Here is a 57001-nt window from a genome sequence, read left to right as displayed (position 1 = left end):
GCTGTTGCAGGCGTTGGACACGTTGCCGGAGGATTACCTGCGCACCCACGGCGCCGTCCTGGAGCGCAACATCCTGCAGCCGGTGACCCATAGCGTGGGCGAGCTGTGCGTGGCCGGTATCCAGATCGCGTATTACGGTACGCAATGCAGTGTGCGCAATGCGCAAGGCGATGAGGTCTACGGCGGATCGTCGCTGCATGTCCATCGCGGATCGTTGGAAGCGCTGTTGGCCACCGCATTGCCGCCGTTGCAGCGGCGCGTGGTGGAACAGGCATGCCGCTACGATCGCTGCATCGTTGCCGCCACTGCCGGCTTGCACATTTCGCGGCGCAATTACGATGTGGTCAGCGGCGAAGATGCATCTGCGGTGGCTGTCTGCGGTGTGCTGGAGCAATCCTGGCGGATTGGCGGTGCGACGCCGGCCGAGCTTGCGGCGATCGCCTGTTTTCAGCAATACCCCGACCTGCACTGGGTGCGCGCATCCACGCACGAAATCTATGCGGGTCAACCACCGGCCGATGCGCAGGTGTATTACCGTGCAACCAAGCCCGGCGCCGGTCCGCGCTACAAATACCGAAGGGTCTCAACCGACTGATGGAAGCAAAACTTTCCAGCATCGACATCCCGGTCGATCACGACGCGCTCAGCGGCACCTTGCTCACGCCGACCGGCATTCCGGCGGTGCTGTTCGTCCATGGCTGGGGCGGCAGCCAGCATCACAGCCTGGTGCGCGCGCGCGAAGCGGTGGGTCTGGGATGCATTTGCATGACCTTCGATCTGCGCGGTCACGAGGGCCATGCCTCGATGCGGCAGACCGTGACCCGCGCGCAGAACCTGCAAGACATCATCGCCGCCTACGATCAGCTGGCAGCGCTTGCGTACGTGGATCAACAGTCGATTGCCGTGGTCGGCCTGAGTTATGGCGGCTATCTGTCGGCATTGCTGACCCGCGAGCGCCCGGTGGAGTGGCTGGCATTGCGCTCGCCAGCGCTCTACAAGGACGCGCACTGGGACCAGCCCAAGGTCAGCCTCAATGCCGATCCGGATCTGACCGCGTACCGCCAACGTGCGCTGACGCCCGACGACAACATCGCGCTGGCGGCTTGCGCTGCCTATACCGGCGACGTACTGCTCGTCGAAGCCGAGAACGACGTCATCGTGCCGCATCCGGTGCTGCGTAACTATGCCAATGCCTTCGTCAAGGCGCGCTCGCTGACCTCGCGCGTGATTGCCGGCGCGGACCATGCGTTGAGCGTCAAGGAGCATCAACAGGAATACACCCGCGCGTTGATCGATTGGTTGACCGAAATGGTGGTGGGCCGCCGGATTGCCCTGGCCAAGGAGGTGGTGGCCGCGCGCAAGCAGATGCTGAGGCAGCAGGGCGACGCTACGCGGTCGGGACAGGATTCACTCGCGTTTCGCGGCGATATCCGGGCGGTGGAGAACTCGTCCGGTTGATCTGCTTTGGGTTGCCTCCCCGCACAGGTAAGCGCGGTGTGTCGCTTACCCACTGGCCATGCGGAAATCCCGCAACCCAACGGGATACCGCGCGACGATACCCAGGCGTTGCACGTCGGCCGGTACGCGGCCAGACCACAACAACCCCCCTACGCAAACGGGCCCTCGCGGGCCCGTCTGTTTTCTTCATGGTTACTGGCGCTTGGCGCGGCCGGTGTGCTCGGATTACACGCGCGGATCGGTCGGGTTGCGACGTGCCGCATCGCCATGATGATCCGAATCGAAGGCCTCACGCACGGCGTGCTTGGCCTTTTCCCAGGTCAGACGCGAGTCGGCCTTGAAGCGGTCCCAGCCATCGCCCAGGTCGCGTTCCAGGTGGTCGTCCCACTGGCGGCCGGCATGCTGCTGACGGGCCTGCATGCCATAGCGATAAGCGGGGCGATAGTCGTCATACGAGTATTCGCTGTCGCGGTAGCTGGCGCTGTCGAAACGGCCGGCATAGTGCGTGTCGCCATCGCGATACACGCTGTGGGTGCGATCGGCACGTTCCCATGCATCGCGTGCGGCCAGGCGCGCTTCATCCCATTCCAGGCGCGATTCGCCGCGATTGCGCGGCCACTCGCCGGCCAACGTGGCCTCGGTTTCTTCCCAGGTGCTGGTCGGGCGCGTTTCGCGTGCCTGCAGCCCGAAGCCGTAGACGGTGGCGTAGTCGCGGTCGTAGTCGGTGCCTTCTTTGTAGTACGGGCGGTTCTGGTGCTCCTGGCGCCAGTATTCGGTTTCCACCGTCGGGTCGAGGCGTTCGGCCACGCCCTTGCCTGCCGCAGCACCTGCCAGGACGCCGGCGGCCGCACCGATCAAGGTGCCGAGCGGGCCGAATACCGTTCCTGCCAATGCGCCAGCTGCCGCACCCCCGGCGATGCCGCCCACGCCCACGCCAACCGGATGCGAGCCGGGAGCACCGGAGATCGGGTCGCGGTTCAAGTCCTGTGCTTCTGCCTTGCGTTCCTGCTTGTCGAGATTGCTCATGCCGCCTCCGGTTACCTGATGGATGCCGCCTGCGAGGGCAGGCCGCGAATGTGGCGCAACCATGGCGGCGCGGGAGTGAAACGCTTGTGCTTTGATGTGAGTGGCGTCGCGACATGCCTGAACTGTGCATGCGCGCTTGCGGATGAGGCCGCCGACATTCTGCAGTGATGCCATCGCACAGTGTCGCGAAACAAAGGCCGCTATTGCGGCCCTTGGTCACCCCTTGATACACACCACCTGGCGCAGCGTGTGCAGCACCTCGACAAGATCCTGCTGCGCAGCCATCACCGCATCGATCGACTTGTATGCCGCAGGCGATTCGTCGATCACGGCCGCGTCCTTGCGGCATTCCACATGTGCGGTTGCCTCGCGGTGCTGGGCCAGGGTGATCTGCGCACGCGCTGCGGTTCGGCTCATCACCCGTCCCGCGCCGTGGCTGCAGCTGTGGAAGCTCTCTGCGTTGCCCAGCCCGCGCACGATATAGCTGCGCGTGCCCATGCTGCCGGGAATGATGCCCAGCTCGCCTGTCCGGGCGCTTACCGCGCCCTTGCGGGTGATCAGCAATTCCTCGCCATGGTGCGTCTCCTTTTGCACATAGTTGTGGTGGCAGTTGACCGCCAGCTTCTCCAGCTGGAACTTCGGCAGGCGGTGGCGCATCTCCGCCAACACCCGAGCCATCATCGCTTCACGATTTTCGCGGGCGTAATCCTGCGCCCACGACACCGCTTCCACGTACTCATCGAACAACCGCTCGCCCTGCATGAAAAAGGCCAGGTCCTTGTCGGGCAGATGAAAGCCCAGCACGCGGTGCGCCAGTTGCTCGCGCGCCCGCTCGATGAAGTAGGTGCCGATCAGGTTGCCGGTGCCACGCGAGCCGCTGTGCAACATCACCCACACCGCGTCGGTCTCGTCCAGACAGATTTCGATGAAGTGGTTGCCGCCACCCAGCGTGCCGATCTGGCATGCCAGCTTGTCGGTACGGATGCGCCGGTGCTGCTGCTTGATCGCCTCCAGCCGCTGCACCAGCCCCGATTGCGCGATCCGCGTGTCGATGCTGTCGGGCAGATTGCGATGCTCGCCACCCCGGCCGTTGCCCACCGGCACGCTACGCTCGATGCTGGAGCGCAGTTGCGCCAGATTGTCGGGCAGGTCGCTGGCGCGCAGCGTGGTACGCACTGCCGCCATGCCGCAGCCGATGTCCACGCCGACTGCCGCCGGGATGATGGCGCCGCGGGTCGGGATCACCGAGCCCACGGTTGCGCCCTTGCCCAGGTGCACGTCGGGCATCACCGCCACCCACGGCCCGACGAACGGGACCGCGGCGATATTGCGCAACTGCCCATGCGCCTGTTCTTCCAGCGGCACGCCACGCACCCAGCCCTTGATCGGAGTGGTGCTGCCTTCGGCGTGCAGCCATTCGAACTGTTGTGAAGTACTCATGGTGTTGATTCCTTTGCGCGGGTGCGCGGCCAATCCCTTGGCCGCACACCCGCATGGCTATCTGAGCGTCACCAACTGCTTCAGCACGCCATCCAGGCCGCCGAACACGGTGAGCTTGTCGATCTTTTCGGTGACCTTTTCCAGCGCCTCCAGCTCCTTCAATTGCATCAGTACCGGGCTGTCTTCGATCAGCTTGGCGGTGTTGAGCAACGAGCGGGTGGCATTGGCTTCCTCACGCCGACGGATCACATTGGCTTGCGCCTGCTTCTCCGCCTGCACCACTGCATTGAGGATTGCGCGCATTTCGCCGGGCAGGATCACGTCCTTGACGCCAACGCCGAGCACGTCGATGCCGAACCCACCGACGCTGCCACGCACATAGCCGAAGATATCCGCGTCCAGCGATGCCTTGTCGCCCAGCAATTCGTCCAGCGTCTTGGACGCAACGGCGCGGCGCAACCCATACTGCAATTGGCGGTACAGGTAGTCGCCCGCCTTCGCCACGCGCGTGCGCATCGCCACGGCATCGGTGACGCGCATGCTCGCTGCCAGATTGACCCGCAGCGATACCTTGTCGCGCGTCAGCAGTTCCTGGCCGGAGACCTCGACCGACTGCACGCGCAGGTCGATCACCTCGATGACCACGTTCTTCTGGAAATTCCAGAACGCGTAGGCGCCGGGGCCGAAGGGTGCCATCAGCCTGCCGTCTACGAACACCAGCCCCTGCGACTCGGCGGGCACGTCCATGCACACGGCAACGCGCGACAACGTGCCGAGCTGACGCAGGCGTCGCTGCACGTCACCCGGCACCTGCAGGCCCTCGGCCAAGGGCAGGCTCAGTACCTCGATGGTGGCTGCGCCGCGCCAGTACAGCGCGCGGGTGCCCGGTGGCAGTACCTGATCGAGCTTGCCGTTGCGGCTCAGCAGGCCCACCTGCGCGCTGCCGATGTCCGCCAGCACGAAGTGCTGCGGCAATGCGGCGCCCAGCGTGTCGATCAGCCTGTCGGCATCGCGGCCGACTTCCTCGCCGCTGTGGATGGCGTGGACGCTGACCTCGGTACGGCCCAGCGGGTCGAACAGGCGGTAGACGCCGGGCGCGAGCACGCGCGCGAACTGGCGATTCCGATACACCAGGCCGCGCTCGCCGTCGCCGATCACGACCCTCTTGCTCCAGAACATGACACTTCTCCTTGGGTTGGCTCTGGTGGTCCGATCCGCAGGGACTGCCGTCGCGCCGCCCGGATCGGACTGGTGGCGAACGTGTGCCGATGCAACGCGGCGTGGGAGGGTGGAAACGCCGGTGACGGCGGCCGTGCGGGGCACGCTGCGCTGTTGGCGCCTGCCGATGCGTTGCCGCAGCTCCGCGATGGTTTGCGAAGTGACGGACGAGTGCAGGGCGACGCGTCCAGGGCAACCGCCCGGCGAGGCCGCCGCTGCCGCGTGCATTCAAGCGATGCATTGCGTGATTGCACGCGGCATGGGCGTTTCCGTAAAGGGACTTGCGTCCCCGGAATGACCGGGAAGGTCATTGCTTGGAGCGGGAATCGAACCCGCGACAGACAGATTTGAAATCTGTTGCTCTAACCTCTGAGCTATCCAGTGGTGGGTAATGCGGAATTGAACCGCGCCTGCGGATAGTGCCGCCGCTCGACCACGAGCCGTTACCCAAAACGAGAAACACGAGAAAGATATCGATATACGCCACGGCACAGCCGCACGCACCGGTTGGAATAAACTCCACTCCGCTGACGATCTTCCGCATTGTTTCCGATTACCGTTTTATTCAAACGGCAATTCAGTCGGTGCATGACCACGCACCACCCGTGCCCGAAACCTGGGCACAGCGCTGTCGCGCCTCGTGGCAATCCGACATCCCTGTCGTCGGGCAGTCCATGCCCGGGTTTCAACTGCGGTCATTCACAGGTTCGCTGCGAACGCATAACGAAAAACGCCCCCGGATGCAGCATCCGAGGGCGTTCGCGTGCCTCGGAGATCGGGTGACCGATCTCCTTGAGTCAGGACATCAGCCGATGATGGTGCGCACGTCCTGTTTGGACGTGCACGCAAACGATGCCGCGCCAAGGGCGCCGGGCAGTCGATTGCGTTGGATGGAATGGCTGGTGTGCATGAGAGTGCGTCAGGTCCGGGTGCAGGCAGTGCTGCGTAAGGCGCGAACATTACCTGCAGGTTTTTGGTTATGCAAGCACTTTATGAAAATAATTGATTATGTTTTTTCAGGTGCTGGCAGTTTGGCGATTGAAAGTGCGGGCCGGGGATGGATAAGGCTTGGAGTGGTTGGATAATCGTCTGCATGTTTGGTGCTGGGGTTGTCGATGCGTGGCTGTGCACACGAGGGGCAGTCCCGGTAGACCGATGCGGTGGGGCGTGCAGTTGCACGCCAGGCCGATGTTGCGCGAGTAGTGCGCCGGGGAATGGGCGATCAGTGTGCTTCGGTGGATGGGTTGCCGTGATGACCTCGCGCCAATCGCGCGCCTGCCGCGCACAGCCGCCCGGCCGGCCATTCACTGCGCAGGGTGCAAGACGTAAGCCGCCAGCAGGCTGCCGTCCGAAGAATGAGAGCGGCGAACAAGCCGATGGAGCGCAACGCCAGGCGGATGCGCCTGGTTTGCGATGCGGCGTGCAGCATGGATCGCTGTGGTGATGAGCACCCGGTCAGCAGCCGCCTGACAACTGCGCACGAGGTGCCGTGAGCCGCGCTCAGCCGCCGTGGGTGCCCAGCGTACGCGCGCCGGTCAGAATCATGCGCAGCATCTGCGAGATCTGTTCGATCAGTTCCGGATCCTTTTCCGGCGGTGAGTCCATCGCCACCGCTCCCATCGCAAAGACCAGGCGGGTGATCGCCTTGGACACCAGCGCCGGTGCGTGCAACTTGGCGTTGTCGGCGGCGGCCAGGCGGATCAGGTCCACGCGCAGTTCGTCTTCGAAATAGGTCAGCTCGCGCTCCACCGCCTGCTTGAAGGCATCCGAGCCCACCGCGCCTTCGCGCAGCAGCACGTGCAGCAGCTTGTCGTCGGCGCGCAGCTGCTCCATGAACGCCTCCACGGACACGCGGATCACGCTGCGGTCGGTGGAGGTGGCGCGCTGGCGGGCCTGCCCGATGATGGTGCGCAGCGAGCGGCCGGCCAGATCGATCAGCGCTACCGCGAGCTCATCCATGTCGCGGAACTGGCGGTAGAAGCTGTTTGGCGCAATGCCGGCCTCGCGTGCCACTTCCCGGAGGCTCAGAGTGGACAGGCTGCGGTGCGGGCCGATCAGCGACAGCGCCGCGGCAATCAGGTCCTCGCGTGAAATCGCCGGCTTGCGTGACGGCGGCGCGTCGTGGGAAGGCAGGGCGATGGAGGTCATGGGGCGGCGGCCGGGCGAGGGGATGAATCATAGCCCTTCTGGGAATATACAACTGTATACACGCATGTGCATGCATGCGTATAGTGCGACCTATGAGCCTGGCATCCACTCCAAAGAGCAAAGCCCCGCTGTCCGCACGGCTGGCGCGCCGGCTGGTGTCGCCACAGCTGTTCGATTTCTGGGCAACCCGGATCAATCCGCTGTGGACGCTGGATCGGCCGATGGCCCGTCTGGTCGAGCGCAGCACTGCCAGCCGCGACGCGGTGACCTTGGTGCTTCAGGCCAACGGCCACTGGCAGGGCCTGCAGGCCGGCCAGCACGTGAGCCTGGGCGTGGAGATCGACGGCCGCCGCCTGTTGCGCAGCTACAGCCCGACCGTACTGGCCGATGGCCGCCTGGCGATCACCGTCAAGGCGATCGAGGGCGGGCTGGTCAGCCGCTATCTGGCAGGCGCTGCGCCGATCGGTACGGTGGTGTCGCTGGATCCGGCCTTCGGCGACATGCTGCTGCCGACTGCCCCGACGCCGTTGTTGCTGCTGGCTGCCGGCTCCGGCATCACGCCGATGCGCGCGCTGCTGCAGGCCGCCGCGCAGGCTGGCATGCCGATGGACGTGGACCTGCTGTACTGGGTGCGCCAGCGCGATGAAGCCTGTTTCGTCGAAGAATTCGAAGCGCTGGCGGCTGCGCATCCGCGTCTGCGCGTGCGGTTGCTGACCACCCGCGAAGGCGCCACCCCGGCAGCGCGCATCGATACGTATCCGTTGGAGCAGATCGCCGATCTCTCCAACCGTCACGTCATGGCCTGCGGCCCCGGCGGTTTTGTGCAGGCAGCGCGCGCGCGCCTGCAGGGCCGCGTGGCCGCGTTCCAGGCCGAAGCCTTCAGCGTGCCGGTGCTGGACGACGGCGAAGCCGGTGAGGTGCAGGTGCAGCTGTCACGCAGCGGCCGTACGCTCACCCTGCCGCGCGGCCAATCGCTGCTGGAAGGGCTGGAAGCGCAAGGCCTGCGCCCGAAACACGGCTGCCGCATGGGCATCTGCAACAGTTGCGCCTGCGCACGCCAGTCCGGCACCACGCGCCACCTGTTGACCGGTGAGCGCAGCAATGAACCCACCGCACAGGTCCGCCTGTGCATCAGTGCCCCGAGCACTGACCTGATCCTGGATCTGTAAGGAATCCTCATGAGCCGAGTCCATAACCGCGCCCTGTCCGCTGCCGAACTGCAGTCCTTCGGCGACGAACTCGATGCCATCCGCGCCCGCGTGCAGTCCCAGGTCGGCGCCGCCGATGCGCGTTACATCCGCCGCATCGTGGCGGCGGTGCGCTGGACCGGCGTGGCTGGGCGCGCGCTGTTGTTTTTGGGCGCGTTCGTGCACAGCGTGCTGATCCCGGCCTGGATCGCCGGTGTGGTGCTGCTGACCCTGTCCAAGATCCTGGAGAACATGGAGCTGGGCCACAACGTCATGCACGGCCAGTACGACTGGATGGGCGACCCGCAGCTCAACGGTAACACCTACGAGTGGGACATCGTTGCCACCGGCGACAACTGGCGCAAGACGCACAACTTCAAGCACCACACCTATACCAACGTGCGCGGCATGGACGACGACATCGGCTACGGCCTGCTGCGCATCTTCCCCGAGCAGCGCTGGCGCCCGTTCTACCTGCTGCAGCCGTTCATCGCGGTGGTGTTTGCGCTGTTGTTCGAATGGGGCGTGGCGATCCAGGACCTGCGCCTGGGCCGGTGGTTCGCGGGCAAGATGAAGGCGGCCGAATTGCGCGCCTCGTTCCTGCCGGTGGGCCGCAAGATCGGCCGCCAGATGCTCAAGGACTACATCGTGTTCCCGCTGCTGGCAGGCCCGTTCTTCCTGACCGTGCTGCTGGGCAACCTGGCCGCCAACGTGCTGCGCAGCATCTGGACCTTCGTGATCATCTTCTGCGGTCACTTCACCGCCGATGCGGAAGTGTTTCCGAAGGAATCGATCCGCAACGAGTCGCGCGGCCACTGGTATCTGCGTCAGTTGCGCGGCTCGTCGAATCTGACCGGCGGCAAGTTGATGAACGTGCTGTCGGGCAATCTGAGCCACCAGATCGAGCATCACTTCTACCCGGACCTGCCGGCCAATCGTTATGCGCAGATCGCGGTCGAAGTGAAGCAGATCTGTGCGCGCTACGGCCAGCACTACAACACCGGCTCGCTGCCGCGTCAGTTCGGCCAGGTGATGTGGCGGATCGTGCGGCATGCCTTCCCCAGCCGGCCCAAGCCGGTGCGCCAACGCAGCGCTGCGTTGCAGGGCGCTTGAGTGATACTAAAAAGGTCGCCCTTGGCGGCCTTTTTTCTGGATGTGAGGTAATCGAAGCAGCGGCACGCAATGCAGCAAGGTGAGCGTGGCGATGCGGCCACGGGTCTGCCTGCAGCCTGCCAGCGCGTTTGGCGCGGGCAAACGCTAGGCACCTGACCGGCGTGCGGGTGAGATTGGCCGAGCGACGACGCAGTGGTCGCGGTTGCCGTTTCGATAACGGGCCAGGGCCGACATCAGCGATGCGGCCACGTGCCCGCATGCAACACGCATGCGTCACTGGCGTAGGTAGCCAGGGCACCGAACGGTGTCCCAACGCGGTGGGCCGGGCAACAGCGCAGTGGTTGCGAGCGTCACTTCGACGCCACGCCATGGTGGGAGTGCTTGCCCGGGTTGCAGCGTGTTAGCCCGACGGCGGCGGTAAGCCTGAGCGTTTCAATCGGGCCAGGCGAGGCCAGGGATCGCGATGACGCAGCCTTGGCCCTGCATGGTGTCTTCAAGGCATCGACGCGGCTTGTCGGCCGGATGCCTTGAAGGCGGCGGTCGCCTACTTGAACCCGTGCGCCGAGACGGTACGCGCCTGCGCGTGATACGCGATGAAGCCGGTCGCCGGCAGCGCGCGCGAGAACAGCCAGCCCTGCGCAAGGTCCACGCCGTGGGCGCGCAGGTAGTCCAGTTGCTCCTGGCGCTCCACGCCTTCGGCGATGGTGCGCAGCTGCAAGGTCTTGGCCATTTCGATGATGTGCGCGGTCACCGAGCTGGTGGCCGAGTGGGTGCCGATGGTGTCCACGAACGACTTGTCGATCTTCAACGCATCCAGCGGCAGGCCTTGCAGGTACTGCAGGCTCGAATAGCCGGTGCCGAAGTCGTCGATCGACACGGTGTGGCCGGCCCCGCGCAGATGGGTGATGGTGGTGCGCGCCGCGTCGATGTCCATCAGGCTGCGCTCGGTCGCCTCCACCCACAGCTGCCCGCTGTCCACCCCGGTGCCCTGCAGGGCCTGGGCCAGCACCGACTGCACACGGCCGCTCTTGATGTCGTCGGCCGAGACGTTGATGGCCACGTGCAGCGCCGGATCTGCAGCCAGGGTAGGGCCCAGGTCGCGGATGACTTCGGCCACCACCAGATCGGTGATCGGCAGGATCAGGCCGCTTTCTTCTGCCAGCGGAATGAAGGCATCCGGCGGCACCAGCACGCCGTCTTGCTGTTGCCAGCGCACCAATGCCTCGGCGCCGACACAGCGGCCGTCGTCGAGCGCAATGATGGGCTGGTAGTGCACGATGAATTCGCCGCGCTGCACCGCAATCTCCAGCCGCGCCAGCGGCGACAGGCGGCGCCGAGACACCCACAGCACCACGCCGACCAGCAGCACTGCCAGCACGACCCCGCCGGGTACCACTTGCAGCCGTGCGGCCGCCAGCGGCCCGCGCAGGTACGCCATCGGCTCGGTGACCACCGCGACCCAGTCGCCACGCCGGTCGCGGCCGGACAGCACCTGCGGCTGCGCGGCGGCGGTGCCGGTGTCGGTGTCCTCGAGCGGCGTCACCAGCAACTGCTCGGCTGCCGTGCCGGTGCTGCTGAGCACCTGCCCGTCGGGGGTGCCGATCGCCAGCTGCAGGCCCGGCGGAATATTGATATCGGCCAGCGTATCGGGATTGATCAGGACGTTGTAGTCGCCAAGCTGCAGCGCCATCAGGGGGTGCTGCGGATTGGCCAGCGGCAGCAGCCGGGTGGTCACCGCGATGCCGCGCTTGACCACGAAGTCCGGGCGGGTCTGCGGGATGCTGTTGGGCAGCAACCCCCACGACGTGCAGTGCAGGCGGCGTTGCTCGAAATGCCCCAGCTCGACGATGTAGTGGCTGGTCAGCACCAGCGCGCGCATCTGCGCCAGATGCGTGGGCGAGCAGGGCGGTAGCCGTGAGGCGGCCATGCTCAGCAGGGCGCCATGCGCCTCGTCGAAGGCGGTTTCGGTCCGCCGGATCGACAGCGCCGCCAGTTGGCTGAGCCTGCTTTCCTCGCGCGACAGCGCCAGCCTCCAGGCCAGGTAATAGGACAGGCCGATCGGGAGCGTTGCGCAGAGCAGCACCAGCAGCACGGTCAGACTGATGATGCGTTGACGCTTCACGTCACCACCCGCATCGGCATGGGGGCCAGCTCATGCGCGCGGCCTGCCGTGCGGTCTGCACGCCACGGTCTGCGCGTCTGCCACGGCTGCGTCGCCACACGCAGCAGCCCGCCTTACCGGCGTGATGTGGACCACAGATATGGACTGATGAGGCTGCACGTCGCGAATGTACGACACACGCGTGCATTGCGCGCGTCTGGCGAGCGAAGTGGATGTGATTTTCTACCGGAAGCTGCCCCTGCACTGCAGCAATTGACGCGGCCGAAGGATTCACGCGCCTGCACGCAGTCGCGCGCTAGGGTCGTTGCGTCTGCGCTCGCCACGGCGGGCTGCGGGGCCATCCGGTCCCCGGCAAGGCGCTTTCACTGGAGGAATCACCCATGACAACGCAGAAAGAACGCGTCGGCGGCACCGATGCGGTACCGATCTTCAAGATGCACGAAACCACGCGCGACGGCGAACTGGTCAAGTACGTTGTCGGCGACACCGGCGTGGCCTTCGACAGCCTGGAAGGCGCGCAGGCCGCCGCCAAGGATCTGGGCACGCTCAACGGCTAACAACGGCTGAGTCGCAGGATTGAACGCCGCCAATGGCGGAGTCCGCAGCTGATAGCGACGCTTGATGCAGTCGACAGCGGGGGCATCCCAGCAACCACGGGCCGAGCCGGCCGGAGCAACCAAGCGGGTGCATCATGTGTACTGCGGCCTGCCTGCTCCGGCCGTCGTTGTATGAGGATGGCGGAGTCAGGATCGGTGTGACGCGGCTGGGTCGATCGCGGTGTGGGGCCGGTCGTGTTGCTGCGGGCGAACAGGCCGATCTGCGGACGTGAGTCCGCGATCGGGCCGTTCGGTCACGGCACGGCCGTGCCTGACTCGTCTCAACGCGCGGAGCCATCTGGTGTGCGCGACGCACTGCCCGGCATCGCGCAGCGGTGTGTATGGAATCGAGGCTGAGGTGAACATTGCGGCGCGCGTGCTCTTGCGCCGTCAGCCTTGCCTGGCGCAGTCGCAGCGACCGCCAAGCGTCCTCAGGGCAGCGGTTGTTCGGTGAGCCGGCCGGTGTGCGGGGTGTGGATCAACGGCGCCAGGTCGAACCCCTGTTCGCGCGCCTGCGCCAGATAGGCCTGGGCAATGTTTTCGTCCAGCTGCGGCAGGCGCGCGAGCAGCCACAGATACTTGCGATCGGGACTGCCGACCAACGCGGCGGTGTACTCCGCGTCGATGCGCATCACCCAATAGTCGCCCTTGGTGAAGGGAATCCAGCGCAAGCCCTCGGGCAGGAAGGTCACTTCGAGCCTGGCATTTGTCGCGTCGATGGCGCGCGCCTGACCGACCGCTTCCTCCAGCTCGCCGGCTGCGGTGAGGCAGCGGTTCTGCACGCGTACGCTGCCGTCGTCGGCAAGCGAATAATGCGCGGACACATCGGTGCAGTCGGCGTCCTCGAAGCGGATCGGCAACCTGGCGATCTCGTACCAGGTGCCGAGATAGCGGTTCAGGTCCAGCGATGCAACGGTGATCAACTCGGGAAGTCGGCTCATGACGGCCTCTGCGCAAAGGGATGGCAGACGTTGTACGTGCAGGGCCATGAAGTGGATGTTGGCACGCGCAGACCGGCTGCCAGCTGCGCGCCATCGCTTGCGCTGTCACTGCCGTCGCCCGTCGCCCGTCGCCCGTCGACGCGGCATGCGAGCGATCGGCTGCCGGTATGGCGACACCCTGGCCTGCCATCGGTGCACGGCATCGCAGACACCGCACCGCGCGGGATCTGCCGTGTCGGCCCAGCCAGCCAGGAGCGGCTCACAGAACCACGGCGCACCAGCATGCGGGCACGGCCGGCGCTCGGTGCGGCATGGGCCACTCGGACACGCCGGTTTCAAGTGCGCGATCCATCTCCAGCTGACGACTGCTCGACAGGGTGTGTCGCCTGACTACGCCGCGCTTGCGGCGGTCAGTGCGCGATCCAGCTTGCGATAGCCGATTGCTTCGGTCAGATGGCGCGTGGCGATGTCCGCGCTGTTGTCGAGATCGGCGATGGTGCGCGCCACGCGCAGGATGCGATGCATCGAGCGTGCGGACAGCTGCAGATGCTCGATCGCACGCTCCAGCAGCAGTTGGTCGTCGTTGTGCAGCCGGCAATGGCGATCGGTGTCGGGTTGGTCGAGCTGCGCATTGGGCAGCGGCCCGCGGGCGAGCTGGCGCTGCCGCGCGGCGACCACGCGCGCACGCACACTGGCGCTGTCCTCGCCCACATTGCCGGTCCGCAATGCTTGCGGTGGCAGACGCGGCACGTCGACATGCAGGTCGATGCGGTCCAGCAGCGGACCGGAGATGCGGCTGCGATACCGGCGGATGCTGTCGCTGCTGCAGCGGCAACGCCCGCTGCCATCGCCGGCCCACCCGCAGGGACACGGGTTCATCGCCGCCACCAGCTGAAACCGTGCCGGGAAATCCACGCTGCGCGCTGCCCGTGAGATCGTGACCAGACCCGACTCCAAGGGCTCGCGCAGCACTTCCAGCGTTTGTCGCTGCCATTCTGGCAGTTCATCCAGAAACAGCACGCCGTGATGGGCCAGCGAGATCTCGCCGGGACGCGGATGGGTGCCACCACCGACCAGGGCGACCGCGCTGGCGGTGTGATGCGGGGCGCGGTAGGGGCGCTGCCGCCAACGGGCAAGATCCAGCCCGCGGCCGCTGATGGAGGTAATTGCCGCAGTTTCCAGGGCTTCGGCTTCGCTGGCTTCCGGCAGCAGGCCAGGCAGGCGCGAGGCGAGCAGGGTCTTGCCGCATCCGGGGCTGCCGACCAGCAGCAGGTGGTGGCCGCCGGCTGCGGCGATCTCCAGTGCGCGGCGCGCATGTGGCTGGCCACGCACGTCGGCCATGTCGGGTAGTGCAGGTGCGCCCACGGCGGCAACCGCCAGCTCGGCAGCAGGCGCCTGCCGGGTGCCGTTGAGCGCGGCGCAGACTTCCAGCAGGGTGCGCGCGGTAAAGGCCTGGACGTGCCCGGCGATGGCGGCCTCGGCGCCATTGGCCAGCGGCACGATGAGCCGCCGCCCGGCCTGCGCGGCAGCCAGGGCAGCCGGCAACACGCCATCGACGCCACGCAGCTCGCCGGTCAGCGCGAGCTCGCCGATGAATTCGTAATCGGCCAGCGCCTGCCGGTCGATCTGGCCACTGGCCGCAAGAATGCCGAGTGCGATCGGCAGATCGAAGCGGCCGCCGTCCTTGGGCAGATCCGCCGGCGCCAGATTGATGGTGATCCGACGGGCCGGGAATTCGAATTGTGCGCAGAGCAGGGCGGCACGTACGCGCTCGCGCGATTCGCGCACCGCCGCCTCGGGCAGGCCCACGATCTGGGTGGAGGGAAGGCCGCCGGAGAGATGCACTTCCACCCGAACTTCAGGTGCGTGCACCCCCACGCGGGCACGGCTGTGCACCAGCGCCAGACTCATGGTGGAAGGCTCGGGTCAGGGAGTGTCGGAACCGGGCACCGCACTGGGCGATGCGCCGGATGCGCGCGCTTCCAGTGCGGCAACGGCCTGCTCCAGCGCGTCGAGCTTTTCGCGCGTGCGCAGCAGTACCGCGCGTTGCACGTCGAATTCTTCGCGGGTGACCAGGTCCAGCTTGCCCAGGCCGGCCTGTAGCGCGCCCTTGAAGGTGCTCTGCAATTCTTCGCGCGACTGGCGCAGGCCCGGCGGCACCAGGTCGCTGAGGCGGCGGGCGAGGTCGTCGAGCTGATTGAAATCGATCATGGTGTTCTCCGCAGGTCCGTAGGAAGCCTAGTGCAGGCCGTCACTCCCGGGACATCGGCAAGGCAGTCGGCAGGCGGTAAGGATAGTCCCATTCGACTGTCGTCCGCGGTGACGGCGGCCGGCAGGGATGAGTGTTGCAGCCGTCCACGGTATGCTGCGCGCCCGTCATGCCCTGGGACCTGCACCAATGAAAATGATCATGGCCATCGTCAAACCGTTCAAGCTCGACGATGTGCGCGAAGCGCTCGCCGGCTGTGGGGTGGCGGGCATCACGGTGACCGAGGTCAAGGGCTTCGGCCGGCAGAAGGGCCACACCGAGCTGTATCGCGGCGCCGAGTACGTGGTCGATTTCCTGCCCAAGGTGAAGATCGAAGTGGCGGTGACCGACGACCAGGCCGAGCGCGTGGTCGAGGCCATCGTGGCCGCCGCCGGCACCGGCAAGATCGGCGACGGCAAGGTGTTCGTCTACGACCTCGGTACCGTGGTGCGCATCCGCACCGGCGAGCTGGATAGCGACGCGCTGTAAGCCCCGTCGCGCGTGGCGCTGCGTTGCGGCGCCTCTGCTGCTTGCTGAAAGATGCTGACGGCAGTGCGGCGCGCATCAGGACTTCTCAACGCTGACAGCGCATGCGCCGATTGATGGATGCGTTGGGCAATCCCGCGGTGCAGGCAAACCGGTGCGGCCGCAACGCCCCTGTCACCGGCGCAGCGGCGGCGTCATTCACGCACGCATGAGTTCCTGCGCCGCACACGCCAATCGATCGATGCATGCGGCGACGCCGTGTTGCGAGCAACACGGAACTGCGGGAATAACTGCCCCTGGCCGGCAATGACGCGGCGCAGACGCGTCTGCCCATGCGATCAACGCCTTAGACGGGCCATGGACCCAGGTCGGTTCCTGCGCAGCGTGAGGCCTCGGCGGGTCACGTTCTGCTAGCCGCTTTCTGATCGAGCGTCGAAGACGCCCACGTGCCATCTGAAGAGGTGGCCTGGCGGCGGGGTCGCTGATACCGGAACCGTAGTCCTGACAAAGCCAAGCGTCCCGCTTGGCATACCATTTCAATACCGCACCGACGAGCGGCGCGCCTGCTTCCATTCCGCCCACGCGGCGCAGACGCGCTTGGCAAGCAGGTCAAACCAGGCTCGACCCCCAAAGGCCAAGACACGCTTGTCGCCGCGCAACGAGTTGCCTACTCTAGGCTGTAATACCATTCCAATACCGGAGTTAGGACATGAAGCGACGCAACAGGAAGTCGGGCCTGCGCCTGCTCTCGGTCTTGGTGGCGGCAGGACTGGCCGCACCTGCGCCGGCCGAGCCGGTCACCCAGCCGGCGCTGTTCCCGACCCCGGTGTCGATCGCGCTGGACGGGGAGACGATCGCCTTGGGCCAGTCGGTGGTGCTGGTCGTCGCGCCGGGCGCGGACCCGGCCTCGGTCGCGTTGGTGCGCAGCCTGCTCGGTGCGGCCGGCGTCCGCAAGATCGCCACCGCTTCGCGCCTGCCGGCCACGCTCGACCGTCCGCACATCGTCATCGGCACCGGCGAGGCGGCTGTGGTGCGCGATGCATTGACGCGCAGCAAGGCGACGCAGGACACCCATGCCGAAGGCTACACGCTGACCAGCGTCGCGCTGGGTAGTGGCCTGATCACGCTGGCCGGGCACGACAGCGATGGCCTGTTCCATGCGGTGCAGACGCTGCGTCAGCTGCTGGAGCGGCCGGCCATTCCGGCGCTGACCATCCAGGATTACCCGGCCATGCCGATCCGCGGCACGATCGAAGGCTTTTACGGCGCGCCCTGGTCGATGGCCGATCGCAGCAAGCACATCGATTTTCTGGCGCGCACCAAGGCCAATACCTACATCTATAGCCCCAAGGACGACCCGTACGCGCGCGACCGCTGGCGCGATCCGTACCCGAAAGCGACCTTGAAGGCGCTGGGCAAACTGGCGGCCAACGCCAGGCGCAACCATGTCGATTTCGTCTATGCGATCTCGCCCGGGCCCAGCGTGTGTTTTTCCGATCCCGCCGATGCCAAGGCGCTGCTGCGCAAGTTCGATGCGTTCCGCGCACTGGGCGTGCGCAGCTTCTATGTGGCGTTGGACGATATCGAATACACCAAGTGGAACTGCGAACGCGACAAGACCACCTTCGGCGATTCCGGTGCGCAGGCGGCGGGCATCGCGCAGTCGCATCTGCTCAATCTGGTGCAGGCCGATCTGGTCGCCCGCCACGACGCGACATCGGAACTGATCATGGTGCCCACCGAGTATTACGACGCCAAGGAAAGCCCGTACAAGGAAGCGCTGCGCAAGCACCTGGACCCGAAGATCGTGGTGCAGTGGACCGGCACCGACGTGGTGCCGCCGGCCATTTCCATCCCGGATGCGCGCGCCGCCACCAAGGCGTTCGGACGCAAGACGCTGCTGTGGGACAACTACCCGGTCAACGATTTCGAAACCTCGGCCGGGCGCTTGTTGATGGCACCGTATGCGCGGCGCGAGGCCGGGCTGTCGGCCGAGCTGTCCGGCATCGTGTCCAACCCGATGAACCAGGAGGTGCCCAGCCGCGTGGCGGTGATGGGGCTGACCGCGTACGCCTGGAACGACACCGGCTACGACGCGCAACGCACCTGGCATGCAGCGGCGCGCGATCTGGCCGGTGGCGATGCGCGGGTGACGGCGGCGTTGCTGACCTTCTTCGACACCCAGCATCTGGCGCCCACCTTCGGCAGCCAGCCCTGGCAGGAGCAGGCACCACGCCTGAAGGCCGTGCTGGACCAGGTGCGCGAGGCGATCGCACTGGGCGATGCCGCAGCGCGCAGCCAGGCGATTGCAACATTGGCGCGCACCGCCGCCGACATCGCCGCCGCGCCGCAGATCATTCGCGATGGCGTCGCTGACAAGGGCTTTGCCGAACAATCACGCCCATGGCTGGAGGCGATGGAGGGTTGGGGTCGCGCGCTGCAGAAGACCGCGGCCGGGCTGGAGGCCGCCAATCGCGGTGACGCGCAGGGCTCAGTTGCATTCGCCGATGCGAGGCGGATCGCCGCCGAAGCGGCAGCGATCCCCTCGATTCCCGGCGCCACGCGTTTCGGCGGGCCGGTCAAGATTGCCGACGGGGTGCTCGACCGCTTCGTGGCAGACGCCCCGACGCTGATCGCCTACAGGGGGCCAGCCGTGTCGGCGGCGGTGGAGCACTGACGGCGCTACTGGCTCTTGAGGGAGTCACGCGCCGCGTTTGAGACGGCGATAGAGCCGCTTCCAGCCGCCGCGCAGGCCACGCACCCAGCCCGGCTCGGCGCTGCGCGCGGCCTCGTCGGCGGTGGGTGCGATACCGGCCAGGCGCTGGCGCATCTTGTGGAAATTGGCCACGTCGCTGCGTTGCAGCTGGCGGGCCAACGCGCCACGCCGCAGCCAGCGCGGGAAGCGCCAGGCCGAGGTGAAATCGATCAACACCGGCACCCCGGCACTGACCACCACGTTGGTGCCGTGCAGATCGTTATGGGTGATGCCGAAGGCATGCAGGCGACGCAGCGCCTGCTGCAACTGTTGAAAGACTTCCTGGCCCACCACCGCACTGGCGCTGAGCGTGTCGCCCGGGATGAACTCCATGCCCAGCGCCAGACCGCCCAACGTGCCGAGCAGGGCCGGGGCATGCCGCCAGCCGTGCAAGCGGCGCAGCATGCGCGCCTCATGGCGGACCATCAGCCGTGCGATCGGTGCCAGCAGCGTGCGGCGATACCGGCCGTAGTCCTTGACCACGGCCAGCTGCCCGTCCAGATGGGTGCGGTAGACGTCGGGCTCGAGCAGCCGCGTGCCCTGCTTGAGCAGAACGGGAGTGACGACCTGCAGGCTGGACACATCCAGCGGTTGGTAATGCATGACAGTTCTCCAGACCCTGGCGGCGCGGAGGTGTCACGCGGGACGCAGGTCCATGGGGATCACGATGGATCGGGATCGCGCAATTTTAGAACTTGCGAGTATTGAAATTACATTTGTTTAACAAATGAAATGTTCCGGACATGGAACAGCCTTTCAATTCAGGCGGTTGAAGCGCTCGGGTCTTGCAAAATTACCGGGGCAGAGGCCATGCGGGAGCGCTGTGCCGGCGCGCTGGGCGGCCGCACGCGGCACCACGGCCGCGGTGCGATCTCGCCCGACCGGGACCGAAGCTGGCGATCGGCTCGCGGTGGATCGACGGGGGGTGCGGCACATGTCGAAGCCGCTTGCGGCTGCGTGCGGTCGGATACGCGTCGCGCCGCTTCTTGACAGTCAATGAGACTCCAGACACTGTGCGCGCTGCGGTCAGGGGGCTGCATCACACGCGCGTCGCGCACATCCACGTCGGTGTGCCACGGTCTGTGCCTTGGGCATTGCGGTGATGCGGGGAAGCTCCCGAAGAGATGACGGCAACTGCGCCACTTCCAGACGCCGTCGGGTTCGCCTGCGCGCGCACGGATGCGGGAACGATGGAGGACCACTCATGGGGAATGCGATGAAAAGGACTGCAACACTGCTGTTGGCCTGCACGGCGCTTGGCGTCACGGCACAGGCCTCGGCGCAATCGTTGTCGCGCGGCTGGGACAGCTACCGGCAGCAGCAAAAGCAATCGCAGGCCGGTACGCAGGGGGGCCCTGCGCCGGCAGCGCCGCCGTCGCGTCCAGCGCAAGCCGGCAGCGGCGGCGCGCCCACGGCCGTCGGTGGAAGCGGAAGCGCGAGTGTGGTCGACCAGACCGGCGGATTTGCCACCGTCACGGCGCAGACGCCCGCGGTAGATGCGCCACAGGCGCCGGCTTACGCAGCAGCGCCAGTCCAGGCAACGGGCACTGAGCAGACCGAGCAATCGCGGATCGACAGCGGCGCGTTTATTAGCGTGCAGCGGGGTAGGGGCGAGGTGTTCAGTGGCTACAAGCAGGACATGCTTGGCCTCAGCGCCGGCTATCGCTGGCGTGCCGGCTCGGTGACGTTGATCGGGCTCGAGGGGTCGGTTGGGCGCCTGGACCGCGGAGACTCGACCGACGATGTGTTTATTCCAGCAGTGAAGTTTGTCGGCATCGGCGGTACGGCCCGTTTCAATTTTGGTGACACTCCACTGTTTGCTGTGGTGCGTATTGGCTCATGGTATGCGGAGGTCGCAGAAATGAGTGATGAAATCTACGGTGGCTACGCTAGCCTTGGCCTGGGCGTCGATCTCGGCAAGCACGCGAGTGTGAGCGCGATGTACACCAACTACATTTACGCCAACGATTACTATGACTACGCCGAAGACACCACCATCAATCGTGCCGATGTACTGAACGCGGCACTCGAAGTCCGCTTCTGATGTAAGCGAATGATCCAGGAAGGGCGGGCGGTGGCGTCCGCCCTTCCGCGTCGGATGTATTTCAACAGCGACTTGGCAGACGGCAGTTTTTGTTGAGGCCGCACCTTGATGACGCGCCGCATACGGTCATTGGCGTTGCACGGACATCCATGCGGGTTGTTGTAGTGTCACGGTCAACGCATTAGCTCAGCCGTTGGTGAGGGCAGATGGACGCAGTGGCGCAGTTTTTGACTGACGAACAGGACCCGGTAGCCGTGGGCAAGATCCTGCCCAAGGTGAACGAGTTGCTGACACGGGACGAGCAGGTCGAGTACATCGCCGTGCAGAAGAAGATGGTGATGAACCTGTCGCCGGATGCGGTGGTGCTGACCAACCGCAGGTTCATCGTGGTCTCCCCGAAACTGTTCGGCATGACGTTTCGCGATTTCCCCTGGCGCGAGGTGCTCGATGTGCACATGAGCGAACAGATGCTCGGGGCCACCATCATGTGCCGCACCACGCAGGGTGCGTATGCATCCATCGATAGCCTGCCAAAAAAGCAGGCGCGTCGCGTGTATGCCTATGCGCAGCAGGTGGAAGAATCGGCCTACGAAAAACGCCAGCAGCTGGAATTCGACAAGTTGCGCGCCTCTGCTGGCGGTGTGGTGGTGCACGCTCCTGCGGCGCCGGGTACGGTGCCGTCGGCCCCGCCGATCGCGGTGGCCGTCACCGATGATCCGATGCAGGTGCTGAGCAAGCTCAAGCAGCTATTGGATGCGGGTTTGGTCACGCAGGAAGAATTCGATGCCAAAAAGGCCGAGGTATTGGCACGGCTGTAAGGCTGCTGGCAGATGCAGCAGGTAGCCGTCAGCTGGCGGGGATTGCGCGGACCCAGGAATGCCTGACGAAACCTAGCGAGCAATCGTAAACCGTGCGGAAGACGCGCCGAGAACCGGAGCGTAAAGCGTGGTGCATGCCGATTCCGAGCACCGGCCGTGCCAAGCGGTGTATGCGTGGGTTCGGGAAGTCACTTCAAGCGGCACTCTGCGTGCTCTGCGCTTGCCGCAGCCGGCGCGCAGACCGCTGCGCCGGTCGTGGGGTGCCAAGCTACGGCAGTCAAGACCGGCACGTGGTCGTCAGGCGGGCGGACGCAGCTTCGCTTGCCGCTTCTCTGTTTGCCGCATGGACATGGCGGCTGCTCCGCCTGCCATGCCCATCTGACGAGCGTTCACCTTGGTGCCGCTGGCAGTCTTACTCGCCCAGCGCCTTGGCCACAAACGGCGGTGCGACCAGCACGCCGGTATGCAGGTGGGCGGTGTAGTACAGCGTCTCGAAACCCTTGGCCTGCGCGGCGTCCTGGCGGAAGGCGAAGTCGGCGTTGGCCTGCTTGCTGGCCATGGTCACGCTCCACCAGCCGGTGGGGTAGCACGGCTGCGGGAACGGCAGGGTCTTGAACGACTGGAAGCCGGCCTTGCCCATTTCGGTGCGCATTTCGTTGATCAGCGCCAGTAGCGCCAGCGGCGACTCGGACTGCTGCACCAGGATGCCGTCGTCCTTCAGTGCCTTGAAGCAGCTCTCGTAGAAGGCCTTGTTGAACAGGCCTTCGGCCGGGCCGACCGGGTCGGTGGAGTCGACGATCACGATGTCCACGCTGCCGGCCGGGCAGTTGGCCATGTAGGCCACGCCATCGTCGAACAGCAGCTCGGCGCGCGCGTCGTGGTTGGAATCGCACAGCTCGGGGAAGTACTTCTCCGACATGCGGGTGACCTGCTCGTCGATATCGCACTGGGTGGCGCTTTCCACGCCCGGGTGCTTGAGCACCTCGCGCAGGGTGCCGCAGTCGCCGCCGCCGATGATCACCACCCGCTTGGGCGCGGCGTGGGTGAACAGCGCCGGATGGCTGATCATCTCGTGATAGAAGAAATTGTCGCGGCTGGTCAGCATCACCGCGCCGTCGATCAGCATCAGCTTGCCCCAGTCGGTGGTCTGGTAGATCTCGATCTTCTGGAACGGGGACTGCACCTCGTCCAGCTTGCCACTGATGCGGAAGCCGATCGCCGAGCCGGTGGGCTGGAAGTGTTCGATGTACCAGTTGTCGTTGGTGCTCATGCGGACGTCCTAATTCTGGAAGAAGCGGGCTGTTCCTTCTCCCGGCGGGAGAAGGTGGCGCGTGGCGCCGGATGAGGGTCGGGCGCAGCCTCATGCAGTCGGACTGCGTGGCGGCTGACCCTTGCTCGGCCCCGCTCCGACCAGGAGCAGGGCGTGAAGTCGGCGCGGATTGTAACGGACCCTGCGCGTGCCAGGCGTTACACTTCACGCCCTTTTCGCCCCAGCCGAGACAACGAAATGAGCGATTGGTCCCTCGACCAAGCCCGCAAGACCTACTCGATCCCGCATTGGGCCGATGGGTATTTCGATGTGAACGCCGCCGGCCACGTGGTGGTCACCCCCACCGTCGACGGCCCGTCGGTGTCCTTGCCGGAGGTGGTGGATGCCGCGCGTGCGGCCGGCGCCAAGCTGCCGCTGCTGGTGCGTTTCCCCGACATCCTCGGCCAGCGCCTGGGCAAGCTGCAGGCGGCGTTCGCGCAGGCGCAGTCCGAGTGGGATTACGCCGGCGGCTATACCGCGGTGTACCCGATCAAGGTCAACCAGCACCGTGGCGTGGCCGGCACCCTGGCCAGCCACCATGGCGAGGGCTTCGGCCTGGAAGCGGGAAGCAAGCCGGAGCTGATGGCAGTGCTGGCGCTGTCGCGTCCGGGCGGACTGATCGTCTGCAACGGCTACAAGGACCGCGAATACATCCGCCTGGCGCTGATCGGCCGCAAGCTCGGCCTGCAGACCTTCATCGTCATCGAAAAGCCCTCCGAGCTGAAGCTGGTGCTGGAAGAGGCGCGCGCGCTGGACGTCAAGCCGGGCCTGGGCGTGCGCATGCGCCTGGCCTCGCTGGGCGCGGGCAAATGGCAGAACAGCGGCGGCGACAAGGCCAAGTTCGGGCTGTCGCCGCGTCAGGTGCTGGACCTGTGGAAGACGCTGCGCGACACCGAGTACGCCGACAGCCTGAAGCTGCTGCATTTCCACATGGGCTCGCAGATCTCCAATGTGCGCGACATCGCCAACGGCATGCGCGAGGCCACGCGCTATTTCGTGGAGTTGTCGCGGCTGGGCGCGAAGATCAGCCACGTGGACGTCGGCGGCGGCCTGGGCATCGATTACGAAGGCACCCGTTCGCGCAGCTATTGCTCGATCAACTACGGCCTGCATTCCTACGCCAGCAACATCGTGCAGCCGTTGGCCAGCGCCTGCGAAGAACACGGCCTGACCCCGCCGCGCATCGTCACCGAATGCGGCCGCGCGATGACCGCCCACCATGCGGTGCTGATCGCCAACGTGTCCGAGGTGGAGCAGGCGCCGGAAGGCCGCGTGCCGGACGCGCACGACGACGAGCCGGCAGCGATCCGCCACCTGCGCGAGATCCACGACGAGCTCGATGTGCGACCGGCGGTGGAACTGTTCCAGGAGGCGCAGCACTTCCATGCCGAAGGCTTGAGCGCGTATGCACTGGGCCAGATCGACCTGACCCACCGCGCGCGCATCGACGACCTGTTCTATGCCATCGCGCACGGTGTGCGTGCACGCCTGAGCTTCGACGAGAAGAGCCACCGCCCGGTGCTGGACGAGCTCAACGAGCGGCTGGTGGACAAGTACTTCGTCAACTTCAGCGTGTTCGAGTCGATCCCGGATGTGTGGGCGATCGACCAGGTGTTTCCGATCGTGCCGATCGAGCGCCTGAACGAAGCCCCGCAGCGGCGCGGCATCATTGCCGACATGACCTGCGATTCGGACGGCATGGTCAAGACCTACGTCGAGAACGAGAGCCTGGACAGCTCGATGCCGTTGCACACCTTGAACCCGGGCGAGAGTTATCGCATCGGTTTCTTCCTGGTCGGTGCCTACCAGGAAATCCTCGGCGATATCCATAACCTGTTCGGCGATACCGATGCGGTGGAAGTTGCCGTGGACGGCGAGGGCTATCGCATCGTGCAGCAGCGTCGCGGCGACACCACCGATGTGATGCTGGACTACGTGGGCTACCAGCTGGACACGCTGCGCGCGACCTATGCCGAACGCATCGCCGCAGCGCAACTGTCGCCCGAGCGCGCGCAGGAGCTGCACGACGCGCTGGAGGCCGGCCTGACCGGCTATACCTATCTGTCCGACGAGCCGTTGGGCTGATGCATCGCGCGCTGCGGGCCTGCCCCGCAGCGCGTTGATCCTTGTCATCGAGCAATCCGCTTCGTGCGCTGCAGGTGTGGAAGCCCGCGCGGGGCACTGGCTCGCCGCATTGCCCAACGGCGCAATGGGACTGGCATCCATCACGTCGCACGCGATCTTCATCGCACAGTGGCGTCTTGATGGCGCGGCTTAGGGCGGTGTGTCAGGCGGGCTCAGCTACACCATGCATTACGGTCTGCGCAGCGTCGCAGCACCAGCACCAGCACCAGCACCAGCACCAGCACCAGCAGTGAAACCCAGCGACGCTTCATGCCGATGACACGCAGGCGACGCTTGCATGGTCGTGCGAACACCGGCGAGGTTGCTGCAGAAAACAGCGTGTTTCGTGCAGTGATTTGCACACGACGCAGGCGCATCAACGCCTGCATGCGCACTGGTCTTATGCGTGGCGATCGTCGAAGCGGGGCGGGCGCCGCTTCTTATCCATTATTGCGCTCAGGAAATCGACATCCCATGCGCTGTGGTTGCAGATGGCGCATGTTGCCGAATGCCCGCCGTTTTACGCAGTGATTGGCTAGAAATACAGCCGTATCAACGCTGGCGCGCGCACTGGTCTTATGCACGCTGCTCGCTACGAGTAACCCGATAAGCGCAGCGTCTGTTCGCTGTCCGGCGCAGAGCGTTGCGCATTTGATGCTGCATTCCAGGTGTTTTTCTTGCAATGCGCATCGGTTGGCATTGCGTCTGCCTGCAGCTATGCATCCAGAACACTAGTTGAAATCACACTTCGGTAAAAAAATTTTGCACCTCACGCGCAATTCGTGATTTTTGCACGGTTCTGTCCGAAGACGAATTGTTAGTGTCTGTTTAACTTGTCGGGATGCAAGTTGCTCCAATCAGACATCTGCACATCGGGGTTTCGATCGTGCCTGTCGCCTCGTAGTTGCCTGTCCATTGTGCGTTTCCACTGCGTATTGCCGGCATCTGCCGGCAGTCGATGGTGTTTTCTATCTTGCGTTTCATTACCAGGTGCTGATCCGGCGTCACTTGGACCGCAATGCGGCCAGGGCGCTCCGGGCGACCGCGCGCCACACAAAAGGAAGCTTGCAATGCACGCCGATGCCGCCCCGCTGTTTCCCTTGACCAGAGCGCAACGCGGCCTGTGGGTGGCCAGCAAGTTGCATACCGACAACACCTTGATGTTGTCCGAGGCGCTGGAGATGTTCGGTCCGCTGGATCCTGCGCTATTGGTCCGCGCCACGTTGCAGCTGGCGCGCGAGTTCGACACGCTGCGGCTGTGCATCGTGGAGCACGACGGCGTGCCGCGGCAGGTGATCCTGCCCGAGTACACGGCGCCGGTTCCCTACTTCAACGTCAGCGAAGATCCCGCACCGCGCAATGCCGCCGAGCACTGGGTGGACGAACAGATCCGCCAGCCGGAAAACCTGGAGCATGGGCCGCTGTGGCATTGCGCGGTGTTCCGGCTCGGCGAAGACCACCATATGTGGGTGCAGTGCGTCAGCCATCTGGTGATGGACGGTTATTGCGCATCGATCATGATGCAGCGCATGTCGGTGCTGTACAACGCGTACGCCGCAGGCGTGGAGCCGGAACCTGCGCACTACGGCAGTGCGCTGTCGCTGGTGGAGATGGAGCAGCAGTACCGCGCCTCCGACCGCTTCCAGCGCGATCGCGATTACTGGATGCAGCAGCTTGCCGATCTGCCGCCACCGGCAACCCTGGCACGCCCGGGCAATCATCTGTCCACCGGGTTGTTGCGCGGCACCGGGCAGTTTTCGCCGCAGCAGGTGGTGCGCTTGCGTGCGATGGGCAAGGACTACGGCGCCAGCCTGCCGCAGATGCTGATCTCGCTGATCGCCGCCTATTACTACCGCTGCACCGGTGCCGAAGATCTGGTGCTGGCGATGCCGGTGACCGGCCGTATCAATGCGCGCTACCGCCAGACTGCCGGGTTGGTGGCCAATGTGATCTCGCTGCGCCTGAAGATGGATCCGCAGCAGCCGATCCATGCGTTGTTTGGGCAGGTCGCGTCGGTGGTCAGGCATGCCTTGCGGCACCAGCAATATCGCTTCGAGGACGTACGCCGCGACATCGGCATGTTCGGCATCGACCAGAAGTTCGCCCGCCTGGCCGTCAATATCGAAGCCTTCGATTACGCGCTACGCTTTGGCGAGGCGTACGCGATACCGCATAACCTGTGCAACGGCCCGGCCGACGATCTGACCATTTTTTGCTACGAGCGTGGCGACGGCGCGGTCCTGCGCTTCGATCTGGACGCCAATCCGGCGTTGTACGACAGCGACGAGCTGGCCGAACACTGCCGTCGCCTGACCCATCTGGCCGATGCCGTGCTGGCAAACCCGGAATGCGCGCTGGGTGAAGTGGACGTGCTGGGCGAGCAAGAGCGCCACCGGTTGCTGCACACCTGGAATCACACCGCCGCAACGCTACCGGAACCGGCCACGTTGTTGCACGGCATGTTGCAGCGTGCCGAGATCATGCCTGCGGCCGTTGTCGTGCAATACGAAAACCGCACCCTGGACTACGCCACGCTGTGCGAGCTCGCCTCGCGGATCGCTGCGCAATGGGTGGCCGATGGGGTGCGCCCTGGCGATGTGGTCGCTGTCGCGTTGCCGCGCAGCGAGCATCTGTTGGTGGCCTTGCTGGCCATCATGTGGAGCGGCGCGGCCTACCTGCCGCTGGACCCGGAAAGCCCGGCGGCGCGCAATCGGCAGATGCTCAACGATTCCGGTGCGATTGCGCTGGTCTGCGAGCCGGCATTGTGCGAGCGCTATCTGCTTGGCGGCATGGTCTGGCTGGACCCGCGCCCGGCGCAGCTGCCGGCGGCGATCGCCCCAAGGGCGACTCCGGATGGGACGGCGTACGTGCTGTACACCTCCGGCTCCACCGGCACGCCCAAGGGCGTGGAGATCAGCCATCGCAACCTGTTCAATTTCCTGCATGCGATGGAACACGAGCTGGCCTTGCGTCCGCGCGACCGCGTGCTGGCGGTCACCACCATCACCTTCGACATCGCCGGGCTGGAGCTGTATCTGCCATTGCTGGTGGGCGCGCGCGTGGTCATCGCACCGGCCGGCATCAGTCACGATCCGCGCAGTCTGTCGCGCCTGATCGTCCACGAGCAGATCAGCCTGGTGCAGGCCACGCCGTCGCTGTGGCGCATCCTGCTGGCCAATCAGGATCTGGCGCTGGATCGCATCCATGCCCTGGTCGGTGGCGAGGCCCTGGTGCCCGAGTTGGCGACGCAATTGTTGAGCCGGGTCGGGCGCCTGACCCAGTTGTACGGGCCGACCGAAACCACCATCTGGTCGACCATCATGCCGCTGCAGTTGACCGATGCGGCCGCGCCGCCAATCGGCAGGCCGCTGCTCAACACACGCGTCTATGTGCTGGATGCGCAGCGGCAGCCGTTGCCGACCGGTGCGATCGGCGAGCTGTACATCGGCGGTGCCGGCGTGGCCAAGGGCTATCGCGGCAAGCGCCAGCTCACCAGCGAGCGTTTCCTGCGCGACCCGTTCGCCGACGACGGCAGCACCATGTACCGCACCGGCGACCGCGTACGTCAGCGTCGCGACGGCCTGCTGGAATTCATCGGCCGCGCCGATGCGCAATTGAAGATCCGCGGCCACCGCGTGGAGCCGGCGGAAATCGAAAATGCATTGCTGCTGCATGCGCAGGTGGCGCAGGTGGCGGTGGTTGCGCACAACGATGGCGACAACGCCGTGCAACTGCTCGCCTACGTGGTGGGCAAGCATGGCAACACGCCATCGAGCGAGTTGCTGCGCGCCCATCTGCAACAGCGTCTGCCGGCCTCGATGATTCCCAGCCTGTGGATGCCACTGCCGGCGTTGCCGCTGACGGCCAATGGCAAGCTGGATCGCCGCGCCTTGCCCGCGCCGGGCGCATTGCCCAAGCGTGCGCATGTGGCGCCGCGCGATGCACTCGAACATCAACTGGCGGCCCTGCTGCAGGAGGTGCTGGGCATCGAGGTGGTGGGGGTGGACGACAACTTCTTCGAGCTCGGTGGCGATTCGCTACGGGCGGCAGAGATGGCGGCACGCTTCCCGCAACTGTTCGGCGTGGAGCTGCCGCTGGGCGCGCTGTTCCATGCGCCGACGATTGCCGGCCTGTCGGAGGTGATCAAACGCAGCGCGCAGGCACCCAACGACCCGCTGAGCGTGCTGTTGCCGATGCGCGCAGGCAGCGCGGGCGTCACGCCGTTGTTCTGCATCCATCCAGTCATCGGCCTGGGCTGGTCGTATCTCACCCTGCTTGGCCAGCTCGATCCGCAGTGGCCGGTGTACGCATTGCAGTCGCCGGCATTGAGCGACCCGCAGCACCGTCCTGAAAGCATCGAGGCGATCGCCCGCGATTATCTGGCGCGTCTGCGCAGCGTGCAGCCGCATGGCCCGTATCGCTTGATGGGCTGGTCGCTGGGCGGCCTGATCGCGCACGCCATGGCCGCCGAATTGCATGACCTGGGCGAACAGGTCGAGTTGCTGGCGATGCTCGACAGCTACCCGCATCTGGAACAGGCCGCCGCGCTGCCCGAAGCGGAAAACGTACGTGCATCGGTACATGCGCTCGGGCTGACGCTGGCGCACGACCAACCGATGCCGACCACCGTGGCTCAGCTGGCCAGCCTGTTGTGCGATCACTACGGCTTGACCACCTTGCCGGCGGTGCAGCAGTTGCTGAAGCAGCGCCCCACGCTGCTGGACGACCTGGGCGCAGTGACCCAGCATCACCTGCACCTGGCGCGGCGTCACCGGCCGCGCACATTGAACCAGGATGTGCTGTTCGTCGAAGCCAGCGTGCGTATGAGCTCCGGTGGCGACGAGGCGCAATGGGTGGATTACCGGCCGCAGGCATGGCGTCCGTATGTGCGCACGCTGCATCTGTACGCCCTGGACAGCGATCATCACTCGATGCTGTCGGCTGCGCACTCGGCAACGCTATGTGCGCTGCTGCACCAGGCCACTGCACAGGTGCCGCAGCGCGATGCCAGCATCGCCAGCGCCAGTGCCAACGACGGGGTAGCCGAATATGCCTGAGTCTCTCGCTTCGGCTGCAGCCAACCGCCCGGTCGTCATCGCCACCCTGGGCACGCACGGCGATGTGCGCCCGATCATCGCGCTGGGCCGCGGTCTGCAGCAGCGCGGTTACCTGGTGCGGGTACTGACCAGCACCAACTTCGAGGCATTGATTCGCGCCAACGGGCTGGAGTTTTTCCCGCTCAGCGGCGACCACCAGAAGTTGCTGCAGGGCAACCCGGACGTTGCAGAAATGCGTGGCGGCTGGCGCGGTATCTGGGGCACATTGCGCGCACAGCTGCTGAGCTGGGCACGCGACTGGGCAGAGCAGGGCCGGGCGGCGTGCGCCGATGCCGGCTTGATCCTGGGCGTGGGCAGCGCAAGTTTCCTTGCGCATAGCCTGGGTCAGGCCTATGGGGTGCCGGTGTGCTTTGCACAGCTGCAACCGCTCACGGCCTCGCGCCATCTGCCGTTGATGGTGATGCCCAACGTGCGTCTGCCCGGGCGTGTGAGCGTGGCCTTGCACCACGCGGTGCGGTTTGCCGGCTGGCAGCTGATGCGCCCGGCGCTCAACGATATCGTGCGGCCGGCGCTGGGGCTGCCGGCGTATCCGTGGCGAGGCCCGGACCGCAGCGCGCTGCGTGTGATCTACGGTTACAGCGCGCAGCTGTGCCCACGTCCGCCGGACTGGCCGCAAAGCGCGCAGGTCTGCGGATTCTGGCAACTGCCGCAGCCGCAATGGCAACCGCCTGCCGCATTGCAGGCGTTTCTGCAGGCCGGGCCGCCGCCGTTGTATATCGGCTTCGGCAGCATGACCAGCCGCGATGCGGTGCAGCTCACCGCCACGGTCAAGGCCGCCGTGCGCCTGACCGGGCAACGCGCCTTGCTGGCCAGTGGCTGGGGCGGGCTGGAAACCGCCGACACCGCCGCTGCGGATGACGCCGGGCGTTTCTTCCATCTGGACCAAGCGCCGCACGATTGGTTGTTTCCACGGGTGACCGCAGCCGTGCACCACGGCGGCGCCGGCACCACCGGTGCTGCGCTGACGGCCGGGATTCCGTCGGTGGTGTTGCCGTTCGGCTACGACCAACCGTTCTGGGCGCACTGCCTGGCACGACGTGGCGTGGCGCCACCGGCCCTGGTGCGTGCCGGCTTGCAGCCGGAGACGCTGGCCGAGGCGTTGCGCCAGGCCAGTGCCCCGGCCATGCGTGCGGCGGCACGCGCGCTGGGCCAGCGCATCCGCGACGAAGACGGCGTGCGCAGCGCAGTCGATCAACTGGAAGCGTGGGGGCTGTTGCATCCAGGCGCGCGGATGACACGAATCGAGCAGGCGGCGGTGGCCTGAGGCCGGGAGTGCCGTGTCGGCCTCAGCGGCGCGCGGCGTGCCCGCCGACGGGGCAGTGTCATGCATGCGCCAGCGGGTAAGCGCGGCCAACACAACGCCGCGCTCGCCGTCAGGGCGCACAGCCGTGCTCGTTGCGGCACGTGCCACTGGCACATGCTGGTTCTCTGAGCGTGCGTTGCCTACCTCCAGACGGGTGCGCGCAACCTGCGCATGGGCGTGGGGCATACGGCACAATCGGTCTTCCTCATTGCCGATCGCCCCTATGCGCTATCCCGCCCTGGACCTGCTGCGTGGTATCGCCATCGTCTGGGTGATGCTGTTCCATTCGTTTGTGGTCGGTGGGCTGGGGCCGGACTGGGCATGGCTGTCGCGCTATGGCTGGATGGGGGTGGACCTGTTCTTCGTGCTCAGCGGGTTTTTGATCGGCACGCAGGTGCTGAGGCCGCTGGCGCGCGGGCAACGCCTGGACTTCAAGGAGTTCTATCTGCGCCGCGCGTTGCGCATCCTGCCGGCGTTCTTGCTGGTGCTGGTGATCTACATGGTGTGGCCGGATTTTCGCGAGTCGCCCGGGTTGGCGCCGTGGTGGATGTTCGTCACCTTCACCCTGAACCTGTTCGTCGACTACGGCCGTGATGCCGCGTTCTCGCACGCCTGGTCGCTGTGCGTGGAAGAACATTTCTATCTGGTGTTTCCGTTGCTGGCGACGCTGCTGCTGCGTCGACCCTCTGCAGCGCGGTTTGTGATGCTGTGCATGGCGGTGGTAATCGCGGGCATCGCGCTGCGCGCCGGCTTCTGGTTGCACAACACTGCCCTGGACAGCGCTGGCCTAGGTCTGCAGCGCAACTGGTTTATCGAAGACATCTACTACCCGACCTGGAATCGTCTGGACGGCCTGCTGGCCGGTGTCGTGCTGGCGGTGCTGAAGGTGTTTCGCCCCACACTGTGGCAACGGCTGCAGCAGCACGGCAACGCCATTCTGTGTGCCGGCGTGGCGATTCTGGCGCTGGCACTGTGGCTGTTCCGCGAGCGCACCGGCCTGATCGGCAATGCGGTGGGCTGGCCGGTGCTGTCGCTGGGACTGGCCTTGCTGGTGCTCGCCGGCACCGCCAGTAGCGGTGTGCTTGGCGGTTTGCGCGTGCCGGGCGCGGCTTGGCTGGCAGCCATCTCCTACAGCCTGTATCTGACCCACAAGGCCGTGTTCCATCTCACCCAGGGATGGTTCGGCCCGGCGCTGGAGGGGCGGGGTGTGCTGGCATTTGCGGTGTATGGCCTGGCGGCAGTGCTGGGCGGCGCGCTGTTGCATTACGTGGTGGAGCGCCCGTTCCTGCAACTGCGCGACAAGCTGCTGCGGCCAGCCGCGCGGCCGTTGACTGCCGCCGGTCGCGGCTGACCGGGCAAAGCAAAACGCCGCGCAATGCGCGGCGTTTTCGTCATCCCTGGCGGTGCGCCGGTTGCAGGGCCGCACCGAGCTTGGATGCTGCGCAATCTGCCCACGCGCCGACCAACCCACCATCGGATCGCGGCGCGACCGGGGCATTGGCGTTGCAGGCCATCGTCACTGCGCGTCGCGGGCTACCTGGAAACCGGCGAACGACTGCGTCACCGGCATGATTTCCAGCCGGTTGATGTTCAGGTGCGCCGGCAGGCTGGCGACGTAGAAGATCTGCTCGGCGATGTCCTCGGCGGTCATCGGGGTGGCGCCGCGGTACAGCGTGTCCGAGGCGGCCTGGTTGCCACCGGTGCGCACCAGGGTGAACTCGGTTTCGGCCATGCCCGGTTCGATCGAGGTCACGCGCACGCCGGTACCGTGCAGGTCTGCGCGCAGGCCCAACGAAAACTGCTGCACGAACGCCTTGGTGCCGCCGTACACGTTGCCGCCGGTGTAGGGGTAGGTCGCCGCGACCGAGGCGATGTTGATGATGGCGCCGCGACGTGCGATCAGCGCCGGCAGCAGGCGGTGGGTGAGGGTGACCAGTGCGGTGACATTGGTGTCGATCATCTGCTGCCACTGCGCAAGATCGGCCTGCTGCGCGGGCGCGGTGCCCAGTGCCAGGCCGGCGTTGTTGACCAGCACATCGATATCGGCGAATGCGGCAGGCAGCGCGTCGATGGCCGCCGACAAGGCCTGCGCATCGCGCATGTCGAACGCAGCGGTGTGCACCTGGCCGGCGGGCAGGTCGGCCGCCAGTGCGTCCAGGCGATCGGCACGCCGGCCGGTGGCGATGACCTTCCAGCCGGCGGCGGCAAAGCGGCGTACCGCAGCGCTGCCGAAGCCGGAGGTGGCACCAGTGATCAGGACGGTCTTGGACATGGGAACTCCAGGGGATGGGGGAAAGCTTGAAGTGGCTCGAAAACGTGGCGAGCGATGGTCGGGTGGGTGCTGGCGGCGCGCTCGGACCCAAAGTGTACGAGGGGTCGGAGCCGCGTCGAGCATCGTCCGCGCCCGCCTGGCGGTGGGCGCAGTCGTTGTGTTTGTCGTTCTTAGGGGACGCGAACCGGACGGGCAGCTGCGTCCTGACGTGCGCGCAACATGTCTGCGGTGAGCGCTTCGCGGGCGATCACATGCCCCCGGCGCAGCTGCAGCAGCACATAGCCAGCCGGCGCGTCGGACGACGAGTTCTCCGCAGCTGGCAGCGCGGCGATCACCTCGCCATCCACCCACACCGCCGCGACCGGCGCGCGCTGGCCGGGGAACAGCACCGCCAGCGGTAGTTCCGGTGGCGCCTCGGCGCAGGCACCCAATACCACGCGATCGAGCACCAGCTGCTGCGCGTCCATGCGCCAGAACGCCTGGTAGCCACGCCAGTTTGCGCTGCAGCTGCCCAGGGCGTCGCCCGCCTGCGCCACGAAGCGCTTCCAGGTGGCGGGGTCGTCCAGCGGTCCGGACAGCGGCTCGGCCAGCAGCGTTGCCTGCTGGCCATCGATCTGGATCTGGTCGGGAATCTGCTCGGTGGCCTGCGCCGTGCCGATCAGCCCAAGCAGTCCCAGTACCGTGCTGGCGAGGCGGCGCATCACCGCGCTTACTGGGCCTTGATCGCGATGGCAGGCAAGCCGCTGCCGGTAAGCTTCTGCTTGGCTTCGGCCAGTTCGCTTGCGGTGCCGTACGGCCCCATGCGCACGCGGTAGACCGTCTTGCCGCTGATGTCGGCCGATTCCACGCGCGCGGCCAGGCCCATCATCGCCAGCTTGGCCTTGGTCGACTCGGCGTCGCCGGAGGCGCCGAACGAGCCCGCCTGCAGGATGTAACGGGTGTTGTCGGTGGCGGCCGGTGCTGCCGCCGCCGTCGCAGGCTTCGGAGCCGTCGCGGCGGGCGTGGCGAGTGCTGCGCTGCTGGCCGGTGCCGGCGTGGCTGCCGGACGTGGCTGGGCGGCTTCCGGCAATGGCTTGGGCGCGCTGGCGGCGGTTTCTTTCAGGGGCATCGGCACGCTGGCCGCCGGCGTGGCCGCAGCGACGCTGGCGGCGGCCCCCGGCGCCGGCGCGACGGGTTTGCCTTCCAGCGCCGCGCGCGCGCGCGCGGCCTCTTCGGCACGCGCGCTGGCGGCCAGTTCGGCATCGGACATCTGCACTTCCTTGCCGGGCAGCAAGGTGTAGAAGTCGTACTGGGTTTGCGCATCGCCCGGCTTGGGCTGCGGTTTGGGCTGGGGGGTGCTGGGCTTGGGCAACTCGGCCGGCGTGTCGGTGTCGGCATCGGCCACCGGTTCGGGCTGCGCGTCCGGATTGGCGCGGGGGCCGACACGGAGGAAGCCGTCGCCATCCTTCTTGAACAGATTGGGGGCGGCCAGGAAGATCACCGCCGCAATCGCGGCGCCCGCCACCAACCACACCCAACCGGGCGTGCCATTGCTGGTGTTGCGTCGTGCCTGACTCTTACCGCGTCGTGCTGCCATCTACCACTTCTCCGAATCGTGTCGTTGCGGGCGGTGCGCCCGGCTTGGTGCGGCGATCGCTGCCGCTGCGTCTGCCTTGGGCGGCGCAACGGACGCGCGGGGCGATGGAGTCCGCCGCTGACCGCGCAGGCAGGCGTGCGCTCCACGCCTGCCCGGTTGCTTGCAGTGACTACATCTTTTCCGGGGCGCTGACGCCGAGCAATTCCAGGCCGTTGGCAAGCACCTGCTGGGTCGCGACGGCGAGGGTGAGTTTGGCGTCGCGCTCTGCGGCATCGTCCACCAACAGCTTGGTGTTGTGATACCACGTGTGGAAGGCATGCGCCAATTCACGCAGGTACTGCGCGATCTGGTACGGCTCCAGTGCCTGGCCGGCGATTTCCACCACTTCCGTATAGCGCGACAGCTCCAGCATCACGTTGAGCGAATGCTCGTCGTCCAGCCGAGCGAGCTGTGCAAGACCGTTGGCCTGCTCGTACTTGAAGCCCTTTTCCTGCGCCTGGCGCAGCACGCTGCACACCCGTGCATGCGCGTACTGCACGTAGAACACCGGGTTGTCGTTGCTCTGCGCGCGGGCCAGGTCGATGTCGAAGGTGAGCTGCGAATCGGGCTTGCGCGCGATCAGGAACCAGCGCACCGCATCGGCGCTGGTTTCCTCGATCAGGTCGCGCAAGGTGACGTAGCTGCCGGCACGCTTGGACAGCTTCACTTCCTCGCCGCCACGCATCACCGTGACCATCTGGTGCAGCACGTATTCCGGCCAGCCCTGCGGGATGCCCAGCTCCAGCGCCTGCAGGCCGGCGCGCACGCGCGTCAGCGAGCCGTGGTGGTCGGCGCCCAGTTCGGTGATCGCGCGCTCATAGCCGCGCTGCCACTTGGTCAGGTGATAGGCCACGTCCGGCACGAAGTAGGTGTAGGTGCCGTCGGACTTGCGCATGACGCGGTCCTTGTCGTCGCCGAAGTCGGTGGACTTCAGCCACAACGCGCCGCCTTCCTCGTAGGTATGGCCGGAGGCGATCAGCTTCTGCACCGCTTCTTCGACCTTGCCGTCCTTGTACAGCGAGCTTTCCAGGAAATAGATATCGAAGTCGACGCGGAACGCGGCCAGGTCGTGGTTCTGCTCGTTGCGCAGATACGCCACCGCAAAGCGGCGGATCGATTCCAGGTCGGCCGGGTCCTTGGTGCCGGAGACCAGGTGGCCTTCCAGGTCGACGGTGTCGCCGGCCAGGTAGGCGTTGGCCACATCGGCGATGTAGTCGCCGCGGTAGCCGTTTTCCGGCCAGCCCTCGCTGTCGGGGGTGAGCCCCTGCGCGCGCGCCTGCACCGACAGCGCCAGGTTCTCGATCTGCACGCCGGCATCGTTGTAATAGAACTCGCGCTTGACGTTCCAGCCATTGGCATCGAGCACACGCGCCAGGCTGTCGCCGATCGCCGCAGCGCGGCCATGGCCGACATGCAGCGGGCCGGTGGGATTGGCCGAAACGTATTCCACCCCGACCGAGCGGCCGTTGCCGGCCAGGCCGCGACCGTAGTCGTTGCCCTGCTTGATCACATGGGCCACCTCGCGCTGGTACGCGGTGGGCGCCAGATGAAAGTTGATGAAGCCGGGCCCGGCGATCTCCACCTTGGCCACATCCTCGCTGGCCGGCAATGCGGCCACCAGCGCCTGCGCCAGGGCGCGCGGATTGCTGCGCGCGGGCTTGGCCAGCAGCATCGCGGCATTGGTGGCGAAGTCGCCATGTTCGCGTGTCTTGGGTCGCTCGACCACAAAATCCGGCGGCAGGGTGTCGGCGGGCAGGGTGCCGTTGGCGCGCAAGGCTTCGATGCCTTGGCCGATCAGTGCGCGGAGTAGGGCTTTCACGTGGGATCTGCTTGGAACCAAACCAGCGATTTTACCCGACCGCGCGGCACACGGTCCGGCCGATGGTTCAGGTCGGCGCGGCGGTGTGACGCGATCCACCCAGATGCCGCGCGACGGCCAGGCGGGCGCGGCCGGTGTTTGCCGCCGGCAGATGCCCGCGTGCGCTGTGGCTCACCCGTGGCACAGGCTGCTTCGCGGCCGGATTGATTGATCATCGCGCGCCGCTGCCCTGGCACCGCGCGCCACCGCCCCGGCTGACCACGGCAGCTACCCGGATGGCATCGCTTCCGATAGGGCATCAGGCGCGCCAGTCCAGCCAACCGCGCTCGGCCAGCGAGACCGGCCGGCCGTCGCCGATCACGAAGTGGTCCAACAGGCGAATATCCACCAGGTCCAGCCCTTGCAGCAGACGTTGGGTGACGGCGCGGTCGGCCTCGGACGGCTCCGGATTGCCGGACGGGTGGTTGTGCCCGACGATCACCGCCGCGGCGTTGTGCAGCAGTGCCCGCCGCACCACTTCGCGCGGATGGATGTCGGCGCCGTCGATGGTGCCGGTGAACATTTCCTCGAAGGCGATCGCGCGGTGGCGGTTGTCCAGAAACAGTACCGCGAACACCTCGTAGGTCCGTGCGCGCAGCCGCTGCGAAAAATAGCGGCCCACACTGGGCGGGTCGCTGAGCGCCTCGCCGCGCTCCAGCCCGCTCATCAGGTGGCGGTGCGCCAGTTCCAGCGCCGCGTTGAGCTTGCACGCCGAGGCCGGGCCCAGGCCAGGCAGGCGCGCCAGGGCCGAGGCCGGGCGGTCCAGCAGCACGCGCAGCGGCCCGTGCCGGTGCAGCAGCTCGCGCGCGGTCTTTACCGCGTCCTGGCCGCGCAGCCCGGAGCCGACAAAGATCGCCAGCAGCTCCGCATCGGACAGGGCAGGGGCTCCGCGCGCCAGAAGTTTCTCGCGCGGGCGTTCGTTGGTGGGCCAGTCGTGTATGTGCATATGGCGAGATTGCCGGTGCTTATCGCGCACGCCCATCAGGCCGGACGGGGGCATCGGCTAATCTAGTTGTCCTTGTAACCGTAGGACGACTCCGACGTGATCGGCTCCACTCAGGCCCGCCCCCTGGACGGACAGCGTTTGCTGCTGTGCGTCGGCGGAGGCATTGCCGCTTACAAATCGCTCGAACTGGTACGTCGCCTGCGCGACGCCGGCGCACAGGTGCAGGTCGCCATGACCGGCGGTGCGCAACAGTTCGTTACCCCGCTGAGCTTCCAGGCGCTGTCCGGGCAACCGACCCGCACCACGCTGTGGGATAGCGCCGCCGAGCAGGCGATGGGGCATATCGAACTGGCCCGCTGGGCCGACCGGGTGATCGTGGCGCCGGCCACCGCCGATCTGCTCGCGCGCCTGGCGCACGGGCTGGCCGACGACCTGGTCAGCACGCTGTGCCTGGCCACGACCGCGCCGCTGACCGTGGCCCCGGCCATGAACCACCGCATGTGGCTGCATCCAGCCACCCAGGCCAACATGGCGACCCTGCGCGCGCGTGGAGTGGCGGTGATCGGCCCCGACGACGGCCCGCTTGCGGAAGGCGAATCCGGACCCGGCCGCCTGGCCGAGCCGGCGGCGATCATTGCGGCGCTGGTCGGCACCGCCGCCGCCGATGCGTCTCCACCCACTGCTGCGCCGGCCTTCGTGCCCAGCAGCGCCGAACTGGATGGCCTGCGCATCGTCATCAGCGCCGGCCCGACCTTCGAAGACCTGGACCCGGTGCGCTACGTCGGCAACCGCAGCAGCGGCAAGATGGGCTATGCGCTGGCCGCCGCCGCCGCGCGCCAGGGCGCGGAGGTGGTGCTGGTCAGCGGGCCGGTGCACCAGACCACGCCGGTGGGCGTGCAGCGCATCGATGTGCGCTCGGCTGCGCAGATGCGTGATGCGGTGCTGGGCGCGTTCCCGGCCGACATCTACATTGGCGCTGCGGCGGTCGCCGACTACACGCCCAAGCGGGTGGTCGCACAGAAGATCAAGAAGACCGGAGAAACGCTGACCCTGGAGCTGGTACGCACCCCGGACATTCTGTCCGAGGTCGCCGCGCAGACCGGCGCACTCAAGCTGGTGGTCGGTTTTGCCGCCGAAACGCACGACGTGGAGCACTACGCGCGTGGCAAGCTGGCGGCCAAGCGGCTGGACCTGATCATCGCCAACCAGGTAGGGATCGCCGGTGGCGGCTTCGAAAGCGACAACAATGCCGCCACCGCCTATTGGCAGGGCGGCGAGCGCGCATTCCCCACTAGCAGCAAGACCGAACTGGCCGACCGACTGCTGGCCCTGATCGCGGAGAGATTGCAGGCATGAGCCACCCGACCCACTCCTTGCAGGTGAAGTTGCTCGACCCGCGCTTTGGCGATCTGTGGCCGCTACCGGCCTATGCCACCGAGGCCAGTGCCGGCATGGACCTGCGCGCGGCACTGGAAGCGCCGATGACGCTGGAACCGGGCGACGCGGCGTTGATTCCCAGCGGCATCGCGATCCATCTGGCCGACCCGCAGGTATGCGCGGTGATCCTGCCGCGCTCCGGGCTTGGCCACCGCCACGGCATCGTGCTCGGCAACGGAACCGGACTGATCGATGCCGACTACCAGGGGCCGCTGCTGATCAGCACCTGGAATCGCGGTCGAGAGGCCTTCACCATCGAGCCGGGCGACCGGATTGCGCAATTGGTGATCCTTCCGATCGTGCGCGTAGGCTTGCAAGTGGTGGATACTTTCGTGGACAGCGCGCGGGGAGCGGGTGGATTCGGCCACACCGGCGTGCGCTGACGGGGGAGCTTGACGATGAGCAAGGCGAACGAGCGCAGGCAGGGGATGTCGAGCGTGCGTACGAGTGGTCCGGTGTTGGGGGGCGTGTTGTTGCTGCTGGCCGCCTGGTTCGGCTGGAACAGCTACGCGCAGTGGCGTGAGGATGCGATCTCCCAGGACCTGGAACAGGCGCGCGACCGTGCCGTGCAGGACGTCGGCAAGGCGATGGCTGCGCAGGCGAGCCAACTCGACGCCGTGCTCAAGCAGCCGCCGGTCGCCAGTGCATTGGCCAGCGGCGACGCGCTGGCGGCCGCCTCGGCGATCCGCGAGCGCTTCAAGGGCGCCGAGGACGTGCAGGTACTGCCCGGCGATCTGGCCGCCGCCTACGCCAATCCCAAGGATTTCGGCTACGCGCGGCTGAGCCTGCTCGAATCGGCGCTGGTGGCCGAACGTGCGCAGGTGCACGTGGTGCGCGATGCCAAACAGGTGCGGCTGGGTGTGGCCGCTGCGGTGCGCCTGGGCGCGCAGCCTGCGGTGGCCTATGCACGGCTGCCGCTGCTGCGCCTGACCGGCCCCCTGGATGCGATCGCGGTGCCGGGCAGCGCCTATCTGGCGTTGCGCCAGGGCAGCTACAACGTGGCCCAGCAGGGCGATGCGGGCTTGGCCGATGCCGCCGAAACACTGGCAAAACCGCTCGGCAGCAGTGGCCTGCGGGTGGCCGCTGCAGTCCCGCAGAGCGACAGCGGCCCGCTGGGTCTGGGGGCGCTTGGGTGCGCCATCGTGGCCGGCTTGCTGGCCATCATCGCGGTGTTGCTGGTGTTCGCCAGCCGCGGCCGGGTGGCGTTGCCGCGCCGGCGCGTTGCCGGCGACGCGGCCACCGACGAGCCGACCTTCAGCCAAAGCCTGCAGCACGACGCCAGCCTTGCCAACGAAGCGCGCGCGCTGGATGAGCCGACAGCGCCTGCGTCGCCACCGGTGGTCCCGGTGGTGCAGATCGCCACCGAGATGTTCCGTGCTTACGACATCCGCGGCGTGGTCGGCAAAGACCTCAACCCCGGCGTTGCCGCATTGATCGGCCAGGCCATCGGCAGCGTGATGCAGGCGCAGGGGCTGCGCGATGTGGTAGTGGGGCGCGACGGGCGTCTGTCCGGGCCTGAGCTCAGCAACGGTTTGATCGAAGGCCTGCGGCGTGCGGGCTGCCACGTGACCGACATTGGACTGGCGCCGACGCCAGTGGTGTATTTCGGCGCCTACGAACTGCGCGCCGGCAGCTGCGTGGCGGTGACCGGCAGCCACAACCCGCCGGACTACAACGGCTTCAAGATCGTGATCGGCGGCGAGACGCTGTCCGGCACCGCGATCGCCGAGCTGCATCAGCGCATCAACGAAGGCCGCCTGCATACCGCCGCCACGCCGGGCGAGCTTGAACAGCGCGACATCAGCGATGCCTACATCCAGCGCATCGCCGACGACGTGCAGCTGGACCGCCCGATCAAGGTGGTGGTGGACGCCGGCAACGGCGTGGCCGGCGAGATCGCGCCGCGTCTGCTGGAGGCGATCGGCGCCGAGGTCGTGCCGCTTTATTGCGATATCGACGGTACCTTCCCCAATCATCACCCCGACCCGAGCGAGCCGCACAATCTCGACGATCTGGTCAAGATGGTGCAGCGTTTCGATGCCGACATCGGCGTGGCCTTCGACGGCGATGCCGACCGCCTGGGCGTGGTGACCAAGGAAGGCAGCGTCGTGTTCCCGGACCGCCTGCTGATGCTGTTTGCCGCCGACGTGCTGCAGCGCAATCCGGGCGCATTGGTCATCTACGACGTCAAATGCACCGGCAAGCTGTCGGACTACGTGCTGCGCAACGGCGGCAGCCCGCTGATGTGGAAGACCGGACACTCGCTGATCAAATCCAAGATGCGCGAAACCGATGCCGAACTGGCCGGCGAGATGAGCGGGCATTTCTTCTTCAAGGAACGCTGGTACGGCTTCGACGACGGCATTTACGCCGCTGCGCGCTTGCTGGAAATCCTGGCCCAACGCGAGGAAACCCCGTCCGAGGTGCTGGATGCCTTGCCGGAAAGCGTGTCCACGCCGGAGATCAAGGTGCCGGTGGAGGGCGATGCACATGCGCTGGTGGCGCGCTTTGTCGAGCGCGCCCAGGCCGGGGACGAGTCGCCGTTCGAATCGGCGCGCTTGTCGACGATCGACGGCCTGCGTGCGGATTTTGTCGATGGCTGGGGCCTGGTGCGTGCGTCCAACACCACGCCGATCCTGGTGCTGCGTTTCGAGGCCGACACCGACGCCGCGCTGGAGCGCATCCGCGCGCTGTTCCGCAGCCAGCTGCAGATGCTGCTGCCCGACCACCCGCTGGCGTTCTGAGCCACGCACGCTGGTGAGCGCGCGCCCACGTGGGCCGCGCTCACATCAGCGGTGTTGCCAAGTAAGTGGCCAAACGTTACGCATCAACCGGGTGCCTGCTGTTCGCGACCGAGCGAGCGGGCACTGTCATTTGCCGTGCCGGCCATGCGTGTCAGGCGCGCGCCAGCAAGCGGCGCAGGTTGCCGCGCCGCGCCGGGCGCGTCGGGCAATAACCACACCGCGTCCCAGTACGGGTATGCGCCGATCCGCTCCGCCAGGCCTGTACGTAGCGGCAATGCGATCAGGCGGCGGGCGAACTGCCGGCAATCGATGTGCGATGCCAGCGCGCTCGCGTCCAGGGCCGGCTGCCAGACGGTGCCTCCGCGCCCGCGCGCCCGATTGATCGCCTCGCCAGCGACCTGCCGCGCGGTAGTCGCCGTCCGCAGCACGGTGGCTTCGTCAGGCGCCTGCAGCAAGGCGCACCACATCTCTGGCAACAGCACCCAACACAGCACCTGCGCACCCGGCCAGGTGCGTGGCATCGCCAGGATGGCGGCCGCCGCACGCGCGCAGCGCCAGTCGGCAAACAACGGCACGTGCTGATGCGTGTGCAGCCGCAGGTGCCAATGCGGTGTGGCAGGCGTGGAGACGGCGAACGGGCGATGGAGCAGGGCGCTGGGCATGACGACAGCGTGCCTGCGGCCTCAGTGCGGCGACATCGGCCGCTGGCGCGGTCTCAGGTCAGTCAAGCGCGCATCGCCATGTCCGGACAAATGCATCGCCTTGGGCACCGCTGCGGCCGCTGTCAGCTGTCCAGTCACGCAACAGCACCACGCATCGAATCAGCGGCAATACCTCAAAAGCCTGATGCTTCCCGAACCCCGAACCCCAAATCCCCGCCCCTCAATGCTCCGCCCGGTCCCGCTTCCAGCCGCGATGCTTCACATCCAGATACAGGCTGTAGAACGCGGTAAACGCCGGGAACAGGTTCTGCAGCACGCCCACCGAATCCTGCTTGGCCGAGAACACGAAGTAGCTCAGCGTCATCAGGCTGCCGACCACGCTCATGTACCAGAACAACCGCGGGATCACCGGCTTGCCGGCGCGCTTGGAGGCGACGAACTGCACCAGCCAGCGCCCCCCGAACATCAGCGCACCCACATAGCCGATCAACTTCCAGCCGGTGACATGGATGCCGGTCCAGTACAGCCAGGTCAGTTGCTGATCCAGCAGGCTCGTTTCCATCAACGTTCCTCCACCGCGGTGCGCTTGCTGCGGGTGATCAGCCACGCCACCCCGCGCAGGTCGCGGATGCCCACCAACGCGCGATTGAGATTGTTGTACTTGGAGACGCCGGCGGTGCGATGGCGGTGGTTGACCGGCACACTCACCGTGCGCCAACCGGCGCGCTGCATCAGGGCCGGCAGGTAGCGGTGCATGTGGTCGAAATAGGGCAGGTCCAGAAACGCCTCGCGCTCGAACAGCTTGATGCCGCAACCGGTGTCGGGCGTGTTGTCCTGCAGCATGCGCGAGCGGATCGCGTTGGCCCATTTGCTGGCCCAGCGCTTGGACCCGGAATCCTGCCGGTTGACCCGCCAGCCGGCGAACAACTTGACCTGCGCGTCGGCCTGGCTGCGCGCGATCAGCAACTTGGGGATGTCGGCCGGATCGTTCTGACCATCGCCATCGAGCGTGGCGATCCAGCTGGCGCGTGCGGCCTTGACCCCGCTGCGCACCGCCGTGCTCTGCCCGCTCTGGGTGACGTGGTGCAGTACCCGCAGTTCCGGCGTAGTGGCCTTGAGGCCTTGCAGCACCGCCAGGGTGTCGTCGCGCGAATGGTCGTCGACGTATACGATCTCGAAGGCCACCAGGCCACGCAAGGCGGCGACGATTTCGCCGACCAGCGCGGCGACGTTATCGCGCTCGTTGAACACCGGGACGACGACGGAAAGCTGAGGTTGGCTCATGGATTCGTGCTGGCCCGATGATGGCTGTGCGAAAAAGATCGCGCATTGTGCCCTGAGCGTCTGAGCCAGGCATGAAGCCGACGCGCGTTATGTGCAGTGGAGCGATCGTAAAACGGCCTGTAGCGGATGGAGCAGCCGATCGGCGGCGGTCACCGGCCGGCGCGTGTCCGCATCAGCTGCCCCGAATCCGGGCGACATGCAGTGCACGCCCCCCGCGCAGCCTGTCGGCCACGCGGCTGCAAGGCTCAGGCGCGCTCGCCGAAATAGCTGCGGCACCAGTCCACCACCTGTGGCAGGCCGCGCTCCACCGGGGTGGCCGGATCGAAGCCGAACGCGGCCTGCGCGCGCTGCGTATCGGCCATGGTGCGGATCATGTCGCCCGGTTGCATCGGCCGGTAGACCTTTTCGGCCGGGCGGCCGGCGGCCTGGGCGATCACGTCGATGAAATATTCCAGCTCCACCGGGGTGTGGTTGCCCAGATTGAACACCCGGTGCGGGATCGCCTCATCGCTGGGCGTGTCCAGCGCGCCCAGCACGCCGGCCACGATGTCGGCTACGAAGGTGAAGTCGCGCTGCATCCTGCCGTGGTTGAACACCTCGATCGGGCGACCGGCCAGCACCGCACGGCTGAAGATCAGCGGCGCCATGTCCGGCCGGCCCCACGGGCCGTACACGGTGAAAAAGCGCAGCCCGGTGGCGCGCAGGCCGTACAGCTGCGCATAGGTGTAGCCCATCAATTCGTTGGCCGCCTTGGTGGCCGCGTACAACGAACGCGGCTGGTCCACCCGCTGGTCCTCGGAAAACGGCGAGGTGGCCGAATCGCCGTAGACCGAGCTGCTGGACGCATACACCAGGTGCTGCACGCCGCGGTGTCGGCACAGCTCGAGCATGTTGACGAAGCCGACCAGGTTGCTGTCGACATAGGCAGAGGGGTTTTCCAGCGAATAACGCACCCCGGCCTGCGCGGCCAGATGCACCACGCGGGTAGGCTGGATCTGTTCGAACAGCGCCGCCAGGCCATCGCGGTCGGTCAGGTCCAGCGTGCGGATGTCGAGCTGCGGGCACAACGCCGCCACCCGGTCGCGCTTGAGCTGCGGGTCGTAGTAGCTGTTGTAGTTGTCCAGGCCCACCACGGTCTCGCCACGCGCAGCCAGTGCGCGGCAGGTGTAGGCGCCGATGAAACCGGCGGCGCCGGTGACGAGGATGGTCATGGCAATGATCCTGAAAACATCAAAGGGAGGCGGGCAAGCAACGCTCGGAACACCCCGAAGCGCGCTTTTTCGCCACGTTGCGGCGGCGCAGGTCGATGTCGTCTCGAATGTTGCCGGCATCGAAGCGATCCAGCAGCCCATCGCTGCCCTGGCTCAGCTTCAACGCCAGTGCTCCGAAGACATCGTATCGTCGGCGTGGCTCATGGGCGGCGTTTGCCGTCGCTGCCGGCGCCGGGATTGGCGACACGGCGCCCCGGCTGCGGTGTGGTTGCAGGCGGCCCTGCGCGCTCGGCTGCCAGCGTTGCCTTGCGCTCGGCGCTGAAGTCCCACCAGTTGCGGGCCGGCTCGCCTTGCATGAAGCGCACCAGCGACAGGAAGACATCGATCACGCACGGGTCATGGGTGACGCCAGTGCGCAGGCAGAGCTGTGCGTACATGTCGTAGGCATCGCGGCCCTGCAGTTGCGCCGGCATGCGGATGCCGATCCGCTGCAGGTCCTTTTCGCAGGCCGGCCCGACGTTGGGCAGGTCGGTCAGGCGCAGCAGATGCGCGCGGTCCACTTTGGCGGGATGCATCGCTGATCCTCCTGCGCTGGCCGCATTCACCCCTTGCGGGTGCGCAAGCGTTCCAGCACGCCTTCCAGGGTATCCAGGTCGGTGTAATGGATCACCAGCTTGCCCTTGCCGCCGCGGCCATGGTTGAACACCACCTTGGTGCCCAGCGATTCGGACAGCTCGGTCTGCAGCGAGGCGATATCGGCCTGCGGGGCAGCGGTCACCGGCTTGCCCTTGCGCAGCGAGCCCGGCACCTTGCCGGCGGCGAACTGCTGCGCGCGGTGTTCGACCTCGCGCACCGACCAACCCTGGTCGGCCGCTTCCTGCGCCAGCTTGCTGGCCAGCTCCGGCGCCAGGGTGAGCAGCGCGCGCGCATGGCCCATTTCCAGGCGGCGGGTTTCCAGCAGCACGCGGATCGCCACCGGCAATTCCAGCAGCCGCAGCAGGTTGGACACCGACGCACGCGAGCGGCCCACCGCTTCGGCGGCCTCGGCATGGGTCAGCGAAAATTCGTCGATCAGCCGCTGCAGCGCCTGCGCTTCTTCCAGCGGGTTGAGGTCTTCGCGCTGGATGTTCTCGATCAGCGCCATCGCGATGACGGTGCGGTCGTCCAGCTCGCGCACCACCACCGGCACCTCGCTCAGCCCGGCCAGCTGCGAGGCGCGCCAGCGGCGTTCGCCGGCCACGATCTCGAACTGCCCCGGCGCCAGCGCACGCGCCACGATCGGCTGAATCACGCCCTGCGCCTTGATCGACTCCGCCAGCTCGGCCAGCTTGACCTCGTCCATCTCGCGGCGCGGTTGATACTTGCCCGGCTGCAATTGGTCCACCGGCAACTGGCGCAGGGTATCGCCCGGCTGCAGCGCGTCCTCGCTGCTTGCCTCAGGTGCCGCTGCCGCTGCTGCGCCCTTCGGTCCCAACAGCGCTTCCAGGCCACGGCCCAGGCCGCGTTTCTTTGCCAGGGGCGGCTTGCTCATCAGACGGTCTCCACGGGCCGGACGGCCTTGTTGCGGTCGTTCTGGCGGCGCACGATTTCGCCGGCCAGCCCCAGGTAGGCCACGCCACCGCGCGAGGTGCGGTCGTAACCGACGATGCTCTGGCCATGGCTGGGCGCTTCGGCCAGGCGCACGTTGCGCGGCACGATGGTGCGGAACACCTTGTCGCCGAAATGCTCGGTCAGCTCCGCCGACACCGCGTTGGCCAGGTTGTTGCGGATATCGAACATCGTGCGCAGCACGCCTTCGATTTCCAGCGCCGGGTTGAGGTTGGCGCGCAACGCCTCGATGGTTTCCAGCAGCGCGGTCAGCCCTTCCAGCGCGTAGTACTCGCACTGCATCGGCACGATGATCGAATCGGCCGCGGTCAAGGCATTGAGCGTCAGCAACGACAACGCCGGCGGGCAGTCGATCAGGATGAAGTCGTACTCGTCGCGGATCGGCGCCAGCGCGCGCTTGAGCCGCTGCTCGCGCTCGCCCTGGTCCATCAACTGGATCTCGGCCGCGGTCAGGTCGATGTTGCCTGGCAGCAGGTCGAAGCCTTCCGGCGCGGTCACCCGGATCTCGGCAGCGCTGTTCTCGCCCAGCAGCAGATCGCAGGTGGAGGCGGCCACATCGCGCTTGTCGATGCCGCTGCCCATGGTGGCGTTGCCCTGCGAGTCCAGATCCACCAGCAACACACGCTTGGGCGCGCGCGCCAGGCCGGCCGCCAGATTGACTGCCGTCGTGGTCTTGCCGACGCCGCCCTTCTGGTTGGCAATGGCGATGATCCGGGCCATGCGGGAGAGCCTCGTGGGCAAGGAGTAAGACCGGCCATTATGCGGGCAGGGCGTCGGATCGGGAAATGCCGCCAGCGGCGGGGCATCGGACAAGCGGGAATGACGCCGTGCGGTTCAGCCCGCGGGCGAGGCAGCGCCGGGCGGTTCCTTCATGGCCCGGTAGCGCTGCAGGATATCGGCGATTTCGCCGTCCAGCGCGGTGCGCTGTTGTTCGAAGCTGGTCTGTAGTCGCAACTGCGCCATCAGTTCGCGATGGCGTTGCTGGATGTCGCCGGCCAGCTTGTCGGCCACGGCCTGGCCGGCCAGCTCGCGGTCGCCGGCGGCGCGCAACATGCTGGCCAGGCCTTCGCGCAGGCTGGTCACATTGAAGCGCGCGGTGTGGATGTTGTTGTCCACGATGGCAATGCGCTCGTTGAACACCCGGCGCAGGTCGTCCTCGCTTTGATACGACATCAACATGGCCTGGTCGGTGCGCTTGCGCATCTGCTCGGCGGCCAGATCGGCCTGGCGTTGTTGTTCATTGGCCGCTGCCGCAGCACGCTCGTCGCTGCTCATCGCGCGTTGCACCTCGGCGCTGCGCATGCCGCTTTTGACGTTGAACTCGTCGCGCGCCTGGTTCACCGCTTCCGGTGGCAGCGTGTCGCTGCACACCCGGGCGCCGTTCTGGTTCCAGCAATACAACTTCTTGGCGGCAGGCTTGTCCTGCGCACCGACCGGCACCGCCATGACAGCGGCCGTCACGGCGGCGAGTAACGCCAAACGTTGGTGTCTCGGCATCATCGCAGCCCCCTGTCGCCTGCCGTCAGCCTGTGGTGTCGGTGCCGTAGCGGCCACGATAGGCCAGCAGCGGTTCCCGGTAGTCGACAAGGTCGGCGTTTCCTGCCGCAAAAGCAAGCAGGTCGGCGAGGTTGGCCACCGCGATCACCGCAATGCCGGCCTCGGCCGCCACTGCCTGCGCCGCCGAGCGGCGGTCCTGCTCGGAGGCGATCTCCTGCCGGTCCAGCGCCACCACGATCCCGGACGGGATGCCGCCGGCGCCACGGATGATGCCCAGCGCCTCGCGGATCGCGGTGCCGGCGGTGATCACGTCATCGACGATCAGGACCTTGCGCCCGGCCAGCGGCGCACCGATCAGGCTGCCGCCCTCGCCATGGTCCTTGGCCTCCTTGCGGTTGAACGCCAGCGGCAGATCGCGCCCGCGCCCGGCATAGGCACAGGCCAGCGCCGTCGCCAGCGGGATGCCCTTGTAGGCCGGGCCGAACAGCAGGTCGAAGTCCACCCCGGCCGCATCGATCGCATCGGCATAGCACTGCGCCAGCTGCGCGGTCTTGGCCCCGGAATCGAAGCGCCCGGCGTTGAAGAAGTACGGGCTGAGCCGCCCGGACTTGAGCGTGAACTCGCCAAAGCGTAGGGCATCGGCGCCCAGGGCCAGCTGCAGGAAGCGGGTGCGGTGATCGGTCATTGGACGGGAATGGGGAATGGGGAATCGGGAATGGTAAACGCATCGTGCGCTGGCAGCCTTCCGGCTGCGCCTGGGGTAGGCTTTACGATTCCCCATTCCCGACTCCCCATTCCCGGCCTATGCGCATCATCAGTTTCAACGCCAACGGCCTGCGCTCGGCCGCCAGCAAAGGCTTCTTCGATTGGTTCGCCACCCAGAACGCGGACGTGTTGTGCATCCAGGAGACCAAGGCGCAGGAACATCAGCTGGCCGGCCCGGAGTTCCTGCCTGCCGGCTACAAGGCCTGGTTTCGCGACGCCAGCACCAAGAAGGGCTATAGCGGCGTGGCGATCTATGCCAAGCAGGCGCCCGACGAAGTGCGCACCGCGCTGGGCTGGCCGGAGTTCGACGAAGAAGGCCGCTACATCGAAGCGCGTTTTGGAAACCTCAGCGTGGTGTCCTTCTATATCCCGTCCGGCTCCTCCGGCGAGCTGCGCCAGGGCTACAAGTTCCAGGTGATGGAATGGCTGCGGCCGATCCTGGACGAATGGCTGGCCAGCGGGCGGCAGTACGTGCTGTGCGGCGACTGGAACATCGTGCGCTCGGCGCTGGACATCAAGAACTGGAAATCCAACCAGAAGAATTCCGGCTGCCTGCCGCCCGAGCGCGATTGGCTCAATGGCCTGTGCGCCGACGCGGCAAGCGACGCCAGCGCTGCCGATGGCCGTGGCTGGGTCGACAGCTACCGCGTCCTGCATCCGCAGGGCGAGGACTACACCTGGTGGAGCAACCGCGGCGCCGCGCGTGCCAACAATGTCGGTTGGCGCATCGACTACCAACTGGTCACCCCCAGCCTGCGCGACGCACTGCAGGCCTGCGCGATCTATCGCGAGCAGCGCTTCTCCGACCATGCACCGTATGTTGTGGATTACGCGCTGTGAGTGAGGCCGCGCAGTGGGTCGGCGCGAGACGGGGCGGGAGTGTCGCTACTCAGAATTGGCGCGCGTCCAGTGGCGTGGCGCAGTCAGGCATCACGTGCATGCGGGCGATAGCCCGCCGCAGCGCGAGGGCTGCAGATCCTTCAGGGAGCCGATTGTGCGTTTGCGTCAGCCCGGCCCGCGCCGCGGTCGGTAACACTGCCCGCACTGCACCGACCAGCATCCGATCCCACCGGCCGCACGCATGAGCAAGCCCGCACCCAAGTACAAAGGCCTGCGCGGCATCCGGCAAGCATTCGCCACGCCATCGGCGGCGACCATGGCATTGCTGGGTTTCGGCAGCGGCCTGCCGTTCTTGCTGATCGCCTCGCAAACGCTGTCCACACGGTTGCGTGATGTCGGGCTGGACCTGGGCAGCATCGGCCTGATCAGCCTGGCCAGCTTCTTCTATCTGCTCAAGTTCCTGTGGGCGCCGCTGATCGACCGCTATGCGTTCCCGATCAGCGCGTTTCTGGGCCGCCGGCGTTCCTGGCTGCTGGTCTCGCAACTCGGCGTCACCGCCGGCCTGTTCGCACTGGCGTTTTCGCGCCCGGACATGAGTGTCACCGGCCTGGTCGCCTGGGTGCTGTTCGCCTCGTTCTGGGGCGCCACGCAGGATTCGGTGGTGGATGCCTACCGCATCGAAATTGCCCCGGACACGGCGCAGGCGGCCTTGGCGGCGACCTACACCCTGGGCTATCGGGTCGGCCTGATCCTCGGTGGCGCCGGGGCGCTGTACCTGGCCGAATACCTCAACTGGACCTCGGCGTACCTGGCCATGTCGGCGCTGATGCTGCTGCCGATCATCACCACCCTGGTATGCCGCGAGCCGGACCGGCCGCTGGTCACGGTGGTGCGTCGCATCGACGTGGCCGGCGCATTCTGGCAGCCCATTTCCAGTTTCTTCTCCAGCAATGGACTGGTGCTGGGCATCGTCCTGCTGGCATTTGTCGGCCTGTTCAAGTTCCCGGATCAGGTGATCGGCGTGATGGCCGGGCCGTTCTATCTGGATTCTGGCTACACCAAGGCCGACATCGCCACCGTGTCCAAGCTGTTCGGTGTATGGATGGGCATCGTCGGCGCGTTCGCCGGCGGTGCGGCGGTGGCGGCGTTCGGTTTCCGTCGCATGCTGCTTGTGGCCGCCCTGGGCGTGGCGCTGTCCAACCTGGCGTTTTTGCTGATGGCGCAGAACCCTGGCAAATTGTGGGCGTTCTACGCCGCACTCAGTGCCGACAATCTGTTCCAGGGGTTCGCCGGTACCGTGCTGGTGGCCTTCATGTCATCGCTGACAAATCGCAATTTCACCGCCACTCAGTACGCCCTGCTGGTGTCGCTGGCCAATTTGCCGGGTAAATTCGCCGGCGGTGTGTCCGGATTCCTGGTCGAGGCCACCTCCTACAGCACCTTCTTCATCCTCAGTGCCCTGACCGTGGTTCCCACGCTGGCCCTGCTCGCCTGGCTCTGGCCGCGCCTGCTGGCACACGACAGGCAACCGGATTGAAACCGCCTTCAAGGTTGTCGATGATGCCGACGGGGCACTGCATCGCACGAGGAAGGGCATGACCGATCTGGTGTTGCGTGACATCGATCCGCTGCTGGTGGACCGCATCCGCCGCATTTCCGTCGCACGCGGCTGGACCCAGCACCAGACCGTCATGCATCTGCTCGAACAGGGCCTGTTCGCCAGCGAATACGAAGTCACCGGCGGCCTGCAGCATCCGGAAGTCGATGCCCTGGCCGAAGCGATTGCCGCACTCAAGGCGTTGCCGGCCGGGAATAATCCCTAGCGACAGGCGAGCTGCGGCGGCTATCAGGCAGAGTTGGAAGGGCCGATTCGCAACACATGCAGTGGTGAAGCGCTTCCGGCCCTTGCTAGCGGGGCCAGAAAATCGGCGGCAGGCAAGTCCGTTCCATGCCCGGACGGCAGCCGGCCCCAGCGCACGTTCGCCCCAACCGCCTAATCCTCTTGCGCCGGCTGCTGGCAATGGCCTGGGAGGACCCTCATGCCGGATGGATCGCCCCCAGCAACCGCGGCCCCGCCGCGCCGGTGACCGACGGCAGGTTCGCCGGGCGCCCGGCCAGGAGTTCGGCCGCCAGCCAGGCAAACCCCATCGCTTCCAGATAATCCGGATCCAGCCCATGCCGCGCGCTGGATTCCACCACCACTCCCGGCAGCCGCGCCGCCAGGCGAGTCATCAGCACTGGATTGCGCACGCCGCCGCCGCACACCAGCACGCGGCGGGTCTGCGGTTGCAGCCGCAGCAAGGCGTCGGCCACGGTGGCTGCGGTGAGTTCCAGCAAGGTCGCCTGCACATCGGCCGGGCGCAGGCGCGCATCGCCCATCGCCTGCATCACCCAGGCCAGGTGGAACTGCTCGCGCCCGGTGCTCTTAGGCGGCGCCAGCGCAAACCATGGGTCGGCCAGCAACGCCTGCAGCAGGCGCGCATCCACCTGGCCGCTGGCCGCAAACGCACCGTCGGCATCGAACGCGGTGCCGTGATGCTGCTGGCACCAGCTGTCCAGCAGCGCGTTGGCCGGCCCGGTATCGAAGCCCAGTACCCTGCCGTCGCGCGGGATCAGCGTCAGGTTGCCGATGCCGCCCAGGTTGAGCACCGCGCGGTCTTCATCGCCGGCCCCCAGCATCGCCAGATGAAAGGCCGGCATCAGCGGCGCGCCCTGTCCACCGGCAGCGACATCGCGGCGGCGGAAATCGGCCACCGTGGTCAGGCCGGTGTGCTCGGCGATCCGGCTGGCATCGCCGATCTGCCAGGTAAAGGCCGGATCCCCGTTCGGCCGGTGGCGGATGGTCTGCCCATGCGAGCCGATCGCGCGGATGCGCTGTCGCGCAATGCCACTGGCATCGATCAGTTGATTGGCCGCAGCCGCAAAGGCCAGACCCACCTGCGCATCCAGCCGGCCCAGCGCATCGATGGCGATGGTCTCGGCGCCCTGGCCCAGCGCAACCAGCGTCTCGCGCAGCTGCGGCGCCCACGGCACCGTCATGCCTGCAACCAGTTCGCAGCGTCGGTGGCTGTCATCGGCAAAACGTACCAGCGCGGCATCGATGCCATCGGCGCTGGTGCCCGACATCAGGCCCAGATAGAGCGGGGAGTTTTCGTGTTCCAGAACGGTCATGCCAGGGCCAGATGCGCAGCGATCGTGCAGCTTGTGCAGCCTGGGCGAGGCCGTCAACTGGCTGCCGATGGGTCCGGCCGAAAGGACGGCGCCCCTGACCGAACGAAGGCCGCCAGTAACCAGGAATCCGCGCGACCATCTGGGAGCAGCCAACAAAGCGTCGCGAGTACTCGTCAGATACGCGGACGGCGCGCTGGGAACTCGCAAACCAGTGATACGGGCCGCAGCGAGCACCGGCAGCGTCTACCTGGTCGCTGCATAGCGGGTGTGCCGGCCGCTCTAAAGGCGTCGCCTACGTGTTTACCGCTTCGCGCCGATGCGACAGTTTGCTGACAGGCGGATGGGTGCGGACATTCGTACCGAATGCGGTCACTGCCAAGAGCGACGCGCAGTCTCAAGTCAACTTGTCCAGCTGCATTCGCCTGGCGCGACGGTGCGCGGACCAGTGCGATCGCACCGGTTAGGGCTCGCCGGAGCCCTCAACCGTGCGGCTTGCCCTTGGCAGTCTTGCCGGCATCGGCATAGATCATCTTTTCCATGCCTTCGATGCGCGCCATCGCCGGTGCGGTCTGCGCGCGGAAGGCGGCCAGTTCGGCGCCCTGCAACGGTTCCGGCGGCGGCATCGTCACCGACATCGGGTTGCGCTGCTGCCCGGCGACGCGGAATTCGTAGTGCAGATGCGGGCCGGTCGCCAGGCCGGTCATGCCGACATAGCCGATCACCGTGCCCTGATTGATGCGCTGCCCGGCCTTGATCTTGCCGAAGCGCGACATGTGCCCATACAGCGTGCTGTAGTTCTTGCCGTGATCCAGGATCACCACATTGCCATAGCCGCGCTGGGTGCCGACGAACACCACCCGCGCATCGCCGGCCGCCATGATCGGCGTGCCCGATGCGGCCGCGTAATCCACACCTTTGTGCATGCGCATCGTGCCAAGAACCGGATGCTTGCGTGCACCGAAGGTGGAGCTGATGCGGCTATAGGCCACCGGCATGCGGATGAAGCTCTTCTTCAACGGCCGTCCGGTGATGTCGTAGTACTCGGCCGGCTTGCCGGCGCGCTCGAAGCGGAAGCCGGTATAGGTCTTCCCGCCGGTGGTGAAGGTCGCCGCCAGGATGTCGCCGGTGTTGATCCGCTCGCCCTCGCGCCAGGTCTCGTCCATCACCACGCTGAAACGGTCGCCCGGCTGCAGATCCTTGTCGAAGTCGATGTCGTACTTGAAGATCTCGTCGGTCATGATTGCCACCGCGGCCGGCGACAGCCCCGACTTGCCGGCCGATGCGTACAGCGAGCTGCTGATTTCACCGCTGGCCACCACGGTGCGTGTGGTGGTCGCGCGCTCGGTCACCTTCTCGCGCACGCTGTCGCCCAACAGGCGCAATTCCACCCGATGACTGTCGTCACGATCGAAGCGCAGTGCCCGCAACTCACCCGGCGTCGGCATGTCGAACGCAATCTCGGTCCCCGGACGCAGCCTGGTCAACGCCTCCTTGGTGCCAGGATGCGCCAGCACCTGATACATCACCGCGGTCGGAATTCCCAACTCCCCGAACAACGTGCTCAGCGTCTGCCCCGACTTGACCTGCAGGATTTCCCATTCCGTGCTCGGCGCCAACTGCTTGCGGCTGGGCACCAGTGGCGGCAATGGCAACGCCAGCGTGGAATGGCTGGAGAGCGGGGTGTCGATGGCGTTGGAAAAGCCTGGCACGATCGTCGCGACCATCGCACCGATGGTCGCGAACAGGCTGGCGTGGATCCAGTGACGGCGCGTCCAACGGTCGTTGAACGCGGCCGGAAGGTGCTGCTTGAGCTTGCGATGCAGTGCAGTGTCGTGGAGGACGTGGAGGCGTTCTTGGAAGCGCCGCTTGCGTGCACGGCCCTGCTCTGAGTTCTGCATCGTTGGATTTCCTCGCTGGCTCGAAGTGCGAGCCCAATCGCCGGTACCATAGACAGCCTGTAACAGCGCGTCAAACCATTGAGCCTGTTCATTATTTTCACTTGGCGCGGAATTAACCCGCGTTTAACATCATTCACGTTGTTGACGGCAAACGCCGCTGGAGTCCGTGGTTGGCCACTATTGAAGAATCCCTCGCACTCATCGGCCGTGGCGCCGACGAGATCCTCAAGCCCGATCAGCTCGAGGCCCGACTGAAATCAGGAGTGCCGCTGCGGGTAAAGGCCGGCTTCGACCCCACTGCGCCGGATCTGCATCTGGGCCATACCGTGCTGCTCAACAAGATGCGGCAATTCCAGCAGCTGGGCCACCAGGTGGTCTTCCTGATCGGCGACTTCACCGGCATGATCGGTGATCCGAGCGGCAAGAACGCCACCCGCAAGCCGCTCAGTCGCGACGATGTGCTGGCCAACGCGCGCACCTATGAAGAGCAGGTCTTCAAGATCCTGGATCGCGAACGCACCGAGGTACGTTTCAACTCCGAGTGGTTCGGCCAGATGAGCGCAGCGGACATGATCAAGCTGTCCGCGCAGCACACGGTGGCGCGCATGCTCGAACGCGACGATTTCGCCAAGCGCTTTGCCGGCCAGCAGCCGATCGCTATCCACGAATTCCTGTATCCGCTGGTCCAGGGCTACGACTCGGTCGCCTTGAAGGCGGACGTCGAACTGGGTGGCACCGATCAGAAGTTCAACCTGCTGATGGGGCGCGGCCTGCAGGAGCACTACGGCCAGGCCCCGCAGGTCGTGCTGACCATGCCGCTGCTGGAAGGCCTGGATGGGGTGGCCAAGATGTCCAAGTCGCTGGGCAACTACATCGGCATCAACGAGCCGGCCATCGACATCGTCACCAAGACCATGAAGATCGGTGACGAGCTGACCTGGCGCTGGATCGATCTGTTGTCCTTCGACATCGGTGTTGCCGAGGCCGCACGCCTGAAAGAACAGGTCGCCTCCGGTGAGTTGCACCCGCGCGATGTCAAATTACGCCTGGCGCGTGAACTCACCGCACGCTTCCACGATGCCGCCACTGCGGAGCAGGCCATCGCCGGCTGGCACGCCGTGGTGACAGGGCAGGGCGACACTAGCCTGTTGCCGCTGCAGGAGGTCGTGGTCCCCGCGGAGGGACTGCGGATTGCCAGTTTGCTGACGGCTACCGGACTCACGCCGAGCAATTCGGAGGCCAATCGCAAGCTCAAGGAGCGTGCAGTCAAGATCGACGGAGAGGTCATCGAGGATGCCGGTCGTGTGTTCGCTCCAGGATTCGAGGCAGTCATCCAGGTCGGCAAACGCAATTTCGCCCGCGTATCGTTGATCACTGGTTGAGCCTTCGGCTGTGCTGCATAGCCGCAACGTCGTGTCGCTGTTGTGGCGCTCTATATAGAGTGCAGCAGCGGCCGGATCGGTCTGCATGCATGTCCAGCGAGATCAAACGAGTGCCGGCGCAAGCATTTGGCAATGCCGTGAAATTTTTTTCACAAAAAGCTTCCCAAAATCCTTTTGCAGGCATATAGTTCGCCTCCCCCGACGCAACGGACTCCGCAAACGCGGAACCACAGCGAAAGGGTTCGGAAATTCCCTGAACTTAGGGTGTTGACGAAACGAAAAAGCCGGCTATGATGGGCGGCTCGCTACACGGAAAGACGCTACGGCGGATTGAGGTGCAGCGGCGGCAACTTCCTCT

General features: G+C 66.4%; 48 protein-coding genes and 1 pseudogene (1 of these 49 cut by a window edge). 21 read left to right on the top strand and 28 right to left on the bottom strand.

Features of this window, described 5'->3' with window-relative positions:
• Together FHY19_RS15040 and FHY19_RS15035 are read left to right on the top strand one after the other, a co-directional pair.
• A protein-coding gene (locus tag FHY19_RS15040; RefSeq protein ID WP_259167010.1) for a DUF3182 family protein crosses the window boundary here: on the top strand, positions 1-595 show its 3' portion. It extends 512 nt beyond the left edge of the window; 595 of the gene's 1107 nt are visible here — the last part of the coding sequence; its start codon lies off the left edge, out of view; it ends in the stop codon at positions 593-595.
• Positions 595-1458 (top strand): alpha/beta fold hydrolase, encoded by an 864-nt coding sequence (locus tag FHY19_RS15035; protein ID WP_259167009.1) that lies wholly within the window; start codon positions 595-597, stop codon positions 1456-1458. The genes FHY19_RS15040 and FHY19_RS15035 overlap by 1 nt, the downstream gene beginning before the upstream one ends.
• A gap of 225 nt (positions 1459-1683) precedes the next feature.
• Here FHY19_RS15035 and FHY19_RS15030 read toward each other — a convergent pair whose 3' ends face one another.
• From FHY19_RS15030 to FHY19_RS15020, 3 genes are all read right to left on the bottom strand, one after another.
• On the bottom strand, positions 1684-2484 hold the full coding sequence (locus FHY19_RS15030; RefSeq protein ID WP_259157076.1) for a hypothetical protein: 801 nt from the start codon (positions 2482-2484) through the stop codon (positions 1684-1686).
• Between the two features lie 216 nt (positions 2485-2700).
• Positions 2701-3924, bottom strand: a complete 1224-nt coding sequence (locus FHY19_RS15025; RefSeq protein ID WP_259167008.1) for an RtcB family protein — start codon at positions 3922-3924, stop codon at positions 2701-2703.
• A 57-nt stretch (positions 3925-3981) separates the two neighbouring features.
• Positions 3982-5103 (bottom strand): slipin family protein, encoded by a 1122-nt coding sequence (locus tag FHY19_RS15020; protein WP_259167007.1) that lies wholly within the window; start codon positions 5101-5103, stop codon positions 3982-3984.
• Between the two features lie 818 nt (positions 5104-5921).
• On the opposite strand from FHY19_RS15020, the gene FHY19_RS15015 reads away from it, so the two are divergent.
• Complete coding sequence (locus FHY19_RS15015) at positions 5922-6227, top strand: hypothetical protein (protein ID WP_259167006.1); 306 nt, start codon at positions 5922-5924, stop codon at positions 6225-6227.
• Positions 6228-6642: 415 nt separating this feature from the next.
• On the opposite strand, the gene fabR is transcribed toward FHY19_RS15015, so the two are convergent.
• The gene (gene fabR, locus FHY19_RS15010; protein WP_005989260.1) at positions 6643-7290 is read right to left on the bottom strand and encodes an HTH-type transcriptional repressor FabR; all 648 of its coding nucleotides are present in this window, start codon (positions 7288-7290) and stop codon (positions 6643-6645) included.
• Between the two features lie 92 nt (positions 7291-7382).
• On the opposite strand from fabR, the gene FHY19_RS15005 reads away from it, so the two are divergent.
• Both FHY19_RS15005 and FHY19_RS15000 read left to right on the top strand, forming a co-directional pair.
• On the top strand, positions 7383-8459 hold the full coding sequence (locus tag FHY19_RS15005; protein ID WP_259167005.1) for a ferredoxin reductase: 1077 nt from the start codon (positions 7383-7385) through the stop codon (positions 8457-8459).
• A gap of 9 nt (positions 8460-8468) precedes the next feature.
• Positions 8469-9590: an acyl-CoA desaturase gene (locus FHY19_RS15000; protein WP_259157063.1), complete on the top strand. Its 1122-nt coding sequence runs from the start codon at positions 8469-8471 to the stop codon at positions 9588-9590.
• A 544-nt stretch (positions 9591-10134) separates the two neighbouring features.
• Here the strand turns inward: FHY19_RS15000 and FHY19_RS14995 are convergent.
• The gene (locus tag FHY19_RS14995; protein ID WP_259167003.1) at positions 10135-11712 is read right to left on the bottom strand and encodes an EAL domain-containing protein; all 1578 of its coding nucleotides are present in this window, start codon (positions 11710-11712) and stop codon (positions 10135-10137) included.
• Positions 11713-12092: 380 nt separating this feature from the next.
• Here FHY19_RS14995 and FHY19_RS14990 point away from each other — a divergent pair, with 380 nt between their 5' ends.
• Positions 12093-12269, top strand: a complete 177-nt coding sequence (locus tag FHY19_RS14990) for a hypothetical protein (RefSeq protein ID WP_005989247.1) — start codon at positions 12093-12095, stop codon at positions 12267-12269.
• A gap of 470 nt (positions 12270-12739) precedes the next feature.
• On the opposite strand, the gene FHY19_RS14985 is transcribed toward FHY19_RS14990, so the two are convergent.
• The 3 genes from FHY19_RS14985 to FHY19_RS14975 form a co-directional block, all read right to left on the bottom strand.
• The gene (locus FHY19_RS14985) at positions 12740-13249 is read right to left on the bottom strand and encodes a lipocalin family protein (RefSeq protein WP_259167000.1); all 510 of its coding nucleotides are present in this window, start codon (positions 13247-13249) and stop codon (positions 12740-12742) included.
• A gap of 390 nt (positions 13250-13639) precedes the next feature.
• Positions 13640-15160 (bottom strand): YifB family Mg chelatase-like AAA ATPase, encoded by a 1521-nt coding sequence (locus FHY19_RS14980; protein WP_259166999.1) that lies wholly within the window; start codon positions 15158-15160, stop codon positions 13640-13642.
• A gap of 15 nt (positions 15161-15175) precedes the next feature.
• A complete protein-coding gene (locus FHY19_RS14975) occupies positions 15176-15460 on the bottom strand; it encodes an accessory factor UbiK family protein (protein WP_259157047.1) in 285 nt (94 codons plus the stop codon).
• Positions 15461-15611: 151 nt separating this feature from the next.
• Here FHY19_RS14975 and FHY19_RS14970 point away from each other — a divergent pair, with 151 nt between their 5' ends.
• Positions 15612-15986, top strand: coding sequence for a P-II family nitrogen regulator (locus tag FHY19_RS14970; RefSeq protein ID WP_276580866.1), 375 nt, complete (start codon positions 15612-15614; stop codon positions 15984-15986).
• 706 nt (positions 15987-16692) lie between these two features.
• Entirely contained in the window at positions 16693-18660 is a 1968-nt protein-coding gene (locus tag FHY19_RS14965; protein ID WP_259166998.1) for a beta-N-acetylglucosaminidase domain-containing protein, read from the top strand.
• A gap of 24 nt (positions 18661-18684) precedes the next feature.
• Here FHY19_RS14965 and FHY19_RS14960 read toward each other — a convergent pair whose 3' ends face one another.
• Positions 18685-19341, bottom strand: a complete 657-nt coding sequence (locus FHY19_RS14960) for an RIO1 family regulatory kinase/ATPase (RefSeq protein ID WP_259166997.1) — start codon at positions 19339-19341, stop codon at positions 18685-18687.
• 613 nt (positions 19342-19954) lie between these two features.
• Here FHY19_RS14960 and FHY19_RS14955 point away from each other — a divergent pair.
• Both FHY19_RS14955 and FHY19_RS14950 read left to right on the top strand, forming a co-directional pair.
• Positions 19955-20782 (top strand): hypothetical protein, encoded by an 828-nt coding sequence (locus tag FHY19_RS14955; RefSeq protein ID WP_259167339.1) that lies wholly within the window; start codon positions 19955-19957, stop codon positions 20780-20782.
• A gap of 206 nt (positions 20783-20988) precedes the next feature.
• Entirely contained in the window at positions 20989-21600 is a 612-nt protein-coding gene (locus tag FHY19_RS14950) for a PH domain-containing protein (protein WP_115050978.1), read from the top strand.
• A gap of 412 nt (positions 21601-22012) precedes the next feature.
• Here the strand turns inward: FHY19_RS14950 and speE are convergent, their stop codons facing one another.
• On the bottom strand, positions 22013-22870 hold the full coding sequence (speE, locus tag FHY19_RS14945) for a polyamine aminopropyltransferase (protein WP_259157038.1): 858 nt from the start codon (positions 22868-22870) through the stop codon (positions 22013-22015).
• 237 nt (positions 22871-23107) lie between these two features.
• On the opposite strand from speE, the gene speA reads away from it, so the two are divergent.
• The gene (gene speA, locus FHY19_RS14940; RefSeq protein ID WP_259166993.1) at positions 23108-24994 is read left to right on the top strand and encodes an arginine decarboxylase; all 1887 of its coding nucleotides are present in this window, start codon (positions 23108-23110) and stop codon (positions 24992-24994) included.
• Positions 24995-25206: 212 nt separating this feature from the next.
• On the opposite strand, the gene FHY19_RS14935 is transcribed toward speA, so the two are convergent.
• On the bottom strand, positions 25207-25422 hold the full coding sequence (locus FHY19_RS14935; protein ID WP_259166992.1) for a hypothetical protein: 216 nt from the start codon (positions 25420-25422) through the stop codon (positions 25207-25209).
• Positions 25423-26103: 681 nt separating this feature from the next.
• On the opposite strand from FHY19_RS14935, the gene FHY19_RS14930 reads away from it, so the two are divergent.
• The 3 genes from FHY19_RS14930 (at position 26104) to FHY19_RS14920 (ending at position 32804) form a co-directional block, all read left to right on the top strand.
• Complete coding sequence (locus FHY19_RS14930) at positions 26104-30090, top strand: amino acid adenylation domain-containing protein (protein ID WP_259166990.1); 3987 nt, start codon at positions 26104-26106, stop codon at positions 30088-30090.
• Positions 30083-31414 (top strand): glycosyltransferase, encoded by a 1332-nt coding sequence (locus FHY19_RS14925; protein ID WP_259166989.1) that lies wholly within the window; start codon positions 30083-30085, stop codon positions 31412-31414. Before FHY19_RS14930 ends, FHY19_RS14925 begins: the two co-directional genes overlap by 8 nt.
• Before the next feature lie 262 nt (positions 31415-31676).
• Positions 31677-32804: an acyltransferase gene (locus FHY19_RS14920; RefSeq protein ID WP_259166987.1), complete on the top strand. Its 1128-nt coding sequence runs from the start codon at positions 31677-31679 to the stop codon at positions 32802-32804.
• Positions 32805-32969: 165 nt separating this feature from the next.
• Here FHY19_RS14920 and FHY19_RS14915 read toward each other — a convergent pair whose 3' ends face one another.
• From FHY19_RS14915 to radC, 5 genes are all read right to left on the bottom strand, one after another.
• Positions 32970-33725: an SDR family NAD(P)-dependent oxidoreductase gene (locus tag FHY19_RS14915; RefSeq protein ID WP_259166985.1), complete on the bottom strand. Its 756-nt coding sequence runs from the start codon at positions 33723-33725 to the stop codon at positions 32970-32972.
• Between the two features lie 170 nt (positions 33726-33895).
• Positions 33896-34429, bottom strand: coding sequence for a hypothetical protein (locus FHY19_RS14910; protein WP_259166984.1), 534 nt, complete (start codon positions 34427-34429; stop codon positions 33896-33898).
• A gap of 5 nt (positions 34430-34434) precedes the next feature.
• A complete protein-coding gene (locus FHY19_RS14905) occupies positions 34435-35301 on the bottom strand; it encodes an SPOR domain-containing protein (protein WP_259166983.1) in 867 nt (288 codons plus the stop codon).
• Between the two features lie 169 nt (positions 35302-35470).
• Positions 35471-37159: an arginine--tRNA ligase gene (gene argS, locus FHY19_RS14900; RefSeq protein WP_259157026.1), complete on the bottom strand. Its 1689-nt coding sequence runs from the start codon at positions 37157-37159 to the stop codon at positions 35471-35473.
• Positions 37160-37457: 298 nt separating this feature from the next.
• Positions 37458-38180: a DNA repair protein RadC gene (gene radC / locus FHY19_RS14895; protein WP_259158272.1), complete on the bottom strand. Its 723-nt coding sequence runs from the start codon at positions 38178-38180 to the stop codon at positions 37458-37460.
• Positions 38181-38240: 60 nt separating this feature from the next.
• Between radC and coaBC the strand changes: the two genes are divergently transcribed.
• From coaBC to FHY19_RS14880, 3 genes are read left to right on the top strand one after another with little or no spacing between them, the layout of a single operon-like run.
• Positions 38241-39500: a bifunctional phosphopantothenoylcysteine decarboxylase/phosphopantothenate--cysteine ligase CoaBC gene (gene coaBC / locus FHY19_RS14890; protein WP_259166982.1), complete on the top strand. Its 1260-nt coding sequence runs from the start codon at positions 38241-38243 to the stop codon at positions 39498-39500.
• Positions 39497-39964: a dUTP diphosphatase gene (gene dut, locus FHY19_RS14885; protein ID WP_228323229.1), complete on the top strand. Its 468-nt coding sequence runs from the start codon at positions 39497-39499 to the stop codon at positions 39962-39964. The genes coaBC and dut overlap by 4 nt, the downstream gene beginning before the upstream one ends.
• A gap of 15 nt (positions 39965-39979) precedes the next feature.
• Positions 39980-42325, top strand: coding sequence for a phosphomannomutase/phosphoglucomutase (locus FHY19_RS14880; RefSeq protein ID WP_259166981.1), 2346 nt, complete (start codon positions 39980-39982; stop codon positions 42323-42325).
• 83 nt (positions 42326-42408) lie between these two features.
• Here FHY19_RS14880 and FHY19_RS14875 read toward each other — a convergent pair whose 3' ends face one another.
• The 10 genes and pseudogenes from FHY19_RS14875 to pyrE form a co-directional block, all read right to left on the bottom strand.
• Positions 42409-42987 carry a hypothetical protein gene (locus FHY19_RS14875; protein WP_259166980.1) on the bottom strand — a complete coding sequence of 193 codons (579 nt, stop codon included), beginning with the start codon at positions 42985-42987 and terminating at the stop codon, positions 42409-42411.
• A gap of 220 nt (positions 42988-43207) precedes the next feature.
• Positions 43208-43549, bottom strand: a complete 342-nt coding sequence (locus tag FHY19_RS14870; protein WP_005995568.1) for a lipid-A-disaccharide synthase N-terminal domain-containing protein — start codon at positions 43547-43549, stop codon at positions 43208-43210.
• On the bottom strand, positions 43549-44271 hold the full coding sequence (locus tag FHY19_RS14865) for a glycosyltransferase family 2 protein (RefSeq protein ID WP_259157013.1): 723 nt from the start codon (positions 44269-44271) through the stop codon (positions 43549-43551). The genes FHY19_RS14870 and FHY19_RS14865 overlap by 1 nt, the downstream gene beginning before the upstream one ends.
• Positions 44272-44516: 245 nt before the next feature.
• Positions 44517-45482, bottom strand: coding sequence for an SDR family NAD(P)-dependent oxidoreductase (locus tag FHY19_RS14860; protein ID WP_259166979.1), 966 nt, complete (start codon positions 45480-45482; stop codon positions 44517-44519).
• A 19-nt stretch (positions 45483-45501) separates the two neighbouring features.
• On the bottom strand, positions 45502-45645 hold the full coding sequence (locus tag FHY19_RS14855; protein WP_259166978.1) for a hypothetical protein: 144 nt from the start codon (positions 45643-45645) through the stop codon (positions 45502-45504).
• Between the two features lie 124 nt (positions 45646-45769).
• A pseudogene (locus tag FHY19_RS14850) lies at positions 45770-46057 on the bottom strand (helix-hairpin-helix domain-containing protein); the annotation flags it as partial.
• A gap of 26 nt (positions 46058-46083) precedes the next feature.
• Entirely contained in the window at positions 46084-47013 is a 930-nt protein-coding gene (locus FHY19_RS14845) for a ParB/RepB/Spo0J family partition protein (RefSeq protein WP_259166977.1), read from the bottom strand.
• Positions 47013-47810, bottom strand: coding sequence for an AAA family ATPase (locus tag FHY19_RS14840; protein ID WP_064507740.1), 798 nt, complete (start codon positions 47808-47810; stop codon positions 47013-47015). The genes FHY19_RS14845 and FHY19_RS14840 overlap by 1 nt, the downstream gene beginning before the upstream one ends.
• A 114-nt stretch (positions 47811-47924) precedes the next feature.
• The gene (locus FHY19_RS14835; RefSeq protein WP_259157009.1) at positions 47925-48590 is read right to left on the bottom strand and encodes a hypothetical protein; all 666 of its coding nucleotides are present in this window, start codon (positions 48588-48590) and stop codon (positions 47925-47927) included.
• A 22-nt stretch (positions 48591-48612) separates the two neighbouring features.
• On the bottom strand, positions 48613-49272 hold the full coding sequence (gene pyrE, locus FHY19_RS14830) for an orotate phosphoribosyltransferase (protein ID WP_259157008.1): 660 nt from the start codon (positions 49270-49272) through the stop codon (positions 48613-48615).
• 119 nt (positions 49273-49391) lie between these two features.
• On the opposite strand from pyrE, the gene FHY19_RS14825 reads away from it, so the two are divergent.
• The 3 genes from FHY19_RS14825 to FHY19_RS14815 all read left to right on the top strand — a co-directional run bounded on the left by FHY19_RS14825 (position 49392) and on the right by FHY19_RS14815 (position 52015).
• The gene (locus tag FHY19_RS14825) at positions 49392-50192 is read left to right on the top strand and encodes an exodeoxyribonuclease III (RefSeq protein ID WP_259166975.1); all 801 of its coding nucleotides are present in this window, start codon (positions 49392-49394) and stop codon (positions 50190-50192) included.
• A gap of 241 nt (positions 50193-50433) precedes the next feature.
• Positions 50434-51729, top strand: coding sequence for an MFS transporter (locus tag FHY19_RS14820; RefSeq protein WP_259166973.1), 1296 nt, complete (start codon positions 50434-50436; stop codon positions 51727-51729).
• Between the two features lie 58 nt (positions 51730-51787).
• Positions 51788-52015, top strand: a complete 228-nt coding sequence (locus tag FHY19_RS14815) for a hypothetical protein (RefSeq protein WP_047692723.1) — start codon at positions 51788-51790, stop codon at positions 52013-52015.
• 214 nt (positions 52016-52229) lie between these two features.
• Here FHY19_RS14815 and FHY19_RS14810 read toward each other — a convergent pair whose 3' ends face one another.
• The gene (locus FHY19_RS14810; RefSeq protein WP_259166971.1) at positions 52230-53363 is read right to left on the bottom strand and encodes an anhydro-N-acetylmuramic acid kinase; all 1134 of its coding nucleotides are present in this window, start codon (positions 53361-53363) and stop codon (positions 52230-52232) included.
• Positions 53364-53842: 479 nt separating this feature from the next.
• The gene (locus FHY19_RS14805) at positions 53843-55261 is read right to left on the bottom strand and encodes a M23 family metallopeptidase (protein WP_259166969.1); all 1419 of its coding nucleotides are present in this window, start codon (positions 55259-55261) and stop codon (positions 53843-53845) included.
• A 170-nt stretch (positions 55262-55431) separates the two neighbouring features.
• Here FHY19_RS14805 and tyrS point away from each other — a divergent pair, with 170 nt between their 5' ends.
• The gene (gene tyrS, locus FHY19_RS14800) at positions 55432-56643 is read left to right on the top strand and encodes a tyrosine--tRNA ligase (protein ID WP_259166967.1); all 1212 of its coding nucleotides are present in this window, start codon (positions 55432-55434) and stop codon (positions 56641-56643) included.
• Positions 56644-57001: the final 358 nt, after the last annotated feature.

This window comes from Xanthomonas sp. 4461, from assembly GCF_024806475.1.
Lineage (GTDB): Bacteria > Pseudomonadota > Gammaproteobacteria > Xanthomonadales > Xanthomonadaceae > Xanthomonas > Xanthomonas arboricola_F.
The sequence above is the reverse complement of the archived record's forward strand: the minus strand, read 5'-3'. Positions and strand labels throughout refer to the sequence as shown.

What these genes read in the sequence shown, in the direction of transcription:
- FHY19_RS15035 (WP_259167009.1), top strand. Translation starts at nt 595, where the DNA reads ATGGAAGCAAAACTTTCCAGCATCGACATCCCGGTCGATCACGACGCG.
- FHY19_RS15030 (WP_259157076.1), bottom strand. Translation starts at nt 2,484, where the DNA reads ATGAGCAATCTCGACAAGCAGGAACGCAAGGCAGAAGCACAGGACTTG.
- FHY19_RS15025 (WP_259167008.1), bottom strand. Translation starts at nt 3,924, where the DNA reads ATGAGTACTTCACAACAGTTCGAATGGCTGCACGCCGAAGGCAGCACC.
- FHY19_RS15020 (WP_259167007.1), bottom strand. Translation starts at nt 5,103, where the DNA reads ATGTTCTGGAGCAAGAGGGTCGTGATCGGCGACGGCGAGCGCGGCCTG.
- fabR (WP_005989260.1), bottom strand. Translation starts at nt 7,290, where the DNA reads ATGACCTCCATCGCCCTGCCTTCCCACGACGCGCCGCCGTCACGCAAG.
- FHY19_RS15005 (WP_259167005.1), top strand. Translation starts at nt 7,383, where the DNA reads ATGAGCCTGGCATCCACTCCAAAGAGCAAAGCCCCGCTGTCCGCACGG.
- FHY19_RS15000 (WP_259157063.1), top strand. Translation starts at nt 8,469, where the DNA reads ATGAGCCGAGTCCATAACCGCGCCCTGTCCGCTGCCGAACTGCAGTCC.
- FHY19_RS14990 (WP_005989247.1), top strand. Translation starts at nt 12,093, where the DNA reads ATGACAACGCAGAAAGAACGCGTCGGCGGCACCGATGCGGTACCGATC.
- FHY19_RS14985 (WP_259167000.1), bottom strand. Translation starts at nt 13,249, where the DNA reads ATGAGCCGACTTCCCGAGTTGATCACCGTTGCATCGCTGGACCTGAAC.
- FHY19_RS14980 (WP_259166999.1), bottom strand. Translation starts at nt 15,160, where the DNA reads ATGAGTCTGGCGCTGGTGCACAGCCGTGCCCGCGTGGGGGTGCACGCA.
- FHY19_RS14975 (WP_259157047.1), bottom strand. Translation starts at nt 15,460, where the DNA reads ATGATCGATTTCAATCAGCTCGACGACCTCGCCCGCCGCCTCAGCGAC.
- FHY19_RS14970 (WP_276580866.1), top strand. Translation starts at nt 15,612, where the DNA reads ATGCTGCGCGCCCGTCATGCCCTGGGACCTGCACCAATGAAAATGATC.
- FHY19_RS14965 (WP_259166998.1), top strand. Translation starts at nt 16,693, where the DNA reads ATGAAGCGACGCAACAGGAAGTCGGGCCTGCGCCTGCTCTCGGTCTTG.
- FHY19_RS14960 (WP_259166997.1), bottom strand. Translation starts at nt 19,341, where the DNA reads ATGCATTACCAACCGCTGGATGTGTCCAGCCTGCAGGTCGTCACTCCC.
- FHY19_RS14955 (WP_259167339.1), top strand. Translation starts at nt 19,955, where the DNA reads ATGAAAAGGACTGCAACACTGCTGTTGGCCTGCACGGCGCTTGGCGTC.
- FHY19_RS14950 (WP_115050978.1), top strand. Translation starts at nt 20,989, where the DNA reads ATGGACGCAGTGGCGCAGTTTTTGACTGACGAACAGGACCCGGTAGCC.
- speE (WP_259157038.1), bottom strand. Translation starts at nt 22,870, where the DNA reads ATGAGCACCAACGACAACTGGTACATCGAACACTTCCAGCCCACCGGC.
- speA (WP_259166993.1), top strand. Translation starts at nt 23,108, where the DNA reads ATGAGCGATTGGTCCCTCGACCAAGCCCGCAAGACCTACTCGATCCCG.
- FHY19_RS14935 (WP_259166992.1), bottom strand. Translation starts at nt 25,422, where the DNA reads ATGCAGGCGTTGATGCGCCTGCGTCGTGTGCAAATCACTGCACGAAAC.
- FHY19_RS14930 (WP_259166990.1), top strand. Translation starts at nt 26,104, where the DNA reads ATGCACGCCGATGCCGCCCCGCTGTTTCCCTTGACCAGAGCGCAACGC.
- FHY19_RS14925 (WP_259166989.1), top strand. Translation starts at nt 30,083, where the DNA reads ATGCCTGAGTCTCTCGCTTCGGCTGCAGCCAACCGCCCGGTCGTCATC.
- FHY19_RS14920 (WP_259166987.1), top strand. Translation starts at nt 31,677, where the DNA reads ATGCGCTATCCCGCCCTGGACCTGCTGCGTGGTATCGCCATCGTCTGG.
- FHY19_RS14915 (WP_259166985.1), bottom strand. Translation starts at nt 33,725, where the DNA reads ATGTCCAAGACCGTCCTGATCACTGGTGCCACCTCCGGCTTCGGCAGC.
- FHY19_RS14905 (WP_259166983.1), bottom strand. Translation starts at nt 35,301, where the DNA reads ATGGCAGCACGACGCGGTAAGAGTCAGGCACGACGCAACACCAGCAAT.
- radC (WP_259158272.1), bottom strand. Translation starts at nt 38,180, where the DNA reads ATGGGCGTGCGCGATAAGCACCGGCAATCTCGCCATATGCACATACAC.
- dut (WP_228323229.1), top strand. Translation starts at nt 39,497, where the DNA reads ATGAGCCACCCGACCCACTCCTTGCAGGTGAAGTTGCTCGACCCGCGC.
- FHY19_RS14880 (WP_259166981.1), top strand. Translation starts at nt 39,980, where the DNA reads ATGAGCAAGGCGAACGAGCGCAGGCAGGGGATGTCGAGCGTGCGTACG.
- FHY19_RS14875 (WP_259166980.1), bottom strand. Translation starts at nt 42,987, where the DNA reads ATGCCCAGCGCCCTGCTCCATCGCCCGTTCGCCGTCTCCACGCCTGCC.
- FHY19_RS14870 (WP_005995568.1), bottom strand. Translation starts at nt 43,549, where the DNA reads ATGGAAACGAGCCTGCTGGATCAGCAACTGACCTGGCTGTACTGGACC.
- FHY19_RS14865 (WP_259157013.1), bottom strand. Translation starts at nt 44,271, where the DNA reads ATGAGCCAACCTCAGCTTTCCGTCGTCGTCCCGGTGTTCAACGAGCGC.
- FHY19_RS14860 (WP_259166979.1), bottom strand. Translation starts at nt 45,482, where the DNA reads ATGACCATCCTCGTCACCGGCGCCGCCGGTTTCATCGGCGCCTACACC.
- FHY19_RS14845 (WP_259166977.1), bottom strand. Translation starts at nt 47,013, where the DNA reads ATGAGCAAGCCGCCCCTGGCAAAGAAACGCGGCCTGGGCCGTGGCCTG.
- FHY19_RS14840 (WP_064507740.1), bottom strand. Translation starts at nt 47,810, where the DNA reads ATGGCCCGGATCATCGCCATTGCCAACCAGAAGGGCGGCGTCGGCAAG.
- FHY19_RS14835 (WP_259157009.1), bottom strand. Translation starts at nt 48,590, where the DNA reads ATGATGCCGAGACACCAACGTTTGGCGTTACTCGCCGCCGTGACGGCC.
- pyrE (WP_259157008.1), bottom strand. Translation starts at nt 49,272, where the DNA reads ATGACCGATCACCGCACCCGCTTCCTGCAGCTGGCCCTGGGCGCCGAT.
- FHY19_RS14825 (WP_259166975.1), top strand. Translation starts at nt 49,392, where the DNA reads ATGCGCATCATCAGTTTCAACGCCAACGGCCTGCGCTCGGCCGCCAGC.
- FHY19_RS14820 (WP_259166973.1), top strand. Translation starts at nt 50,434, where the DNA reads ATGAGCAAGCCCGCACCCAAGTACAAAGGCCTGCGCGGCATCCGGCAA.
- FHY19_RS14815 (WP_047692723.1), top strand. Translation starts at nt 51,788, where the DNA reads ATGACCGATCTGGTGTTGCGTGACATCGATCCGCTGCTGGTGGACCGC.
- FHY19_RS14810 (WP_259166971.1), bottom strand. Translation starts at nt 53,363, where the DNA reads ATGACCGTTCTGGAACACGAAAACTCCCCGCTCTATCTGGGCCTGATG.
- FHY19_RS14805 (WP_259166969.1), bottom strand. Translation starts at nt 55,261, where the DNA reads ATGCAGAACTCAGAGCAGGGCCGTGCACGCAAGCGGCGCTTCCAAGAA.